At 36.9% G+C, this 47,123-nt stretch carries 29 protein-coding genes and 1 pseudogene (1 of these 30 running past the window's edge); 24 read left to right on the plus strand and 6 right to left on the minus strand.

Translation table 11 applies throughout. The annotated features are described in order from the left end of the window. From C7972_RS04400 to C7972_RS04420, 5 genes are all read left to right on the plus strand, one after another. On the plus strand, positions 1-627 hold the end of the coding sequence (locus C7972_RS04400) for a TonB-dependent receptor (RefSeq protein WP_110355017.1). The gene continues 2,826 nt to the left of window position 1, outside the view; only the last 627 of its 3,453 coding nucleotides appear in the window; its start codon lies beyond the left edge, outside the window; its stop codon occupies positions 625-627. Between the two features lie 25 nt (positions 628-652). After that, complete coding sequence (locus C7972_RS04405; protein WP_110355018.1) at positions 653-2,422, plus strand: RagB/SusD family nutrient uptake outer membrane protein; 1,770 nt, start codon at positions 653-655, stop codon at positions 2,420-2,422. A 121-nt stretch (positions 2,423-2,543) separates the two neighbouring features. Then, entirely contained in the window at positions 2,544-3,452 is a 909-nt protein-coding gene (locus C7972_RS04410; protein WP_181422822.1) for an endonuclease/exonuclease/phosphatase family protein, read from the plus strand. Positions 3,453-3,479: 27 nt separating this feature from the next. Further along, a complete protein-coding gene (locus C7972_RS04415; protein ID WP_110355020.1) occupies positions 3,480-4,385 on the plus strand; it encodes a metallophosphoesterase in 906 nt (301 codons plus the stop codon). Between the two features lie 291 nt (positions 4,386-4,676). After that, the gene (locus tag C7972_RS04420; RefSeq protein WP_110355021.1) at positions 4,677-6,974 is read left to right on the plus strand and encodes a DUF5703 domain-containing protein; all 2,298 of its coding nucleotides are present in this window, start codon (positions 4,677-4,679) and stop codon (positions 6,972-6,974) included. Between the two features lie 278 nt (positions 6,975-7,252). Here the strand turns inward: C7972_RS04420 and C7972_RS04425 are convergent, their stop codons facing one another. After that, a complete protein-coding gene (locus C7972_RS04425; RefSeq protein WP_258364769.1) occupies positions 7,253-7,846 on the minus strand; it encodes an RNA polymerase sigma factor in 594 nt (197 codons plus the stop codon). A gap of 138 nt (positions 7,847-7,984) precedes the next feature. Between C7972_RS04425 and C7972_RS04430 the strand changes: the two genes are divergently transcribed. From C7972_RS04430 to C7972_RS04485, 12 genes are all read left to right on the plus strand, one after another. Continuing rightward, positions 7,985-9,133: a FecR family protein gene (locus C7972_RS04430; RefSeq protein ID WP_181422823.1), complete on the plus strand. Its 1,149-nt coding sequence runs from the start codon at positions 7,985-7,987 to the stop codon at positions 9,131-9,133. A 181-nt stretch (positions 9,134-9,314) separates the two neighbouring features. Beyond that, entirely contained in the window at positions 9,315-12,632 is a 3,318-nt protein-coding gene (locus C7972_RS04435) for a TonB-dependent receptor (RefSeq protein ID WP_181422824.1), read from the plus strand. A gap of 10 nt (positions 12,633-12,642) precedes the next feature. Next, entirely contained in the window at positions 12,643-14,139 is a 1,497-nt protein-coding gene (locus C7972_RS04440) for a RagB/SusD family nutrient uptake outer membrane protein (RefSeq protein WP_110355024.1), read from the plus strand. Between the two features lie 145 nt (positions 14,140-14,284). Next, entirely contained in the window at positions 14,285-15,178 is an 894-nt protein-coding gene (locus C7972_RS04445; protein ID WP_110355025.1) for an endonuclease/exonuclease/phosphatase family protein, read from the plus strand. Between the two features lie 127 nt (positions 15,179-15,305). Beyond that, positions 15,306-16,211: a metallophosphoesterase gene (locus C7972_RS04450; protein ID WP_110355026.1), complete on the plus strand. Its 906-nt coding sequence runs from the start codon at positions 15,306-15,308 to the stop codon at positions 16,209-16,211. Positions 16,212-16,233: 22 nt separating this feature from the next. Beyond that, positions 16,234-17,334: an alkaline phosphatase gene (locus tag C7972_RS04455; RefSeq protein WP_110355027.1), complete on the plus strand. Its 1,101-nt coding sequence runs from the start codon at positions 16,234-16,236 to the stop codon at positions 17,332-17,334. 108 nt (positions 17,335-17,442) lie between these two features. After that, a complete protein-coding gene (locus C7972_RS04460; protein ID WP_110355028.1) occupies positions 17,443-20,067 on the plus strand; it encodes a GH116 family glycosyl-hydrolase in 2,625 nt (874 codons plus the stop codon). 580 nt (positions 20,068-20,647) lie between these two features. Beyond that, positions 20,648-20,917, plus strand: a complete 270-nt coding sequence (locus tag C7972_RS04465; protein ID WP_110355029.1) for a hypothetical protein — start codon at positions 20,648-20,650, stop codon at positions 20,915-20,917. Positions 20,918-20,975: 58 nt separating this feature from the next. Further along, the gene (locus C7972_RS04470) at positions 20,976-23,069 is read left to right on the plus strand and encodes a PQQ-dependent dehydrogenase, methanol/ethanol family (RefSeq protein WP_110355030.1); all 2,094 of its coding nucleotides are present in this window, start codon (positions 20,976-20,978) and stop codon (positions 23,067-23,069) included. A 473-nt stretch (positions 23,070-23,542) separates the two neighbouring features. Continuing rightward, positions 23,543-24,010, plus strand: coding sequence for a DinB family protein (locus tag C7972_RS04475; protein ID WP_110355031.1), 468 nt, complete (start codon positions 23,543-23,545; stop codon positions 24,008-24,010). Positions 24,011-24,658: 648 nt separating this feature from the next. After that, complete coding sequence (locus tag C7972_RS04480; RefSeq protein ID WP_110355032.1) at positions 24,659-25,435, plus strand: glycoside hydrolase family 16 protein; 777 nt, start codon at positions 24,659-24,661, stop codon at positions 25,433-25,435. Positions 25,436-25,475: 40 nt separating this feature from the next. Next, on the plus strand, positions 25,476-28,007 hold the full coding sequence (locus C7972_RS04485; protein ID WP_110355033.1) for a glycoside hydrolase family 95-like protein: 2,532 nt from the start codon (positions 25,476-25,478) through the stop codon (positions 28,005-28,007). A 359-nt stretch (positions 28,008-28,366) separates the two neighbouring features. Here the strand turns inward: C7972_RS04485 and C7972_RS04490 are convergent, their stop codons facing one another. After that, a complete protein-coding gene (locus C7972_RS04490) occupies positions 28,367-32,380 on the minus strand; it encodes a hybrid sensor histidine kinase/response regulator transcription factor (RefSeq protein ID WP_110355034.1) in 4,014 nt (1,337 codons plus the stop codon). Between the two features lie 601 nt (positions 32,381-32,981). On the opposite strand from C7972_RS04490, the gene C7972_RS04495 reads away from it, so the two are divergent. The 5 genes from C7972_RS04495 (at position 32,982) to C7972_RS04520 (ending at position 42,849) form a co-directional block, all read left to right on the plus strand. After that, positions 32,982-36,110 (plus strand): TonB-dependent receptor, encoded by a 3,129-nt coding sequence (locus tag C7972_RS04495; RefSeq protein ID WP_110355035.1) that lies wholly within the window; start codon positions 32,982-32,984, stop codon positions 36,108-36,110. Positions 36,111-36,125: 15 nt separating this feature from the next. Then, positions 36,126-38,045 (plus strand): RagB/SusD family nutrient uptake outer membrane protein, encoded by a 1,920-nt coding sequence (locus C7972_RS04500; protein WP_110355036.1) that lies wholly within the window; start codon positions 36,126-36,128, stop codon positions 38,043-38,045. 39 nt (positions 38,046-38,084) lie between these two features. After that, positions 38,085-39,347, plus strand: a complete 1,263-nt coding sequence (locus C7972_RS04505) for a DUF5000 domain-containing lipoprotein (protein WP_110355037.1) — start codon at positions 38,085-38,087, stop codon at positions 39,345-39,347. A 14-nt stretch (positions 39,348-39,361) separates the two neighbouring features. Further along, a complete protein-coding gene (locus C7972_RS04510; protein WP_110355038.1) occupies positions 39,362-40,552 on the plus strand; it encodes a DUF4998 domain-containing protein in 1,191 nt (396 codons plus the stop codon). A gap of 1,091 nt (positions 40,553-41,643) precedes the next feature. Further along, a complete protein-coding gene (locus C7972_RS04520; RefSeq protein WP_110355040.1) occupies positions 41,644-42,849 on the plus strand; it encodes a hypothetical protein in 1,206 nt (401 codons plus the stop codon). Here the strand turns inward: C7972_RS04520 and C7972_RS04525 are convergent. From C7972_RS04525 to C7972_RS04535, 3 genes are read right to left on the minus strand one after another with little or no spacing between them, the layout of a single operon-like run. Then, complete coding sequence (locus C7972_RS04525) at positions 42,809-43,516, minus strand: group II intron maturase-specific domain-containing protein (protein WP_110355041.1); 708 nt, start codon at positions 43,514-43,516, stop codon at positions 42,809-42,811. The two genes, C7972_RS04520 and C7972_RS04525, sit on opposite strands and share 41 nt — an antisense overlap. A 46-nt stretch (positions 43,517-43,562) precedes the next feature. Then, complete coding sequence (locus C7972_RS04530; RefSeq protein WP_309148910.1) at positions 43,563-43,832, minus strand: transposase zinc-binding domain-containing protein; 270 nt, start codon at positions 43,830-43,832, stop codon at positions 43,563-43,565. Further along, positions 43,832-44,440 carry a tyrosine-type recombinase/integrase gene (locus C7972_RS04535; RefSeq protein WP_258364770.1) on the minus strand — a complete coding sequence of 203 codons (609 nt, stop codon included), beginning with the start codon at positions 44,438-44,440 and terminating at the stop codon, positions 43,832-43,834. The genes C7972_RS04530 and C7972_RS04535 overlap by 1 nt, the downstream gene beginning before the upstream one ends. A 500-nt stretch (positions 44,441-44,940) precedes the next feature. Between C7972_RS04535 and C7972_RS04540 the strand changes: the two genes are divergently transcribed. Next, positions 44,941-45,948 carry a hypothetical protein gene (locus C7972_RS04540; RefSeq protein WP_110355042.1) on the plus strand — a complete coding sequence of 336 codons (1,008 nt, stop codon included), beginning with the start codon at positions 44,941-44,943 and terminating at the stop codon, positions 45,946-45,948. Positions 45,949-45,950: 2 nt separating this feature from the next. Beyond that, positions 45,951-46,805, plus strand: coding sequence for a hypothetical protein (locus tag C7972_RS04545; RefSeq protein ID WP_110355043.1), 855 nt, complete (start codon positions 45,951-45,953; stop codon positions 46,803-46,805). 41 nt (positions 46,806-46,846) lie between these two features. Here the strand turns inward: C7972_RS04545 and C7972_RS24065 are convergent. Beyond that, positions 46,847-47,123: pseudogene (locus C7972_RS24065) on the minus strand (group II intron reverse transcriptase/maturase); the annotation flags it as partial.

Genomic DNA, 47,123 nt, shown 5'->3' on the forward strand with positions numbered 1-47,123 from the left:
CAATATGTTCCAGGGATACCTACACAGAATTTTATCTTTGGGAATAGGATACCCTATCCCGGAGATGTCAAATATAAAGATCTTAACAATGACGGGGTAGTAGATAGAGGTGAATACACTTTGGAAGATCACGGAGACCTTACCATTATTGGAAATTCACGTTCAAGATACCAATATGGTATTAAACTTGGTGCGGCCTATAACAATATAGACTTTTCCATATTCCTGCAAGGTGTAGCTAAAAAGGATTATTGGACCGGGGGTGCCTTTGGGTTTACCGCAGGTTCCCAATATGAATCTATCCTTTCACATACCCTGGATTATTGGACGCCCGAAAATACGGATGCTTTTTATCCAAGGCCTGACGATCGTAGTTATAATAAGCAGACCCAGACCAGGTATTTATTGAATGCAGCCTATATGCGGCTTAAGAATATTAGAATTGGTTATTCCTTGCCCAAGGATGTGTTGAGTAAGATAGGGATAGAATCAATAAAAATATATTTTAGCGGCGAAAACCTAATGTTGTTTTCAAAATTGCCACAAGGTATGGACCCGGAATTGGGCGCATCACATACCTTTCCACTGGCAAAAGACTTGTCTTTTGGAACAACCATTTCTTTTTAGTAAAGATTATAAAATTATAAGAACCATGAAGAATCTATATAAAATAGTACTAATAGGATTCATACTATGTATGGTATCCTGCAACGACGATTTCTTGGAAAAAATCCCACAGGATCAGATAACCAATGAGAATTACTGGCAAACAGATAGTGATTTTCAAACCTATTCACTGGGACTTTACAACTTTTACGGCTATGGAGTGGGAAATTCTTATGGTATTGCCGTTAATTCGGATGAAGTAGTTCAGGCAAATCAAGTCCAAAGTAGCCGAATTTTTGACCGAATTACCATACCGAACTCGGGAGGTGGATGGTCATGGAGTACTTTGCGGGCCATAAATATAATGATCCGGGAAGCTCAAAATTCTGATTTGGAAACAGAGGTTAAGAATCACTGGGAAGGTGTTGGAAGGTTACTTCGAGCCCGTGAATATTTCTCCAAGGTTAAAAATTTTGGCGATGTCCCTTGGATAGATCATGAATTGGGTACTGCGAGTCCTGAACTGTATGAAACCCAAGATTCCAGAACCATGGTTATGGGACATGTTTTGGAAGATTTGAATTTTGCAGTACAGAACATTAGATCTGAAGCTGGGGACAACCTGATAAATCGCGATGTTGCACTTGCCATTAAATCCGAGATATGTCTCTTCGAGGGAACCTTTAGAAAATACCATGATGAGTTAGGCTTAACTGATGCTCCTTTATGGTTTGCACAAAGCGTTTCGGCATCTGAAACCCTAATGGAAGAGGGAAACTATTCCCTGTCTCCTGATTTTAGGGATATATACTCGTCCATAAACTTGGGAGATAATCCCGAAGTCATACTATATAAACATTATGAGCCAGGAGTAATCGTGAACATTCAGGCGAGGATGATGGGTCTTAGGGATTATTTTGGGGCCACAAAGGATGCTGTGGAAAGTTTTCTATGTTCAGACGGCTTACCCTTCGGTGTAAGTGATTTACATGCGAAAGCCAAGGCAGGTCTTCCAGAATTCGTAATGGAAGAATTTGAGAATAGGGATCCGCGTATGGGCAAGACCTTAGTCATACCATACGATGAGAATATGGTTCCCCAAAATGAACCGGCCATATTCAATAGCAGTACAGGAACAACACCTTCATATTCCCCTGCATTTATAGGAGAGTCAGGGATATCAAATCCAACTGGGTATCCCTTGTACAAGTGGTGGTCTACCGACACACCTGTAGACGATGTCAATGGATTTTTGGACGCCCCTCTTTATAGCTTCAATAAAATTTTATTGAACTATGCCGAAGCAAAGGCAGAGTTGGGGGAAGTGGATGATGCTGTACTGGATAAAAGTATAAATCTGTTAAGGTCTAGGGTGGGGATGCCCAGATTAACGTTAGCTTTCGTCGATAGTTTTGACGACCCAAAAAAGGCTGTTGATGCTCCAGAAATATCCAACCTCCTGTGGGAAATAAGACGGGAACGGCAAGTTGAATTAATGTTAGAAGGATCTAGGTTCGATGATATCCTAAGATGGAAAAAGGCCAGTTATTTTGGAAAACCATTTGTTGGAGCATTTGTAGATCTCAACGACCGGCCGGCTTTCGAATACAATACAGACGGTTCCAATAAGGCAACGATTGTTTTGGGTGATAGGAATGGAAATCCCTTGCCTGCTGACGCAAAGGAGGGATATATACTGCCTTATTTGGAAAGACAACCAAATTGGACGGATGATGATATAAAACTGTATTACTCACCCATAAATTCGGAGGCACTTACCATTAATCCCAATTTAAAGCAATCCCCTGGTTGGTAACATGGGATCTTATTAAAATTTTACATTAAGTATTATTAGTTAGTTAATGTGAGTTAGTTGTTTAGTACGGATAGGGCATAGAAATATGCTCTATCTTTTAATAATAAAAACGATTACTAAAATGAAACATATATTTAAATTACTGTTGTTTATTATTTTTACCTTAAATGTAAAAGCGCAAAATACAATTAAAGTAATTACATATAATGTACTTGAAGGGCTTGGCAATGAAAAAGATTATGGAAAAGATAGACATAAGCATGGTGTAAAATGGATCACGGAACAAAATGCAGATATAATCGCATTGCAAGAATTATATAGTAGTGAGGAGAAACTCTCAAACGATGCCAAAAAATGGGGACATAAGTATTATGCCAAGTCTGGTCCTATTGGATTAACATCCAGAGCTCCAATAAAAGTCAAAAAAATATATTCCAATAAAAATCTAAGAAATTCTGTTTTGCAATGTGAAACTTACGGTATTAATTTTTTTGTTATTCATCTAAGTCCTGCCGATTGGAAATATCGTTTACAGGAAACCAAAATTATTAAGGGAATTATAGATTCTGTGAAGCAAACAACAGATAAATATGTATTATTGGGGGATTTTAATGCGCATTCTCCTTTTGATGCAGAGCTTTATAATCAGAATCCTGAGTTAATCAAGAAGTATCAAAAAGGCGATAAAAATAATAAATTAAAAGGTTATCCCGATCGGAACCTACTCGGTGACTACCTTGACTACAGTGTAATGTCTTCATTTTATGCCTTCCCTTTAGTAGATGTTACAGAACGTCTTGTGCCATGGTATCAACGTTTTACATTTCCAACTCCAATTTTAATAGATGTGTGGCGTACTGCCGGTAATATAGGACGTACTCCAGAGCGAATCGATTATATTTTAACAAGTTTGCCTATGAGTTTATTGTGCAAAAGTGTGAAGATACATAATGGGGAGGAAAACGATTATATTTCTGATCATTATCCATTAGAAGCGATTTTTGAATTGGATGTTTCGAAAGGATTATGATATACCTATTTTTTTTAAAGAAGGGAAATGAAATTACTGCTGATTATAGTCTGTGTCGGCTTGCTGTCGACAACATTATTGGCCTGCCGTTCAATAATAGTGCCTCCAGGGAAGACACAAAATAAATTCTCCTTTGGAATAATTGCGGATTGCCAATATCATAATGAAGAAGGTTCTGGTGTGCGCAAATACGCTAAATCAAAAGAGAAATTGGAGTCGTGCGTAACACATTTTAATTCCCTGGATTTGACCTATATTATACATTTAGGTGATTTTATAGACCGTGATTATGAAAGTTTTGATGTGGTAGTCCCTATTTATAATAAATTAAAAATGCCAAAATACCATGTTTTGGGAAATCATGATTTTTCAGTATCCGATGATATGAATGAAAAGGTACCTAGAAAAATGGGTATGTCCTCGTCCTATTACGATTTTGAAGTGAAAGGTTGGCGATTTATCGTGCTTAACGGAAATGATATAAGTTTCCATGCCTATCCCAAATATTCGAAAGAATATAATTTTGCTTCAACTTACTACATACAAAATAAAGTTAGTTCTCCAAAGTGGAATGGAGCCATTGGAGAAGAACAGATGGTCTGGTTAAAGAAAAAATTAGAAAAAGCAACCAAGAAAAACGAGAAAGTCATTGTCTATTGTCATTTTCCAGTATATCCAGAAAATATTCACAATCTGTGGAATGCTCACGAAGTTATTGCTTTACTTGAAAACTATCCTGTTGTCAAAGGGTATGTTAATGGTCATAATCATAAAGGAAATTACGGCTTTAAGAATGGTATACACTACTTGACTTTCAAAGGTATGGTGGATACTAAGGAAACAGCATATGGTATTGTAATGATCTTTACTGATTACATAGAGGTATTGGGATATGGTAGAGAAGTAAATAGAATACTTAAAATATCTGATTAAATAATTAAATTAAGTTGCATTAGACTTTTTGCCAACATGTTTTAGGGAAGGCTACAATTGTTTGAATAGATAATTATGAAATGGAGTATTGATGGTGAAGCTTTTATTGAAGAGAAAAGATTTTATTCAAGTTGATATCCCATAGCCCTATACTGATACAAGAAGTGTATGAAAAATAAATAATTACGAACCCTGGCAACACAGGTAGATTAAAAAGGTATGTACTAAAAAAAGAATTTAGGATAATAATATTAAGGATAAATAAGCGAAATATACTTTAAACATAGAAGAATGAAGAAAATAAGTATTGTAATATTCATAATATCAATAAGCTTTAGCTGTCGAACTGCCAAATCAAATGAGGAGAGTAGTTATGTAGATCCTTATAATGTAGTATGGGAGAGCCCTTCTAAAGACCATCATGGATCAATGCCCATTGGCAATGGAGATATTGGTCTGAACCTATGGGTAGAAGAAAGTGGTGATATTTGTTTTTATATAGGGAAGACAGATTCATGGGGAGATAATGGGCGCCTATTAAAACTGGGCAAAGTACGGGTACAATCCACTCCTTCAATTGTTTTTTCTAAGAGCCAATTCAAACAGGAATTGGATTTAAAGTCCGGAACTATAAAAATCAGTTCTAAAGGGGAATTAGACGGTAAATCGGTAACAATAAATTTTAAAATCTGGGTTGATGCCAACAACCCGGTAATTCATATAGATCAGTCTAGCTCACTACCTGTTACGTTAAAGGCAACTATAGAACTTTGGCGTACACACGAATATTCTTTGCCTGAAATAGGCGTTAGCGACCTCTTGGAAAAAAGAGATGCCCATGGAAGACTCTTTCAACCTGTCATAGTAGAGCCTGATAATTTAATTGAATCGGACAAAAATTATATTGGCTGGTACCATTACAACAAGAAGTCCGTAGGTTTCGATTTAACCAATAAATTACAAGGGCTTTCTGAATATTTCCAAGAAGACCCTATACTTCACCGGATTTTTGGAGGGGTTATTACCGGTACCGATGCAGTTAGGGTCAATAATTCAACTTTAAGAACTCTATCTACAAAAGAAAACAATATAAGTGTACATATTCTTACCCAGCACCCTTCTTCACCAGAACAATGGCTAAATGCACTGGAAGAAAATATTGCAAAAGTTGAGAATATATCCATAACGGACCGTTATCGAAAACACAGAAAATGGTGGAATCAATTTTGGAATCGAAGTTGGCTAATGGCAACACCTGCCGACAGTACAGAATTGTCAATTAACACAAATGATGCCTATATTGTTTCCCGTGCATATCATCTCCAAAGGTTTATTGACGCCTCTGCAGGACGCGGAAAGTACCCAATAAAATTTAATGGATCCCTATTTACTGTTCCCACTGAAGGTTACCCTGGGGGACCTGATTATAGACGGTGGGGCCCAGGGTACTGGTGGCAAAATACGCGTTTGCCCTACTTGAGTATGTGTACAGCGGGAGATTTTGATTTAATGGAACCATTTTTTAAAATGTATGCCGATGACATTTTAGAGCTCTCAAAATATAGAACGAAAAAATATTTTGGTTTTGACGGAGCCTATTTGCCTGAATGCACTTATTTCTGGGGAGCTACATTTACAGCAACCTATGGTTGGACACCATATGAGGATCGTGAAGATCCTTTACAAGAAAGCCCTTGGCATAAATGGGAATGGGTTTCTGGACCAGAGTTAGTGTTTATGATGTTGGATTATTATGATTACACGGAGGACACCGATTTTCTACAACAACAATTATTACCCGTTGCCAACGAGATATTAAATTTTTTTAATAACTATTATCAAACCGATGAAAAAGGGAAACTGGTAATGTATCCAAGTATGGCCGCTGAGACATGGTGGGATACTACTAATCCCATGCCTGAGTTGTCAGGGCTACATAGTATCACCCAACGTCTAATGTATTTACCTGAAAATTTGACCACTGCAAGCGATAAAATTTTCTGGGAAGAAATGAATTCAAAATTACCAGAGATTCCATTACGTAACACCCCTTCTGGAATGGCATTAGCACCTGCAGAACGTTTCGAGAATAAGAAAAATGTAGAAAACCCAGAATTGTACGCCGTATTCCCGTTTAGACTTTATGGTGTTGGCATGCCTAATATTGACTTCGGAAAAAAGGCGTTGGAGCACCGATGGGACAAGGGCGCTTTTGGTTGGCGGCAAGATGATATTTTTATGGCCTATCTAGGGTTGACCGAACAGGCCAAAGCAAATCTAGTGGAGCGTTCCAAGAATTATGACAAAAACTCACGTTTCCCTGCTTTTTGGGGGCCCAATTACGATTGGACGCCAGACCAAGACCACGGTGGAGTTTTGATGAAAACCTTTCAATCAATGTTACTGCAGACCGATCCTTATTCTGACAAAATATACCTACTTCCTGCTTGGCCCAAAGAATGGAATGCAGAATTTAAATTGAATGCACCGAAAAATACAATAATCACTGGTAATGTGAAAAACGGGAAAGTCCAAGATCTAATTGTTACCCCAAATTCACGATTAAAGGATATTAAAATAATGCAGTAGGGTTATTTTATGGCAAAACGGACTTTTACTTTTGAACCATATTGTTTTGTAATGGAGAACTTTATAGAAGTTATAGATTATAGAATTTTAAAAAGTAAAGTTAATCAAGTTGCTAAAAGATTTATTTAGGAACATGGAATATTACAATATTATACTACGGTTGTAAATTTTTTCACCTTTTTTGGCAAAAGCTACAAAATACCTTGAAGTATAAAACCAAGGGGAGGTGCTGTGGGTTACGAAAATTATAGAGGTTGAAATCATTGCAAGAGGAGTGGTTAAACAACCTCTTTTCTTATCCTAAATAGTAAAAACAAAAGGGTGTTTATTTTATAACTTACTTTTGTGCGTATGATACTGAATGCCTTACTCATCTGATTTTCTACTGTTCTGAAAGAAACATTCAAATATTCGGCTATTTCGGTGTAGGTTAATCCTTCTTGCTTTCCTAAAATAAATATTTCTTTGCATTTAGGAGGTAATCGCTGTATCTCTGCTTGTACCAATATTATCAATCTTGTTAAATCCTTATCATCATCATCATCAAATATTTCTTTAAAGGTCTTTATATATTCCGTTTCAAGTGGTATCATATTATCTTTCTTTCTGTACTGATTGATAAATTCGTTATAAACGGATTGATACAAGTAATTTTTTATAGATAGGTTTTCATTTAAATTTCGATGTCTTTCCCAAACCCTTAAGAAAACATTTTGTACAATATCCTGTGCCAAATATGTATCGCGACAAAGGCCTTCTGCATAAATACATAATTTATGATGATAGGTTTCCATTAAATACTCATAGGCAGCAACCTTTCTGTCTTTTAGGCTTTCTGCCAATATTTTATTAATGGAATAATCTTCAATCAAAACAAAGCTTTGCCAGTTGGGTTAAATAGTCTTGTAAACTTATAAAAATATTTTTTAAAAAAAATCAAAATAAATTGTGGGTGGTATTAAATGTGAAACGTAATATATATAAACAGAAGTGAAGAAATGAGCCAAAAAATGGATACTATTATTGTCAAGTTTTTAATGAATACCGCTGATGTTGATGAGATTGAAATGTTAACAGAATGGTTGAAAAAAGCAGAGAACAAGCAATATTTCAAGGATTATATCAAGACGAATTATGCCATAAATTATAATTTGAAAAACTATAATTCCAAAAATTTCAAAAAAGATTTTTTACGTAAAATAAAATTGAATAAAAGCATTTATGTCAGATACAAATTCCATAAGATTCTTGAGTATGCAGCAGTAGCAGTATTGGTTTTCGGGTTAGCCTATATTTTTGAAGGTAGCTTATTCAGTAATTCCGACACCACCACTCCCTCAATTGTAAATACTAACACTATTCTACCTGGTACGGATAAAGCCACTTTGACTTTGGAAGATGGATCAGTGGTTGAATTGGAAAAGGGAAGTACTTTAAAAACTACAAATGCCAACAGTAATGGTGAACAGATAGTTTACAAGGGGGGTGAACATAATTCACTCGAGACAGTCTATAACTATTTAACCGTACCAAGGGGCGGTGAGTTTTTTGTAATTCTAGCGGATGGCACAGAAGTCTGGTTAAATTCAGAATCTCAATTAAAATATCCAGTGAATTTTAATAAGGGATCAACCCGTCTAGTAGAATTAATTTATGGAGAAGCCTATTTTTCGGTATCACCAAGTACGGCCAATAACGGAACAAAATTCAAGGTACTTAATCACTCTCAAGAAATTGAGGTTTTGGGTACGGAATTCAATATAAAAGCTTACGCGGATGAAACTAATGTTTACACTTCTGTAGTTGAAGGAAAAGTAACTGTAAATAACGGAGATTCCATCCAAGAGCTGAATCCCAATCAACAATCAATTCTGAATATTGAAACCAACAGAATGACTGTAGGGACGGTGGATATAAAATCTGAAATTTCTTGGAAAAATGGAATTTTCAGTTTTATGGACCTACCATTAAAGGATATTATGAAGGTAATATCCAGATGGTATGATGTAGAGGTTATTTTTGAAAATAAAGCATTGGAATCCGTTGAATTTGTTGGGGTATTAAGTAAACGACAAAGCATTACCCAAATTTTATCAATTATTAAGTCAACTTCAATAAATAATTACGAAATAAAAAACAAAACAATAATTTTAAAATAGATATGTCTATGAAGTAAAAAGGATCCTAAAAAAAAGGAGGATAAAGTTTACCCGTCAAAGTAAAAACCTTATCCCCTCAGAAGTATCACCAATTAATTAAATGTTTAACCAACTGATAACACACAAATTTATGGAAATTAAATTTACCTGTGCCCGATTTTTATTCAAAAAACGGCTCTTAATGAATATTATGAGAACTTTCCTTTTCTTGTTTTTTACTACAATTTATGCTTTAACACCAGAGAATGTAGTGTCTCAAAATTCTAGAATTAAGATAGAAAGTGACAAAACATTGTCCGTGGATGAAGTCTTTAAATTGATAATGAATCAAACTGATTATAAATTCTTTTACGAAAAAGGAATTTTTTCAGAATTCCCTAAAGTAAACGTAAAAAAAGGAATTGTAAGAACAAATAAATTGCTTAAGCGATGTTTATCGCAGGGGAATCTAGATATTACTGTTACCGATGACAATGCTGTTGTTATAAAAGAAAAAATAATTGAACCGCGAATCACCAATAGGGCCGTACAACAGCTGAAAATTTCAGGAACTATAACTGACACTAAAGGTGAACCCTTAGCAGGGGCCGGTATTCTTGAAAAAGGAACTTTAAATGGTACTCAAACCGATTTTGATGGTAATTTTTCACTTGATGTACAAGATGGCAATGCTATTTTAATCATTTCTTACATTGGTTTTGCATCCAAAGAAATTGCTGTGGGCGGCCAAACAAATATTTCAGTCACTCTAGAGGAAAGCGCCTCGGAGTTGGATGAGGTGGTAGTTGTAGGTTTCGGAACGCAAAAGAAGGTTAACTTAACTGGTTCCGTAGCGCATGTATCGGCAGCGGAGTTGACCAATCGACCAGTGTCGAATGTGCAAAATTTATTACAAGGGAAAGTCCCAGGATTACAAATAGTGCAGGGCAGTGGTCAACCAGGAAAGGAATCATCTACAATGCTAATTCGTGGTTTGGGTACTTTTAGTGGAGCTGGTAATACGCCATTGGTTCTTGTTGATGGTGTTCAAGGTAACTTATCTCAATTAAACCCGGATAATATAGAGTCTGTTGCTGTTTTAAAAGATGCTGCCTCTGCTGCTATTTATGGAGCTAGAGCCGCAAATGGGGTTATACTTGTAACTACAAAAACTGGGAAATCTGGCCAATTAAATATTAGTTACCACGGCAATACTCAAATTCAACAAGCAACTCGAATGCCAGATTTTGTTACCAATTCTGCTGATTTTATGAGTTTATGGAATCAAGTAAGGGTTCGTCGGGGATTAACCGAACATTTTACACAGGGGGAAATTGATGCATTTCGCAATAATGTTGGAAACCCAAATTACCCAAACACAGACTGGTTGGACCTAATGGTTCACTCTGCAACTGCACAAAATCATCATTTATCCGTAAATGGTGGAAATGAAAAAACGCGATATAATTTCGGGTTGGGATATTTTGATCAAGATGGAATTATTGACGGTCATGATTACCAAAAGTATGATTTAAGGCTTAACGTAAACTCAAAGATAAATGATGTAGTATCATTTGGCGCCAACGTTGGTGCATCGCAGAGAAATATAACTGAGCCCTCATTAGTAGATGATGATCTTATTTTAATCATATATGCAGCCGGACCAAACTATTCTCCATACTTGCCTGACGGAAGTGGGAATTATGTATCACGTTATAATTCAAGAGCAGGACATAATAGAAATCCTGTATCACTAACAAAGGAAGGAGGACATAAAGAGTCAATCTATGCCCTAAATGCACAGGCATTTTTGAACATTAACTTAACCCCTAATTTAATATGGCACACAAAAGGGGCTATTAACTTTGACCATTCCTTCTATAAATCCCATAATTACTCTGTACCCCACTACAGGTTCTCAGATGGTGAATTTGAGCACGATGGTTGGCCGGTAAATAAAGGGGTTTATGATTCCAATAACACTTCTGTACTTACCACTTTGTATTCCACGTTGGAGTTTACAAAAACTTTTGGCAGGGATCACAATTTTAAACTTTTGGGAGCTTATAATCAGGAATCCTATTTCAGTCGTTACCTACAAGGTGGAAGACTGGATTTTCCCACTCCATCAATAAAGGAGATCAATGCCGGATCTACGGAGGGACAGTATGTAAGGGGTTCAGCAAGTGAATGGGCTATTCAATCTTTATTTGGGCGTGTCAATTATGACTATAAAGGAAAATATCTAATTGAGGCAGTAGCGAGATATGATGGTACCTCAAGAATTCATGAGGATACTCGTTGGGGAGTTTTTCCTTCAGTTTCAGCCGGATGGAGATTGTCGGAGGAAGCATTTATGAAAGACAGAAACTGGTTAGACAACCTAAAATTTAGAGCTTCTTGGGGTCAATTAGGAAATCAGAATATTGGATTATACCCCTATCAGGAATTAATGTCATTAACAGGATACCCATATTCATCAACCGTTCAACAAGGCGCATATGTCAGTAGGTTGACCGATAAAAACCTTAAATGGGAAACAACAACAACATTAAATTTTGGATTAGACCTAAGTATACAGAATGGATTATTTTCAGCAACTGCTGATTGGTTTAACAAAGAAACCACTGATATTCTGTATGGAGCAGTAATTCCTGCAAGCGTCGGGCTCTCCGCGCCAACTATAAATTACGCTGCGATGAGAAATAAAGGGTTCGAAATAGACCTTGGACATAGAAATAACATAGGGGAATTAAACTATTCGGTCAATGTTAATTGGTCAACATATAATAACGAGGTTACGAAGGTTAGAACTCCTTCATATGGTTCCACCACAATTCAAGAAGGGTTGCCTTGGAATTCCTTTTACATGATTGAATGGATAGGAATTTTTCAAGACGAGGCAGATATTGCTTCATCTCCAACCCACCCATATGATCCACAACCAGGGGATTTAAAATTTAGGGATGTAAGTGGTCCTGATGGTGTTCCAGACGGAAAAATTACTGCTGATGACAGAGTAGTTGTAGATGGAGCCCACCCTGATTTTTACTATAGTGGTACGCTTAATCTGGAATGGCGCAATTTTGATTTATCTGCTTTTTTTCAAGGTGTAGAAGGGAACAAGCACTATGTAAACGGCTGGGGAATCGACCCTTTTGTCCAAGGCACGGCGCCTCGAAAAAGTCAAGTTGAAAATGCATGGACCCCTGGTAGCGGAATTAATGATTATCCAGCCTTATATGAATCAGGTTATGGGCCTGTAACTGGTACCACTTCAACGTTCTTTTTACAGGATGCATCATATTTCAGGTTAAAAAACCTTTCACTAGGGTATAATCTACCCAAACAATATGTCAATAAAGTTGGCATGAAGAACCTTAGACTCTATTTATCTGGCGACAATTTATTTACAATTACGAAATATCCTGCCGTAGATCCAGAAAGAACAGGTGGTGGGCGCTTTGCAGCATATCCGCAATTGACAATCTTTAGTGTTGGGCTTAAAGTTAATTTTTAAATTCTGAATCATGAAAAAATTTAATATATACATACTAATTGGATTATTGGGAATTTTATCTATGTCCTGTGAGGATTTCCTTGACAAGCAACCACTGGATCAGATATCGAGTGAGACTTTTTGGAAAGATGAATCGGATGCGGATATGGCTCTTGCAGGGGTATATTCTCAAATGAGAAGTAATACCCTAAGTTGGGATAGAAATTTTTATGATGCCTTGTCCGACAATTCCTTTGCACGAAATGCCGAAGGAGGAAATGTGTCGCCATTAGCTCAGGGGATTATTGAACCAAGTTCAGGTGGGCTCGTAAGCAGTGTTTATAATGCAGCATTTACAGGTATTTCACGTTGCAACATTTTTTTGCAAAATATTGACAATGTAGAGATGGAAGAAACCAAAAAAAACATCTATAAGGGAGAGGTTTTGTTCCTTAGGGCCTATTTATATTTTACTTTAACCCAATTTTATGGAGGAGTCCCACTATATATAACTCCCCCAACAATAGAAGAATCAAAGGTAAAACAATCAACAAAGGAAACGGTAATCAATCAGGTGTTGGCCGACTTGGATGAGGCAATCGGATATTTACCCGATGATGTATACGATGGCCATGCAGTTAAGGGCTCTGCTTTATCTTTAAAAGCCAAAATACTGTTACATCAAGAAAAATGGGTTGAAGCAGCTGAAACGGCTAATTTGGTTATCCAGTCCGGCACATTTAGTTTATCCAGTTCCTACCCAGATCTATTTTTAGCGGCAGGTCAAGAAAATAATCCGGAAATAATATTCTCAACAAAATTTTTAAATCCGGATTATAACGCATGGTATGGCCCAGATATTCGAATTGGCTGGTGGTCATCTTTAAATCCCTTTCAAAATTTGGTAGATGAATATGAATGTACTGACGGCTTGTCCATTTCAGAATCACCTTTATACAATCCAGTAGATCCTCGCGAAAACAGAGATCCTCGATTAAGCCATACAATTCGGTTTTGGAATAATGGTATTGAAGAATTAATTGGAGGAAGCTATGATCCAGGTGGTGTTACAGAGACTGGCTATTTCTATGTAAAATATGTTGACCCAAATAATGCACCATTTGATTATTCAATTAAAAGTGAGCAGGATTTTATTCATCTTCGTTATGCGGATGTATTATTAATGTACGCTGAGGCAAAAAATGAAGCCAGTGGTCCTGACGCAACCGTGTATAATGCTATTAATAATATACGTGACCGGGTAGATATGCCTCCTTTGCCTGCAGATTTAACAAAGGATCAAATGCGTGAACGTATTAGGCACGAGAGTAGAGTTGAACTAGCAATGGAGGGGCACCGATATTTTGATTTAAAACGGTGGAAGACTATAGAAAATATAATACCGGCAATAACAGATCCCGGGGGTAACCAAAGACAATTTGATCCAGCGAAGCATTATCTCTTTCCTTTCCCGCAAAGTGAAATAGATCGTAACGAAAATTTGGATCAAAATCCTGGATATAATTAAAGTATAAAAATGTATTGAGTTAGTAGTTAGTTAATTATTGTTTGTTAAAAAGAACCACTGGCAATGGTGGTTCTTTTTGTTTTTATCAAAGGATAACATACCTATATATATTCTGAATCCGAATTAATACTTTATGTAAGCTTAAATGAAACCGAAAAACATAAAATTCAGCTATTTAATACTTCTAAACATTTTTGCCTATCTACTACCTGTGGTCCTATTAATGGGCTGTAAACCAAAACATTTATCTATTCAACCTAATCATGACTTAAAGGTTGTCACCTATAATGTCTGGGTAGGTTATCAAGATAGAAAGCATCCAAGGTTACCATGCTTGGAAATTGGTATCGAAAGGAAATCATTGATTTATGAATGGTTAAAAGAGCAAGAGGCTGATGTGGTGGTATTTCAAGAACTCATGGATTATTCAGCTGAAAAATTAAAAAATGAATCAAAATTCTGGGATCACAACTATGCGGTGACCCTTAGAGATCAAGGAATGGCTATTGGAATTAGTTCAAGATATCCAATTAAGGTTAAGGAAATATTGACTGAGGGAATGCAACATGGTTTAATATATTGTACAATTAACGGTGTCGATATAATTGCGACACACCTTTGGCCGAGTTTTGATCATACAATACTGGATGAAGTAAATATCGTTAAGGAAAGAGTTGATTCATCATTAACGTTGGGACATCCACTGTTATTGTTAGGCGATTTTAATGCATTTTCTCCCGAAGATGAACTTTTCATTAGCGATGAAACAATGGATTTGTACAAGCTATGGGGTTGGGGATTGGTAGATGGTCGGCCTAATTATCAAGTGATTCAAGCGCTTTTAAATAGTGGTATTAAGGATGTATGTACAAAATTCAGGAAGAATGATAAGGCCAGAAAACAGCGATACGATTTTATTTTCGCATCACCTAATTTATGGAATGAATGCACAGATGCCAATCATTTTCAAGAAGCTGAATTTTTAAGATTTTCAGATCATTATCCAGTAACAGCTACTTTTTCCAATATAAAGAATTAAAGTTATTAATAGAAAATGAAAACAGAACTAATATCAACTGTTGTTCAAGTTAAAAGTTAGTTCCTGACTTCTAATAAACTGTTGAAAATCAACGCACAACATTAGCATCTAAATTCCAAAGAAAATTATGAATTTTAAAAAACAAGTAAGTGTTATTCATTTTGGATTGATTCTTATCATTTCTAGCTGTACTTCAAAATCTAATAATAGTACACAATTAGCATCTGAATTCTCGTTTGGTATTATTGCTGATTGCCAATTTTCTGATTATCCAGCCAATGGTACAAGAGAATATGCCATGTCAGATGATAAACTTGAGGAATGTGTAACCCATTTGAACACTATGGATTTGGAATATACCATTCACGTGGGTGACTTTATAGACCGTAATTATGAAAGTTTTGATGTGGTAGTCCCTATTTATAATAAATTAAAAATGCCAAAATACCATGTTTTGGGAAATCATGATTTTGTAGTTCCTGGTGACAAGCGATCCAATGTTTACAAAAAGATGGGAATGCCATCAAGATATTACGAGTTCAAAATCAAAGATTGGCGATTTGTTGTATTGGATGGTAATGACATAAGTTTTCATGCCTCTAATGAGGGTAGTAAAGATTACCAATTTGCTGAAAACTATTACAAAACCAACAAAATTAACTCCCCTAAATGGAATGGAGCCGTTGGAGAATCCCAGAAAAACTGGTTAATTTCAGTTTTGGAAAACGCCACAAAAAATCAGGAAAAGGTAATTTTATTCTGTCACTTTCCTGTATTTCCTGAAAATGTACATAACCTATGGAATGCTGATGAGCTCGTGGAAATTATTGAAAACTATGATTGCGTTAAGGCCTATATAAATGGTCACAATCACGAGGGGAATTTCGGTTATAAAAAGGGGGTACATTATTTAACGATGAAAGGTATGGTTGAAACCAAAGAAACGGCTTATGGGATCATTACATTAACAGATAAATACATACAAATTGCAGGATACGGAAGAGAAGGAAATAAAAAGCTTCAAATAAAATGATTATTAAAAGTAAGAAAGTAACATGAAACATCCTTTATTAGATATTATAGCTTTATCGCTTTTGGTATTATTTATAAGTTGTAAGTCTCAACGACCATTAGTTAATTCAGAAAAATCAATAGCACCTAAAAATGTGATATTGCTAATTGGAGACGGTATGGGACTCTCCCAAATTTCAAGTAGTTTTTATTTTGGAAACACCAACCCTAATTTTGAAAGGTTTAAGCATATTGGGTTGATAAAAACCTCCTCACAAAATGGTCTAATTACTGATTCGGCAGCAGGGGCTACCGCTTTCTCAGCAGGTATTAAAACCTACAATGGAGCAATCGGGGTGGATAGTGACACTTTAGCTGTTGAATTATTAACCGAAATAGCTGCCAAAAAGTTTATTTCTACAGGTGTTGTAAGTACCTCCTCGGTCACCCATGCCACGCCTGCATCATTTTACGCCCATGTTAGATTCAGGAGCCAAGAAGAAGAAATTGCAGCACAATTACCCAGATCAAGTATCGATTTTATTGCTGGTGCCGGTACGGATTACTTCTTTAAGCGAAAAGATCACATTAACCTAAGCACCATGTTTTCAAATCAAGGTTTTATTCTGGACACATTGGCCTTAAATAGACCTAAAGACTTTAGTTTAGAGCATAAAATTGCGTTTTTATTGGCACCCAACCACATGCCCAAAATGAGTGAGGGGAGAGGTCATTTTCTTTCTAAGGCTACACAGTTAGGGCTTGAATATTTATCACAAAATGAAAATGGATTTTTTTTGATGGTTGAAGGTTCCCAAATTGATTGGGGAGGGCACAATAATGATTCCAGCTATATAATAGAAGAAGTAAGGGATTTTGATAGGGTTATTGGGGAAGCACTTGATTATGCCCAAAAGGAGGGCAACACCCTTGTTATAGTTACAGCCGATCATGAAACAGGAGGATACACTCTAGCGTCGGATAAAGGGAACTATAACAAAATAAAAGGTTCGTTTTCAACAACAGGACATTCGGCCACTTTGATTCCAGTATTTGCCTTTGGTCCAGGATCTGAAAATTTTCAGGGCATATATGAAAACAATGCTATTTTCCATAAAATTCAAAATTCAGTAAACTGGAAGTAGCGTTATAATCTAGCCTTCAATTTCATAATAACAAATCAAATTAAGGGGCAAGACTAGCAATTTAGGGTCTTCCAGCTTAAATTTTAAAAACACTTTATTATTAAAACAATGATTTTCAAATATTTATCGGCTACTTTATTGACATTATGTTTATTCTCCACAACATATTCTCAAACTACGGGAACAAAGGATTTGAAATATATAGGCATGCCAGTAGGAGGAATTGGTGCAGGACAAGTATATCTCGGTGGAGATGGTCAGCTGTGGTATTGGGATATTTTTAATATTCAACGAATCCAACCAGGTGGACCAGGTGATAAATTTTATATCAACCCAATGACACAGGACCATCAGTTTAATCAGGGCTTTGCGATTCGTATTAAAAAACTATTACCTTCATTCAGCACACCAATTGTGAAACCTCTGAATAACAATGGTTTTTCTGAAATAAAATTTAAAGGAGAATACCCTATCGGTAAAATAAGCTTTAAAGAGCCTAACTTTCCAGTTTCCGTAAAATTAAAGGCCTATACCCCTTTTATACCTACGGACCACAAATCGTCAGATTTTCCAGCCATTGTTATGGAATATACACTAAGCAATGATTCCCGCACTGAAGTTACGGTGGAGCTTTTTGGTTGGCTTCAAAATATGGCGAATTTTAAAATGGCCAATGCAGCGGACGGAACTCATATCAATACTATTGCAAGACATGAAAATACCATACAATTGATTACTTCTTCGAAGGTTTCTGCTAAAAACAAAGATTTGCCTGATTATGGTAATATGGCTTTGACCTTAATGGAAGGTGAAAATGCTTGGGGAACACCAAAAACTTCAGATGACTTAGAATTCAATCTTCCAGAAGTTTCTGGGACTAATGAGCATTCAGCTGAAGCGGCCTTGGGACAAATTTTAACTGGGGCTATTGGTAAGGAATTAAAGTTGAAACCAGACGAAAGGAAAACACTTACGTTTATCGTTTCTTGGTATTTTCCTAATGTCCATAGACAGGAAAGCGGACTTAATCCATTAAAAAACAAAGAAAATTTAAGACGGAATTATAGTAAAAAGTTTAGTTCTGCAGGGCATGTTGCCCATTCGATAATAGCTAAAAAAGAATACTATCTCAAAACTACAAAAGTTTGGAACAACACTTGGTACAACAGTTCTTTGCCGACATGGTTTTTGGATAGAACCTTTGCTAACACCAGTACTCTAGCTACATCATCTTGCTATATACTTGATGATCTTACTGATGACCAGGACAATGAAGGTCGATTTTATACCATGGAAGGAGTGTATTTGGGTTATGGAACGTGCACTCATGTTTTTCACTACGAACAAGCATTGGGACGAGTATTCCCTAATCTTGCTAGACAATTAAGAACACAAATAGATTATGGATTATCATTCAAATCAAACGGCATTATTCAATATAGAGGAGAGTTGGATCAAGGTAAGCATTTAGACTACTACGATGGTAGCGGATATGCCGTAGATGGGCAGGCCGGTACTATATTAAGGGCATATAGAGAACATACTACTTCAGTAAATAGTAACTTTTTAAAGGAATACTGGCCTAAAATTAAAAAAAGTATTGAATTCATGATAAATCATGATGCCTCTGAAACAGGAAGACCTGATGGAATATTGGAAGGTGGTCAATATAATACGCTGGACAGAATGTGGTATGGTAAAATTGCTTGGACCAGCAGTATGTACAATGCCGCGGTACAGGCAGGTGCGATTATGGCGAATGAGATAGGTGACAAGCGTTTTGCCAATATGTGCAATCGAATTGTAAAATCTGGCAAAAAAAATATGACCCATTTATTATTCAACGGAGAATACTTTATAAACATTTTAGATCCTGAAAATCGGAGAGCTCCAAATACCTATATTGGTTGCCATATTGATCAAATATTAGGGCAGTCGTGGACGATCCAAGCTGGCTTACCTAGAATTCTGCCGAAGAAAGAATCAGTTAGTGCCCTCAAATCAATATATAAGTATAATTTTCAGGAAGATATTGGAGCATATATCGATACGGCTTCGATTAAAAATGTACGTTTCTATGCCCTTCCAGGAGAGTCGGGAACTGTAATTTGCTCCTTTCCTAAAGGTGGCATTGAAAAAGTCTCAGGGAGAGTTAATAATGATTGGGAGAAACTATCCATTGGTTATTATAGCGAATCCATGACGGGGTTTACATATCAGGCAGCAGCACACATGATCGGTGAAGGTTTGGTTGAAGAAGGAATGACTATGATAAAAGCCATCAATGATAGGTATGCTCCGTCTAAAAGAAACCCTTATAATGAAGTAGAATACGGCAATCATTATACAAGAGCAATGTCAAGTTATGGAGCATTTGTGGCGGCAACCGGTTTTAAGTATCATGGACCAAAATCCTTTCTAAGTTTTGATCCAAAGGTAAATCCGGATAATTTCAAATCAGCGTTTATTACAGCCCAAGGTTGGGGCAGTTTTGTTCAACAGCGAATTGAAGGAAAACAGTTAAATTCAATAACATTATCCTTTGGAACTCTGGGGTTATCAAGCCTTGAGTTGTTTTTGGAAAAAAAAATAAATAAAGAGGTGATTATAACGATGAATGGAAAACCTATCGAATTTAATTCAAATTTAAAAGAACGAAAATTAACACTAAAATTTAAAAAAATAACTTTATCTAAGGGAGATAAATTAAGGATTCATGTTTTTTCTGAATAAAGGAAGGTATTTGGCAATGGCAGTTCTTATAAGATAGTCCTCAAAGTAGTAACGGACTGCGCCTCTCACACCAAAGTACGTACGGGTCTCGTATACGGCGGTTCGCAATCCATCTTTTCAATCGCTCTTTACACCAATCGAAACTATTCTGTACTTTTTCAAAAGGCTACAGATTTTCTTGGGAATCGGTCACCCAATAGCGAAAATCAATGCTCCCGTTCTAATTTCCTGAAGGATTGCGTTCAGTCCTTCCCCACTTGTGAGACCTGTGCAGTTTTATGCAACTCGTTTCCCGTTGGTACTATGACCTCGGCTGACTTCTCCGTTATATCAACACGTAATTACGGAGACCTCCCCAGGTAATGGCATCTTTCCTGCCACGCCGATAGGCGCGGTTTCCCTCGATTCCTGCCAGATCTACTGCTTCGGCATTCACTTAAAAGTGTTTCGGACTTCACAATGATGTGCTTGCTCATCCATCCTCACAGCCTCGTATCTGGTTCCTGTTCGTCAGTACCGAGTTTTGTAGTCCTGCTTCCTTCAGTCCTAGCTTCGCAACTAGCAACCTTGCAGCTTACTAATGGTTCAAAGAGCCTGTCCTGAGCGAAGTCGAAGGGTTACCCCTGCCCATAAGGGACCTGCCTGTCCGTCAGGCAGGCTTGCACCCTCTAGATTAATACCATATCTTAGATATGATAAAGATGCCCATGCTGGGTACACACACGGTATAGAGCAAATAGACAATGGCATTTGGAGGGTATATTATAGAAACGTATTTTTAGGATACTTTGATGAAAAACATTTAAGAAATAAAGAACAGGCTACAAGATTGGAAACCAATTTAGTGTAAAGGTTAATATATAACTTTTGTAACCATGTATCTTAACGAACACTAAAAAAATAGTAAAATGAAAAAATCAAAATTACACCTTCTTTCTATTCTGATTTTATGTGCTATTATTTCCTGTAAAGAAATTCCAAATTCTGGATCTTATGACCATATAAAAAGCATAACAAGTGAAATTGATGACGATAAGCTAGTAAACATTGAAAAAATAGAAAATGAATGGTTAACCCATGGAGGTAATTATCAAGAAAACAGATATAGTTCACTTCATCAAATTAATAAATCAACAATTGATAGTTTAGGTTTAGTTTGGAGTATTAACTTAGGAACCTCAAGAGGTTTGGAAGCGACCCCTTTGGTTGTAGATGGCATTATGTATTTGACAGGAACGTGGAGCATGGTTTATGCTATTGATATAAGGAAAGGTGAGGTTATTTGGACTTTTGATCCTGAGGTGCCCAGAGAATATGGTGAAAAAGGCTGTTGTGGTGTTGTTAATAGAGGAGTAGCTCTTTACAAAGGGAAAGTCTATCTGGGAGCTTTTGATGGAAGGTTAATTGCAATTGATGCGGTGACCGGCAAAAAGGAATGGGAAGTTTTGACAGTTGATCAAAACAAAGGTTATACAATAACAGGAGCCCCCCGAATAGTTAAAGGAAATGTAATTATTGGAAATGGCGGCGCAGAATATGGAGTGCGAGGTTATATAACTGCATACGATGCAATAAGTGGGGAACAACAATGGAGATTTTACACTGTACCTGATAATCCCGGAAATGGTTTTGAATCAGAAGCGATGAAAAAAGCAGCAGAAACTTGGACTGGTGAATGGTGGAAATTTGGCGGAGGAGGAACAGCTTGGGATGCCATAGTATTCGACCCTGAACTAAATCAATTATATATCGGAACAGGTAACGGCTCACCTTGGAATAGAGAAATCAGAAGTCCGGGAGGGGGAGACAATCTATACCTTTCCTCAATAGTGTCCTTGAATCCAGATAATGGTGAAATGATTTGGTATTATCAGACTACACCGGGAGAATCTTGGGATTACACCGCTACTCAACCAATAATTTTAGCAGATTTAGAAATAGACAATAGGCAAAGAAAGGTTTTAATGCAAGCCCCCAAAAATGGCTTCTTCTATGTCATTGACAGAACAAACGGAGATTTTATTTCTGGTGAACCATTTGTCTATACAAATTGGGCAAAGGAAATTGATTACCAAACAGGGCGTCCCATTGAAAGTCCTTTTGCCAGATACAAAGATGTAAACGCACAGATTGCTCCACATCCAATTGGTGGACATAATTGGCACCCCATGGCATATAACAAATCCACAGGTTTGGTTTATATTCCTGCTAGGGAGGGTTCATCTTGGTATGGACAGGAAGAGAGTTTTAACTTTGAAGATGATGGAAGATCTTGGAATACGGGCAAAGGCTGGGCGGAAGATAAACCTTCAGTTCAAGATTCATTAATTCCTAAAACAATCGGGAAATTAATTGCCTGGGACCCAATCAAACAAGAGGAAGTATGGAGTGTAGTTCATCAATCATCATATAATGCTGGAGTTCTTACCAGTGAAGATTTAGTATTCCAAGGTACGGGAGAAGGAGATTTTGTGGTTTATGATTCAAAGACCGGAGAGAAGTTATGGGACTTTCCACTGCAAACCGGTATTGTTGCACCTCCAATTACATATATGGTTGATGGTTTGCAATATGTAACCTTAGTAGCTGGTTGGGGCGGAGGTTTAGCTACTTGGGTGAAGTATGTAGATCAAATAAACCCAGGTGGTATTTATACTTTTGCTATTGGTGGAAAAAAATCGCCTCCAACTTTTCCAAAAAAGGAGCCAAGTGAACTCATCAATCTCGATTTAACAGCTACACAAGAACAAATTGATAAAGGCCAAAGATTATTTAGGCGATATTGTAGTCATTGTCATGGAGATGGAGTTATCCCTAACCTGAGCTATTCAAGACCAGAAATATTTGAGTCATTTCCTCAAATAGTAGGAGACGGAATATTTCTTGGAAATGGAATGCCCAAATTTAATGACAGGTTATCAGAACAAGACATTGATAACATAAAGAATTTTATCATATCAAATGCAAAGCAACAAAGAACAAAATTAATTGGAGAAGAATAAAAATAATGGCGAGGTGCTAATCGAGTAGACGGTTGACGACTTACTATTTACACACTTTATAAGATAGTCCCTTTTACATCAGCCAGTCTTATTAAAAAAAACTGGTCCTGTTCCCTAAAAGGTTAATATTTTTTTACTTTACAACCCCTAAAGTCGATTTAGATCTGAAGAATTGTTCAGCCTCTGATCCCGTTGCACATACTCGAATACCACAGATAGTATTCGCAATATGCCCTTTAGGTTTCCCGCAACTTCCAATTCCAGCAATTAATTTTCTTTATATGCATATTTTAAACAAGCCAATGAAGGTCAGAACCGACAAAAATAGGGCAGGGTCAGAAGAGCCCTAAACCATAAAATTAATAACTAGGGCAACTAAAAAGTCTTATTAAATTAGACCTATAAAAGAAAAATAGTCAATAACTATATCCAATTGAATGTAATGTGAAACTACATTCTCGAAAACAAATAAAATGACTCAATCTGAATTCATAATTTTAAATTTTGCTGAAATAAGGAGGAAAAGCGTCAAACTTTGGAAAGCACTTCCTAAAAGCTATTACAATTGGAAACCTGACGAAAATGCAATGACTGCCATAGAAATGATCAGGCACGTTTTAGAAGCCGATTATGGATGGAATATTATAATCAATAATGGCGGTATGACAAATTATAAAACACCTTGGAAAAATAGACCATTCACGAGCGTTACTGAAGAACTTAAGTTTGCCGAACCATATAGAAAAACATTTTTGGAAAGTGTTCGACAATTTTCCGATAAGGAACTAAACGAAACTAAAATCATCCATCCTGGAAATGGTGATGAAAAGACCCTCGGAAAATATTTATTACGGATTGGGTATCACGAATCGGTACACGCAGGACAATTTTTATCATATTTAAGAGCAATGAAAATTGATAGACCAGAAATATGGGACTAAAAAAACTTTACACCCAACAATGGTAACCCATACATCCTTATATCGAACTCACGTTAAGTTAGCCCTATAAAATGGATATAAGCACAAGTGGCTTTACGCTATTATTACCCAACATTTGAAATCACTCTTATAAAGAAAAACTTGACAGCTATATAGAAGCAGGATTTTTAGCAAGTGTAGGAATGTCAACTGTAGGTGCCATCGTAGAAAAATTCAATATGTATTTAAAAGAAAAGCTTCTTTCCACTTCGTCGAGCTAATGGTTTTGGATTGATAATTAGGATATAACTTTCCTTCATAATGGAAGATTAAACAAAAGGCTATGTTCGTTTTGGGGCACTTACCATTATACAATAGTTCTATTTTTCTATGTTAATATTGTTCATGTCTAATCTCGGTAAAGTGGGTGTGAGTTCAAAAGAGATCTATTCATCATTGACAATGTAGAGGGATATGTTATCGGTTCTTCGGTTTCCAAGTTGTGCTATATCAAATCCTCAATTCAATACAAAATTACCCTTTTTTTAGTCAAAAAACGCCCCGACCTTGAAAACAGATTAGTCTAGTTTTACAAAATAATTATGAAATGATTATTCTAAATATTCTGATTTGAAATTAGGATATCGTTCCACATTAAAATAAAAAAGAATGTATAAACGATTATTCTTATTGATGGGTTTATTAATAATCCAATATTCTTCGCTATTATTTTCACAAGGGTTATTTGATGATTTTAACGAGTCAAAAATCAATACCGATAATTGGGAAATTCTTAACACTAAGTGGGGGGAAAACCCATCCAAAGGTAAGCACGGGGGAGTTGTACCTGATAATGTATATATCCAGAATGGAGATTTAGTTGTACGGGCGCTCGGAGATAATTACAAAGGTCCTGTTAAAGGGCATGGGCAAAATACTAAAGTAGGAGGTGTAATTGCTACTAAAGAAAAATTCGCCTCTGGAATTTATGAAGTAAGAGCGAGGATTTGTCCCAGACCAGGAGCCTTATCTGCTTTTTGGACCTATTACTATGAGAACGAGAGTTTTAATCATGAAATCGATTTCGAGTTTCCTGGACGAAACCAGGCCCCCTATAAGCCGGATGATTCCGATTTAACATGGGGCCTCTTTTCCAATTGGAGGGGAATTAGCGAAGACGAACATAGAACGGCCGATAAGTATTTGGGTAACCAGGTCGACGGGGAATATCATTTATACCGTTTTAATTGGCACGCAGGTTCTGAAACGGAGGAAGCTAAAATAGAATGGTATTATGACGATAAGCTAATTCACCAATCCAATGAACAGATTCCAGACCATCCTTCTCAGTTTTTTGTTGGGATATGGTTTCCGTGGTGGATTTCCGAAGCCAATTTTGATATAGATTATATGTACATCGATTGGGTGAAAATCACGCCTTATTAAAAATAAATCAATTCAAAATCATCTATTATAAAGTATCCTAATGAAATCATTATTTATTACATCTTACCGCTTTGCAATTCTGATCACATTTATTTTATCATTTTCGACTACTATTGCCCAAAAACCTAATTTGCCCACATCCTATGAGCAGCTCACTCTGAAGTCATCCCCGTTTCAAGTTGCAGATTCGTATCTTTCAAGGCACGATATTATTTTTCAGGCCCCAACAGATTTAGAGGCGGAAGGTTTTCCTATGGGAAATGGCAATTTGGGAGGAATGATTTGGAACCATGATAATGGTATTGAAATTCAAATTAATAAAAATGATCTTTGGTCGGCTCCAATACCCGAAGAAAGAGATATGAGTATCCTAAAACATGCCGCTCGGTTAAAAATAGACTTTGGTGTCCCCGTGTTTAGTTGGATACACCTAGGGGATTTTACAGGCAGACTATCTCTTTCCAATGGAGAAGTGTCTTATAAAGCCACGTCAGGATTTGCATCTACCCAAATAAATACATGGCTTGCACACGGTAAGAATGTTTGGGTAATTGAGTGTAAAAATCTGCCTTTTAAAGACTTTACGACCGACAAACTAACAACAACAATATCATTGGAACGAATAGGGAGTAGGGCCTTCACAGGTTGGTATGGCGGTGGTTTTCCGAAAAACGAAAAAATTAGCATTGGTAAAGCCAACACAACAGTCAAGGGGGGGGACTTGATTATACATGAAAATACGGATGGACTGGATTTCGTAGTAGCCTGTAGGATTATCGATACGCATAGTAAGCAAACTATTATTGGCAGACATAGGGGGGAGCTTAAGACGGACAGTCCTGAATTGACGATTCTGGTCAGTGTGGTTACTTCAAAAGAGAGCAATCGCCCAGAAAGGGATGCCATAGCCCTATTAGATGGCGTGGAAAAACAAACGATTGCTAATCTAAAACAGGAAAAGGACAAATGGTATCAGAAGTTTTGGTCGAACTCATTTGTTAAATTAGGTAACGATTACCTAGAAAACATATACTATATGCGCCGTTATTTAATGGCAGCCGGTTCACAAGGGCCTTATCCTATTGCTTTCAATGGTGGGTTATGGCGCTGGAATCGCGATGTGATTAATTGGGGAACACCCCATCATTGGAATACCCAACAACAATATTGGGGTCTAGCAGCACAAAATGACCTTCAGCTTATGTCCCCATATATAAATACCTATCTTAAAATGACCCCTTATTTAGAGGCTCTGGCCAAAGAAAAAGGAGGGGGTGATAATGCTATATTGCTTACAGAGGCCCATGACTTTGATGGAAATCAGGCCAGCAAGGATTGGGGACCTATGGCCAAAAGCTATACCCAGGCCAGTCAGGTGGCCCAATGGTTTTGGGATTATTATCAATTTACGGGAGATATCGATTTTTTAAGAGAGGATGCCTATCCTTTTATGAAAAAAGCCTCGAACTTTTACTTGAACAAACTTCAATGGGATAAACAAAAAAAACAGTATTCTTTAATATCTACCTTATACGAATCTGAAAGCATCAAAAAGGCTAAGAATGTACTTTCGGATAGGGTTGCTATCGAAGCCTTGTTCAGAAACTGTATTTCTGTAGCAAAGCAATTAAAAATGGATAAGGACAAGATAAGGGAATGGCAACATGTGATAGATAACTTGTGGCCAATTGGTTATGAAACAGACGCAAACTGTGAAGAATTGCCAACGGCGGCAGAAGCTTATTTTACGGAAAATAGATATACCCCTTTTAATTGGGCCGTTGGTGGTGCACCCGCGTTCCCGACAGGACTTATTGGTATTGATGATAGCGAGAGCCGTTTGGGTAAGGCCGTGATCAATTTCATCAAATGCAATGGTATGGTAAATGCCCATTATCCAACACCTATAGTTGCCGCACGTATGGGCATGGGTGATGAAGCCCTAACGTACCTATTAAATGGTATAAAGGAACACCAGAATTTCCCCCAAGGGCTGTTGACCAATGTTACGGGGTACCCCCATAATATTTACAATCTAAAGTCCGTTCATGATTTGATAGGTGGCTACAAAATACGTTCAAAGCCTTTCTTCCAAATGGGAATGGAACCTATTAGCGATTATGCCACTACGGTAAATGAAATGCTGTTACAGAGCAATGAAGGTAAAATTAGGGTTTTTCCAGCCATACCTTCCAGTTGGAAAGATTCTAGCGATGTAGCTTTCACACTACGTGCAAGGGGTGCCTTTATGGTATCTTCGTACATGGACAAACAAGGAGATATTTCGCAAGTGGGTATAAAAAGTTTAAAGGGAAACACCTGCAAGCTTCAGAACCCATGGCCTGGAAAGAAGGTTGTCGTTTATTCTAACAATGAGTTGGTTAAGACCAAGAATCAAGCGGGTGATGTAATAAGCTTTACTACCAAAGCCGATAGGGAATATTCGGTCCGTTTGGCCGGGGCGTCCGTGGATTTTGAAAAAATCATCTATGATTCAGAACCTAACGAGAGGCCAAAAAAATTAGGCCAACGTACATTAGGTAAGATCAGTGGATGGAATAAGGATTTTTGATCGATCTAACTCCATTCCATTCAGTATGGCTTTTGAGTTGTTTATATACTACAATTATCGGTAAAGGTTAAAATGTGGTTATTACAACCTAAGGAATTACACCAGCGGATTTTGAGGCATGCCAAGCTGAAAATCCAACTAATTAGTTTTGTTTCTTGTTTAAGTGCCCCTAAAGTTATATTAGGGGCTTTTAAAATTCAGATTATCTAAAATAAAATGGAAATACTCCAATTAATACTTAGATGGTTGATATGTACTTGATAGAAATTACTTTGGTGAATTTAACAAAATTGGGTCTTCCTGAAACTTTTATTTTGATTGCTTAGGTAGGTTCAGGTTAATTTGGCATAAGGGAGTGATCATAAATTACTTTGGGGAGTTTTTCCGAACTCTGATGGGGTTTGTCCAAATTGTTCCTTAAAGCACAATCTAAAATACTTGGGTGAGGAAAATCCAACTTCATAAGCAATCTCAGAAATATTCTTATCACTTTTTGTTAGTAGTTGGACAGCATGCTTCATTCGGACCATCCTTATAAATTCATTGGGGGAAAGCCCTGAAAGGTTTTTCAACCTTTTATAGAAAGGGCTTCTGCTCATTGCAATTTTGTTGGTTATATGTTCAACCTTAAAATTTGAATCCGATATATTATCCTTGATGATCTCTATAACTTGTTTGAGGAATTGTTCATCTGCCGAAGTTGAAGTGATAGCTTCAGGCTCCATTGCTATTTCAGTTTTAAAACGTGCAATTAATTTTATACGGTTCTTGATTAAATTATGCACTTTGTGTATAAGCAGTTCGCTATTAAAAGGTTTGGTAATATAATCGTCCGCGCCTTTACCCATGCCTTCAATTTTTTGATTGTTGGATGTCAAAGCTGTTAAAAGAATTATAGGAATATGACTAGTTGAAAAATTTGATTTCAAATGTTGGCATAGTTCCAGTCCAGATAATTTTGGCATTAAGATATCAGATATTATGAGATTAGGATTCAAGTCTATTGCCATTTTATAACCATCTTCTCCATTTGAGGCCTCCCATACCTCAAAAAACTCTTCAAGGCTTTCTACAATATATTTCCGTAGGTCCTTTTCATCTTCGATGACAAGCACCGAATATTTATTGGACGCCAATTCAAGTTGATCACCTTGCAAATACGGTTCTTCTGTTTGTTTAAATACTATTGGGACATTCCCGTTTTCCATTTCTTCGTTGGAAGAGTCAATTTCCGGAATCTCCATATTGAAATGGCTGCTTCCAAGAGGTAATCGAACTGAAAAGGTACTTCCAGATCCTAATTTACTTTTTACCTGTATAGTTCCTTTGATCAATTTTACCATATCGTGGGTTAGGGCCAATCCGATTCCTGTACCAGTATTAGTATTACTCTTTACTTGATAAAAGCGCTTAAAGATATTGGAAAGTTCATTTTCCGGTATTCCCTTGCCCATATCTATTACATCAATTACCGCTTCATTCGTATGTTGATCCATGCTCAGATCGACTTCAATTTCATCATTTTCCGACGAGAATTTAATTGCATTTGCCAAAAGATTAAACATGATCTTTTCAATGGTGCCTGAATCAGACAGTACCTCAAGGTTGTCTATATGGGGTGTATATTGTATTGAAATAGATTTTTCATTCGCCATCTCTTTAAAAGAATCACATATTTCACCAATAAACAGGACTAAATTGATTCTGGATATATTAATTTTTATCTCTCCTAATTCCAATTTTCTAAAATCAAGAATCTGGTTGATCAAAATTAGCAACCTATTCGTATTTTTTTTAATAAGGTGCAATTGCTTTCTTTGAGACAAATCTACCTTGGTATTCGTTATGAGTTTATCAATGGGACCGAGAATAAGGGTAAGGGGGGTTCTAAGTTCGTGGGTTATATTGGTAAAGAATTGAATTTTGTTTTCGTTGGCCTCTTCCTGTCGAAGTTTGTCCATACGCTCTGTCCGCAATGTTTCCTTTAATTTAATTTGTCTCCATATATACCTATTCACATAGAACAAGAACAGCAATGCCATGATTATCCATAAACTAATGGCCCAAACGGTATTATACCATGGCGGATTAATCCTAATTTTTAGAGTTTTTCCATCGTTGTTCCACACTCCATCGTTATTTGAAGCCTTAACTTGAAACACATATTCCCCAGGTGGCACATTCGTATATGTTGCTTTTCTTTGCCTATCGGTTTTATTCCAGAATTTATCAAATCCATGAAGGATGTGCCTATATTCATTTTTATTAGCCAAGGTGAAGTTAATACCTACAAAATCAATAGAGAAAATATTCTGGTCATAAGCCAACTCAATTTCGTTTTGATTAATAAGGTTTCTAGAATCAACGGAATTAATGGAATCCAAATGACTCTTATTTTGGTTGTATATTGAAATTTTAGAAATAACTATAGGTGGAATTTTGTGGTTCTTTTTAATTTGGGTAGGAAAAAAACTATATACCCCGTTTGTACTGCCGAAATAAAGTTTACCATCGCTACCCTTTAAAGTGGCATTTTCGTTAAACTGGCCTTCAAATCCATCATCAAAACCAAAATTTCGGAATTTATTCCTTTTAATATCATATTGAAAAAGACCTTGTGTAGTAGCTAACCATAAATTACCCATGTCGTCGTTCAACAACCCATTAATTACCGTACAGGATAGGCCATCATCCGTAGTATATTTCCTCGTCGTACCATCTTTGGTTTCGTATTGGAATAATCCCGATTTCGTCCCTATCCAAACGACATCATCAACTTCAAGAATAGAGGTCACAATAGGATTGGAATCATCAAAATTCACTTTTTCCATGATACCCAGTGAAGGTAGATATCTTGCCAAAAGGTTATTGGTTCCAATCCAAATAGATGAATCGGCCATTTCTTGGATGCACATTACCAAACCTAGATCCTGGCGGTCCTCTTCGTCAGTTTTGTTAATATGCCTAATGAGCATTCCATCTGAATCGTGGACAAAAACACCGTTTGAAGTACCTATCCAAAGATTTTTTTTGCTGTCGATGTGCAGACTTTTTATCACTTCATTGTGTTTGGTGTCGGCTGTAGGATGGTCTATAAAAGAGAAAATCGAATTCTTCTCGCGAAACAGATTTAAACCATTTAAATAGGTACCTACCCAAATATTGTTCTTATGATCTGCTATAATGGAATTTATTACATTCTTATCCTTTTGCGGATGCAGGTAGTGCTCAAATAAATTAGTTTCGGTGTCGTAAATATTAATGCCGCCACCATCCAATCCTACCAAAATACGGCCATCTAACGTTTCACTGAGACACAACACAGAATTACTGCTAAGTCCTGTTAGATTACCTTTTTCATAGCCCCAATGGGAAAATTTGGATTGGTGTGGATCAAAAACCTTTAAACCAGAATTGGTGGTGCCTATCCAAATTATTTCGTTCCTGTCCATAAAGAGCGAGCTAATAGCATAAATTGGAAACTCGCTTTCTAAATCCAAATCTTGAATTCTTTTGGATTTTCGATTATATCTCATTAGACCATGTCCATCTGTGGCTATCCAAATAATAGAATCATTGACCTTCAAAAGATCCGATATAAATAGGGCCTGTTTATTGTCTTTTGTGTTGGATATCATCTCCAGCTCCGTCAACTTCTTATTTTGGCCCAATTGAAATAATCTTTTCCGTGACGCCAAAATAATCTCGTCGTTTTCACATTTTACGCCATTGTAAACAGGCTCATTCCCCAAATTCAACTTCTCAAGGTCCACATCCGAACTGAATGTCCTTTTGTCCGTATTGAATGTCTCAAACTGGGAATTTTCAAAGCTCAAGATCAATTCATTTTTAGTAAAAGGAACTATTGTTGTGATAGGGGAATCATGGGAGGATGGGTACGCAATCAAACCTTTATTCTCTGGTGTATAATAAAGCATTTCGCCTTCACTTGTCGAAAACCATAAATCCTCTCCTTCTCCTTGGTAAAATGATGAAATTGAATACTGATCAAACTCCAAAGGTGGCGCGATTATTTTTTGGGTAGTAAACTCGAAAATCCTGATGCCAATACTGGTGACAATCCAGATATTCCCGTAATTATCCTTAAAGAGGTGTTCGATATAGAACAAGGAGTCCTTTTCTTCAAACAAGGACAAGGAATAGGTTGATTGACCATCAAATTTGTAGAGCTCATTTGAGGTACCCACCCAGATATACCCTAAAGAATCTTGGATGATATGCCTAACATTGTCACTATTTAATCCACTAGAAAATTTAAAGGAAGTAATTGCAATATCCTTTTTTTCATCTTCCTGGGAAAACGTTTCCCAAGAAAAAGTAAAGATAATAAGTAAAATAATCACCCTGTTCATATATCGTTGCTTTGTCGTTGTTTATTTTGTTGTTAAGGACATAAAAAAAAATTATTTACTGCCTTATTTTTTTTATCATAAATACAGTAACCTCATGAATACCTAACGGGAACAAAATTCCAGTTACTTACAAAAATAAGCAAGGGACCAAAACCTCTGGCAGGAAATACGATTTCACCCCTATTTAAGTCAATTCTTTCCGTTGCAACAATACAATACTGCCTCTTCTTTAATCAAAAAGTAACCCTCGATTACTTAAGTATATGGCTAGTTTTACTCCTTTAAGAATCACAGTTCCTTATAAAAAAAAGATATGGTTACGAACTCTTGAGACAGGACCATATATTAAAAATAAGAATTTAAGAACGACGCAAATATTAACTAAATCAATTATCAACCTTAAAAATCAAATAGGCTTATGAGAAGATGTCATTTAATTGAATCCCTCCAATTAAAAGGAAATTCTACGGAGGGAGCAACCAAAATAATTAGTCTTAATAATCAATCAATTTTGCCTGCGATGGCCTAAAATCAACTTATCCTAAACGGATGGGATTTAATCTAAGTAGCATTTAAATTTAAAACTAAATACTTATTGTAAATGAAGAATTTATTATCACTATTTCTATTACTTTTCACTACCATCACAAGTATGGCCCAACAAATCCAAGTTACGGGTGAAGTGTTGGATGCGGATGGAAATCCTTTACCAGGTGTAAATATTATAGTTGAAGGTTCAACTAATGGTGTAATGTCAGATTTTGACGGTAAATACACTATTGAAGTGAATACTAATGACAAATTGGTTTTCTCATATCTTGGTATGGCAGATCTAATTATAACAGTAAAAGACCAAACAGTTGTCAATGTTACGATGGCGGCAAGTCACGATGAATTGGATGAGGTAACTGTCGTAGCGTTTGGTAAACAGAAAAAGGGTAGCCTTGTTTCTGCTATAACTACAATACGACCGGAAGAATTGCGCATCCCCTCGAGCAACCTTACAACAACCTTGGCAGGTAGGTTGGCGGGATTGATATCTTACCAACAAAGTGGTGCACCTGGAGATGATAACTCACGATTTTTTATCCGTGGGGTTACAACGTTTGGCTCGGGTGTTCCCGATCCTCTTATTTTGATAGACAATGTAGAATTGACCTCTCAGGATTTGGCTAATTTAAACCCAGATGATATTGCCAGTTTTTCGATTCTTAAGGATGCAACGGCGACAGCTTTATATGGAGCTAAAGCAGCAAATGGTATAGTGCTGATTACTACCAAAGAAGGACGAGAAAGTAAACTTAGAATCAATGTTAGGCAGGAACAATCCATTTCCTCCCCGACCAGAGAATTTGAAATGGCAGATCCGGTTACTTTTATGGAGCTGCACAATGAGGCCGTGGCAACCAGAACACCATTGGCACACCGCCCTTATTCTCTTGAAAAAATTGACAAAACTAGGGATGCAGTAAATCCATATGCCTATCCTGCTGTAGACTGGTTGGACTTAATGACAAAAGACATTGCTTCTAATAGCCGAACCAGCATTAATCTATCTGGTGGAGGCAAGATAGCCAGTTATTATATTGCTGGGACAATTACAAATGATAATGGAATTTTAAATGTTCCTGAAAGTAATGGATTTGATAATAATATCAACCTTAAAAAATATGGCGTTCGATCTAACATAAATGTCAATTTAACCAATACCACATTGGCTAAAATTAAGGTAAGTGCCCAATTTGACAATTATAGAGGTCCTATCCCATCTGGTAATGATGTTTATAATAGCAGTTTAAATGCTAACCCTGTGTTGTTTCCAGCCACCTATGAACCTGATCTTGCTTTTTCAAGCGCATCACACATTTTGTTCGGCAATGTTGGCAACGACTCCCCTCAATATTACAACCCTTATGCCGATTTGCATAGAGGATATAGGGACACACGGTCCTCGACAGTAATCGCAATTTTGGAGCTAACGCAAAAGCTGGATTTCATTACCAAAGGCCTGGATTTAAGAATGCTTATTAATTCATCTACCAAATCGAATTTTTCAATATGGCGTTCCTACAATCCATTATACTATGAACTGAATTTGTACAATAAACAAACCAACGAATATACTTTAAGGGAAATTAACCCAGCTACAGGCCGTCAGACCTTGGATCTGGAAGGTACCGCAACCGATGCTACCAATTTGGTGTACATGGAAGGTGCATTAAACTATAACAGGGTTTTTGATGAAAAGCATGCTTTAGGCGGTGTACTGGTTTACACTATGCGAGAACAATTATCAGGATCGGCTACTGATTTCCAATCCTCATTGCCATTTCGAAATTTAGGTTTGGCAGGAAGATTTACATATGGATATAATAATAAGTATAATTTGAATCTCAGTTTTGGTTATAACGGTTCGGAAAGATTTAGCAGTAAAAACAGGTATGGATTCTTTCCATCTGCTGGATTAAGCTGGACCGTTTCTAGGGAAGATTTTTGGAAAAATTCCAAAATCAATGACATAGTTACCAAGTTCAGGCTACGTGCCTCTTACGGTATTGTGGGTAATGACAGAATAGGTGATGAATCGGAGCGATTCTTTTATTTATCGGATGTAAATCTAAATGCCGGAAGCTACGGTAGGTTTGGAAACAATTTTGGAGAAAGTTCCCAAACGACAAGGATTAACAGATATGGCAACGAAGATATTACCTGGGAAAAAGCGTATAAAACCGATGTTGGTATCGAATTGGGTCTGTTTAATGACTTGGATGTAAGGTTGGACCTATATCATCAAAAAAGAACCAATATCTTGATGTCACGTAGTGATATTCCGACCACTATGGGGTTAACTTATACGCCAAAATCTAATATTGGAGAAGCGGCTAGTAAAGGATTTGATCTCTCAGCCGATTACAATTTGATAGGTGGCGACCGATTTTGGGCTACAATTAGGGGGAATTTGACATTTTCCAAAAGTAAGTTTCTAAAGTACGAAGAACCTTCATATCCCAATGCACCGTGGCTATCCCGTGTTGGCCAACCTATAGGTCAACAATTAGGATATGTGGCAGAACGCCTCTTTATTGATGATTTGGAGGTTAGAAACTCTCCAACCCAAATGTTTTCAGGTCTTCCTGTACAAGGAGGAGATATCAAATATGTAGACCTGAACAATGATGGTGTAATCAATTTTTATGACCAAACGTTCATAGGACATCCCACTACACCTGAGTTGATTTATGGATTTGGTGCCTCTGTAGGATATAAGGATTTTGATATATCGTTCTTTTTTCAAGGATCTGGACGTTCAAGTTTCTGGATAGACTACAATTCCATGTCTCCATTTAAACAAGAATCAATAGGAGATGAGGGGGCCATTGGAAATACGGCACTTTCCCAATTCATAGCCAATGATCATTGGTCTGAAGATAACCGAAATTTATATGCAACTTGGCCACGATTGGCAGCTTCACAAGATTTATTAAATAGCAATAATGCCCAACCCAATACTTGGTTCTTAAGAAATGGCTCCTTTTTGCGCCTTAAATCGTTCGAAGTAGGATATACTATCCCAGAACGGATAATCCCTTGGAAATCCAGATTATATTTTAGTGGTATTAATCTTTTGACATTTTCGAATTTTAAATTATGGGATGTTGAAATGGGGGGAAATGCCTTGAACTATCCCATACAGAAAGTTGTCAATTTAGGACTAGTCATAAACTTATAATTTTAAACTAACACTATGAAAAAAATAATTTTTCTAACCACTTTATTGATATCGCTTTCCTGTAATAAGGACTATTTGGATGTAGTTCCGGATAATGTGACGACAATAGCCGATGCGTTCCAGAATAGAAATTACACAATGAATTACCTTTATACTTGTTACAGCTATTTGCCTGAGGTATCCAATCCGGATCAAAATCCTGCATTAGTGGCAGGTGAGGAAGTATTTTATGATGATCAATCGGTAAGAGTCAAATATTCGGGCAATGTCAATCCACAGAAAATTTCAAGAGGACTTCAAAACTCAACATCGCCTTATTCTAATTATTGGGACGGAGGATCTGGAGGGAAAAGTCTTTGGGAGGCCATCAGAATATGTAATACTTTTTTAGAGAACGTAGACAGGCCGACAGATTTGGATGAAAGCGAAAGAAATAGATGGATCTCAGAAGTAATGTTTCTTAAAGCTTATTATCACTTCTATCTTTTTCAATTGTACGGACCAATTCCAATTATGGATACAAATCTACCATTGAATGCCAATTCTGAAGAGGTTAGGGTGTATCGTGAACCTGTAGACGAAGTCGTTGAGTACATTGTGAGCACTATAGATGAATCTTTAGAAAATTTACCTAATAATATAACAAGTGCGATTAATGAAATGGGGCGTGTTACAAAACCGATTGCCTTAGCATTAAAGGCCAAGACACTAGCTTTGGCTGCAAGCCCCCTTTTTAATGGCAATCCTGATGTTGCCCATTTGCAGGATAGTCGGGGCATTTCACTTTTCCCTTCTGGGGAGGACCCCACCAAATGGACAAGGGCACAAGTGGCACTAAAGGAGGCCATCGACGCTGCACATGAATACTCAAATGCTCGTTTGTTTGATTATAGAGAGAATAGTCTATTGGATTCTGAGAGTTTATCTGATTCAGTTCTTCTTGTACTTAATATAAGGCAAGCAGTTTGTGAAAAGTGGAACTCCGAAATTATCTGGGGAAGTACCGAATCAACGAGACAAATTCAAATTAATTCAGCGGCCAAGTTAACAAGTTCTGAAAGGATCAATGGGAGTTTTGCTCAGTTTCATAGTCCAACAATGAGGATCGCTGAACAATTTTATTCTAAAAACGGGGTGCCTATCGGAGAAGATAAGGAATGGGTCGAAAACAATTGGTATACCAATAGGTTTACCACTAGGCTAAATAACCCAGAGGATAACCATCAACCCTATTTGAAAATGAACGATTATTCTCCTATTTTACACTTTAACAGGGAGTCTAGGTTTTATGGAACATTGGGGTTTCATAACGGGCTATGGATACGATCTGAGGAAGAGCCTTATATTTTAAATGGTCTGGTCAGCGGAAATGCCGGTCCGTATCAGAATGAGGATTTCTCAGCAACTGGATATTATTCAAAAAAATTGGTGAGCATTTATACCAAGCCCGAAGCACCCTATGGAATCATTACTGAAGATTATTCTTTCCCAAGGATAAGGTTGGCAGACCTGTACTTGTTATATGCGGAAGTATTGAATGAAGTTGGAGCTCCGGAAGGCGAGATATTCGAATATGTGGATAGAGTTAGAGAAAGAGCTGGACTTGAAGGAGTAGTGGATTCGTGGACAAAGTATTCGGTCAATCCATCCAAATATACCTCCCAGCAGGGCAGAAGGGAAATTATCCATCAAGAAAGATTAATAGAACTTGCTCTTGAAGGCCAACGCTATTGGGATTTGAGAAGATGGAAAAAATTAAGTGACCAAATGAATAACCCCATTTGGAAGTGGAATATATATGATGAAACCGTAACTGGGTATTTTGATCGGGTGGCTCTAGAATTTAGAGTGTTTCAAGCAAAAGATTACTTCTGGCCAATTAAATTATCATCAATAGATGTAAACAATAATTTAATTCAAAACCCAGGATGGTAAAGAATCAATTGAACTTATTTCAATTCTAAAACTATAATTATGAACATATATTTAGAAAAATTAAAGAATATAACCACCCCTATTTTATATGGCTCACTCTGCTTTTTAATAATAGGTATCTTAATTTCTTGTGAAGGCGAAATGAATGCTTTGGACTTGAAATCTGGAGATAGTACAGCTCCATCGGACCCAGTAGTCGACAAAGTAATTAATATGAGTGGTTCTGCAACTATCGAGTGTTTACTTCCCCCTGATGAAGATGTACTTTATTTGATGGCCGAGATAACACTAAATGGTGAACTTCGCAAAGTAAAATCATCATTTTATAATCCTGTATTGAAAATAGAAGGCTTTCCAGAGGCCGGCGACTATGAGGTGCTTATAAAATCAGTCGATAGAAATGAAAATGTTTCTAAAGGTATTACTACGATAGTATCTCCAACTACGCCATCATATATATCTACAGGAAATAATATTTCAATGGAAGCCACTTTTTCGGGTGTTTACGTTAGTTGGCAGGAAAATTTATCAAAGGATAATTTAATACTTCAATTACTAGGTTACAATGAAGACAATGAGGTAGTGGTACTGGATGATTATTATACCAATTTCGAAGAAGGTAGTTTTTTGTCCACGGATCCGTCTTATGGCTATGAGGAAAAGGCTTTCGGAATAAAAGTATCAAATCGTTGGGGCTATTCTTCAGATACCACTTGGGTCAATATAAAGCCGAAGTTTGATGAACAGTTGGACAATACAGTAATGTCCCCGGTATTGGATTGGGCAAAACCCAATACTGATGATATTGCCGAAGGCCCTTGTGAGGATGTTGGTCCTAATTTTAGAAATCCACAAACCCAGTTCAGTCATCTTTTCGATGGGGAACTCAATACCTACTATGAAACAGGAGAAGGGGTTCCACCTTTTACTTTCACTTTTGATCTTGGAGTAACAGCCAATTTAAGTCGATTTAGGTATTATCAAAGAAGAGGCCCTGAATTTTCCTTTTTACATAATACGATAAAAAGATGGCGAGTATATGGATCTGAAACAAAGGAACCATGTATCGATGACCCGGCATGGAAACTACTAGGGACTTACGAAATGACCAGGCCATCCGGAGAAGATTACACTACCTCTGAGGATATCGATGCATCGCAAGCTGGACTTGATTATTTTATAGATATCGAAGCTACTAATATCCCTGTCAGGTATATCAGATTCGCAATTGATGAAAACTGGTCCAATGGTACAATGGCCCATTTCGGTGAATTGATGCTATGGGGTGTTAAAGTTGAATAATTAAAAATAAAAAAATGAAAAACTTATATGTATATGTGATTTTGGGGTTAGGCCTTGTATTTTCCTGTTCCAAAATGGAAGATAACTTTAAAGATTATTTGGGTCGTGAGGACAAGGTATATGCGGGAAAAGTAGATAGTGTGTCCTTAAGGACGGGTTACAATCGTATCCAGTTCGATATTTCGACTAGTGTCCGTAATTTAGAAACAGTGAGGGTATTCTGGAATGACTTTGCTGACTCTCTCGATGTAAGTATTATTGGTGAACCTGGAATTACTACCAAAATATTGGATGGGATTGCGGAGAAGGATTACAACTTTAATTTTGTTAGTATTGATACTCATGGAAATAAATCGTTACCTTTTAGTGTGCCTGGAAAGGTATATGGAGAAAAATATATTGCGGTCCGCACTGTACGACCGATCAAAGAAATTCAACTACTGGATGCCGAAAATTTGATTGTTGTATGGAACGGAATAGTGGATGATGGGGTGTATTGTGATTTAACGTATACAGACATTAATGATCAGGTCGTAAATATTAGAGTACCAATGTCCGATACGGAAACAGAACTTAATGATATTAATGCAAAGCTAGGTTTTAGCTATACCACCGTCTATTTACCTGAAGAAGATGCAATTGACGAATTCTTTTCCGATGCCGTTCAGGTTCAGCCCGAAATTGCCTTTGAGCTCGGTAAAGAAACTTGGTCCTTGGTCAGCCTACCCACTGACGTTAAAGGTGATTGTTATGGCGGAAGTATTGCAGGTTTATGGAACGGTAAAACCAATGATTATTATCATAGTGGCTGCTATGGTGATGTTGAGGATCTTATTCCACATCATTTTACATTTGATTTGGGGGTTGATGCTAATTTGGTTAAAGTCCGACTAGATCCAAGGACTGGATGTTGCCAAGGAAGAAATCCAAAACGCTTTCAAATATGGGGAATTTCAGATTTAACCGATGCGGAAACTACTCTGGATTCAAACGACCCAAATTGGGAACAAGAAATGATCGATAAAGGTTGGGTCCAATTGCTCGATCACGAAACCGCACCTAGTTGGAATGGTTCAGCCGAAGGATATATTACAAATTTAACCGATAACACCAGTGTAAGATATATTCGCTATAGAATTCTTGACAATTGGAATGGTGAACCATACTCAGCATTGTCTGAGCTTACATTTTGGTATGGAGAATAATTCAATGCTCTTTCGGTATAAAAAATTGTCTTTTCTTTACTAGGGCAATACCTTAAGACGTGTAGTTCAATTTAAGCAGAGGGGACAATGTCCCCTCTGCTTTTTTATTTCCAATCACATATTTGGGCCGAAACTTCTCATTCCATTTTTTACAAAAGGGAAGAAAATATTCCAGACATAATTAATAGAGACTTGTATAGGTTATCTGCTCTTTTGGAAGTAGTTGACGAAAAGCTACAAACCATAAAAAATACTGTTGAAAAACACTTTTATTATATCAGTAGCGCACCCTATGAAGATATATTAAAATTAGACTTAAATTCTGAAACATTTAGGAGAATAATGATTGAGAATTCTGGAGGTAATTACAAACTAACTGACCTAAACAACAATTATTTATCGAATTTAGAGGTGTCCTAAAAAGGGGAAGGCTACATTTTTAGGGAAGGCTACAGTCCTTCGTTGCTTGTGAGACCTCTGATTTTACTATCAGCTCATTTCCGGCAACTACTACGACCTCTGCTGACTTCTCCGTTATATCAACACGTAATTACGGAGACCTCCCCAGGTAATGACATCTTTCCTGCCACGCCGATAGGCGAGGTTTCCCTCGATTCCTGCCAGATCTACTGCTACGGCATTCACTTAAAAGTGTTTTGGACTTCACAATGATGTGCTTGCTCATCCATCCTCACAGCCTCGTATCTGGTTCCTGTTCGTCAGTACCGAGTTTTGTAGTCCTGCTTCCTTCAGTCCTAGCTTCGCAACTAGCAACCTTGCAGCTTACTAATGGTTCAAGGCGTTACCCCTGCCCATAAGGGACTTGCACCCTCTAGATTAATACCATATCTTAGATATGATAAAGATGCCCATGCTGGGCACACACAATGGCTATAATTAATGTGGGGTTTGGGTTTGTTAGCCAAGGTCTATGTATATTTATGAGGTCGCAAAATCTTTGGGATTTTGCTTTAGACAAAAAAAATAAAACAAAACAAAAAGATTTGGCTAAGAGCTGTGGCGCAATTTGAATCGTAAATCACCGCCCCACACTAATCATAGCCGAGCCCGTTGTAGCAAATTAACCGAAAATGATTAATCGATATAGAAAGAGTATAATATCTTTACTTGATAATTTGCACGAGGCTAGAAAAAAACCTTTTGAAAATATTGAAAAATGGTTATTTCTACAGGAGAGTTTAATAAAAAAAACAGTTTATGTTGAGACTAGAATTAGAGAAAACAAGTTAAGAATTAAAGAAATTAATAAATATAGAAAAACACCAAATCAAAATATAAGTAAGTTAGAGTCAAATTCTTTAAAAGAAAGACTCAAAGTATTGAAATATCAAATTGAGGAATATAGATGGATATTAGATATATATCAAAGTATTGGAGATGGAATTGCATACACATTTATTCATAAACTTGATATTAAACCATTAAATTTCAAAGAATCTGCTGGTTTTTTATCTGGTAAAAAAGGATTTATTTTAGAAAAAAAAATATTACGTATTGCTTATAAAAAAAATCAAATTGCAATATTAAATGACCTTACATCAGTACTTAAATATGCTGATATTACATTAATAAATGAAAATGGAATAAATGCAATTGAAGTAAAGTCAAGTAACATACAGAATAAAAGGGTTAAACGACAAGCTGAAAATTCCAAAAAAGTATTTGACTATTTATCTACAGATATAACGACTGATTTATATGGGACAGAAGGTGTAATGCAAAGAAAAGAAACTAGTAGTCCTGAAATAAATTATACATCCAAGTTTAATAAATTAATTAAAAAATGTTCAGAAAAAGGAATACAATCTGAATTCTTTGAGAATGGGTTATTGTTTGTTGTTGCTCATAACCATTTCAATAAAGACGAAATGAATAATGTTTTTTTCAATAGTGGACTAGATAAACCTTTTGCAGTTCATTTAAATATGCACAAATTCACAAAAAAAGGATATTTCCCTTTTTCATTAAGTTTTAATAAGTCAAATTATTATTGGGATTTTTTAGAAGGAAAATTAAATGTTTTTATGTTTTTTGAATTCAAAACAATTGAGAAAATTGCAGAAAGAAATGGTTTTATAGTGGAACAATCAAATGAAGAACAATGGGCATTTAATTTTATAAATAAAAACAATGCTATTCCTGTATCAAATTTTAATATTTCTGAACATTATTTTAGTAGAACATTTATGGAATTTGTTTCTCTAGAATGGCTTATTCAAGATATGTTTAATCAATTTAATAATCTGATAAAGGAATTAGAGAAAAAAAAGAAATAAAAACACTATGCACAATTGAGTAGACGGCTCCGCCATTGACTGACGGAGTGCGCCTCTCACACCACCGTACGTACGGGTCTCGTATACGGCGGTTCGTAACCCATGATGGGTTCAATTCCATGTAAAGCCTTAACATTGCTTGGTAGCCCCTTTGTTGAAGTCTTTTGAGGGTAATAGTGGAGTTCAAAATTGGACTCTGGGCTACTGCCCAGCCCCCTTTTCTTGTTCTACTCCACGCATAGGCATGGTCTTGGTCTACGCCCAATCGGATTAGGTTTTTCCTTTTCCGCTCGGACTTCTTCCAATCTGTCCAGATACAATAACGTAAACGATTCCTGAGCCAACCATCCAGATCACGTAGTTTGCCATGGATACTTGTCCCTCGAAAATAGTTCAGCCATCCCCGTTGGATTTCGTTTATCTTGGCAACCCGCTCATCAAAACTCATGGGCTTGGTTTTGGCGGTTATTGTCTTTACCCTCATTTTTAAACTCTTCCATGCTTTTTCGCTCACTACCAATTGATATTTGCCCTTCTCTCCTTTGATGTAGGTAGGTACCAAACCAAAACCCAGGATGGTGAACTGCACAGGCTTCCTTACGCCACTTTTCTCTCGGTTCACCGTGAGCTTAAGCTTCGTCTTTAGATACTTTGAGATTGCTCCCATCGTTGCCGTTGCATCACTTCTTCGTCTGGTGTAGATACTGAAATCGTCAGCATAGCGAACGAACCGAAGTTTCCGTCTGGTTGTAGCCTTCCCTAAAAAAGGGTAAGGCTACAGGGCAATGACGGTTCCTGCAACTGTTGTAACTGATGTGGAGTTTATGGCAGCAATCGCACTTATCTATATGTCCGCCCATGGCCGGTGTCCGGCATCTACGGATGGCGTGTAGGGTACGCATATGCCAGCACGTAAAGGTTTGGGAAGAGATCTGGTCCCGCTCCATCTCCAACACATCGGCCACTTTAAAGTGGCTGCGCATTATTCAAATAGCGTATCGAGCGGGCTGAACTTGTGCGAACTCCCGGTGTTTGCAACGTGCAGGTATACCAATGTTGTCTCGATAAAAGCATGTCCCAAAAGCTCTTTCAGGCTTATAATATTGAGACCTGCTTCCAGCAAATGCGTGGCGTAGGTGTGGCGTAGGCAATGGGCGGTAATGGTCTTGTGGGTGTTTACCTTGCCCCTGTTCTCCTTTATCACCCATTGTATCCCGGTGGTAGTAATGGGCCGTGGTGCCCCATTGTCGGTTACCTGGCTGTTGAAAAGGAAGGTCCGGGGAGATTCCGTTGCAATGTGTTTTTTGAGCCCGCGTGCCAAGTGTTTGCCAAGGGGCAGGTACCGATCTACTTTACCCTTCTGCTTTTTTACAAAAACTGTCTGTCGGTCAAAATCGACATCGCAAAGGCGCAATGCGCAGAGTTCGTAGCTCCGTAGACCACAACCGTACAGCATGCCCAGCATCAGCCGGTGTTTGAGATATATGGGCGCTTTGAGAAAAGTGCGTACTTCGGCCTTGCTCAGCACTACGGGCAATTTGTTCTGGCGCTTTATTTGCGGGAGCTTGACATGCCTGTCTTTTATTCCCAAGACTTTATAAATGGCACGAAGACCGAAAACGGTGTGCTTAAAAAAACTTTCGGATGGGGTCTTGTGTCAGTTCTTGCAATGAAAAAGATAATCATCGATCAGCTCGGTAGAAAGTGTCTCAGGGCTTTGCTTGTAATGGAGGGCCAAATGAGCCAGGCACCGAGTATAGTTGTTCAAGGTACTTTCAGCCTTGCCGTTGATCGTAAAACTCTTCCTTAATTTCACGCAAAGGTTTTCAAAGCCCGGAACTTCTGCGATAGCGGTCTCTACTATCGTTTTACTTTTTTTTGTACATAAACGTAAATTTTAAGTGTACCATAAATATAAGAAATGTTGTATTTTGCTGTGGAAAGCTTCCGACCGGTAGGGAGGATTCGTTCAACAAAGCCTATGAAGTAATGCGCTAAGATGTCTGTTACGAACAGTGTCTTGTTTAGCTTGGCGCACTATTCTTATACCAATTCGTTATGGGCAATTAGAGCAGAGCAAATATAGAAGCTATGGAAATTTTAAGAGTAAAATTTTCTGCATATAATAGAAAAAAGAATCAGTTTGCTCAATGCTTTTTGCTGATACAAAAGATGAATTTCAGTATTTCAAATGTTTTTAACATTAGCAAGTCGAAGGATTATTACATATGCTCGGAAATAAAAATTGATAGATTAATAAAACACAAATGTGAGGAACAAGGTGGAGAATTTTGGGAAGCATATTGTGAATCAGAAGAAAAGGGCTTCTCGTTTACGGATTTTCCAGACCATGGAAACTTAAACATGAATTTTTATAGGTTCCCTAGAATTGGTGAAAAAGATTTCGAAAGTGTTGTGAATTCTCTTGGAGGAATCAAGATTCAAGAAACAGAAAAAAGAACGCCAGATTTCGAGGTGAACAATGTGATATTGGAATTAAAAGATTTGCAAGAAGAAAGTCTAGAAAACAAACAGCGACAGGAAAATATTGCAAAGCTTTTTAAAGAAAAGAAAGACTATGCAATTAATATCGACCCTTCCTTAGACTTTGGGGAATTAACGTATAGTTATCATAGAATTATCAAAAATTCATTAAAGAATCATTTCAAATCAGCAAGCGGACAAATAAAACAGCATAAAAAAAATAAAGATTTTAAAGCATCAGGTATTGTTTTGTTTAATACAGGCTTATATAGTTTACCACATGAATTGTTTAAAAAGATGGTGTCTGATATTTTAATTAATGATACAAAAACAATCGAGTTTGCATTTATTTTTTCACAAAGAATGCAATCAAATGGATGGGATATGTATGCTGTTTTCGCTAGTGAATGGATTGGGAATTATCCTTTAGAAATTCAAGAGCTTAAGAGTGAGTTGGATAAATTGGTAAATCAGAAAATGACAGAAATGATGCGTAAAAATGATCGTTCGAATATAATTGAATCACAGAAGCCAATTTCATTCGAGATTGATAATAAAGTATTTTTCTGGAATCCTGGACAGCTAAGGTTCCCTTGGGAAACAAAAAATATTTGAAAATGAGTGGGATTAAATCTGACCTGATAGAATTCGATTTGACAAAGGATAAATGCTTTGTTTGTGGAAGAAAGGCCAATACGGTTGAACATCTTTTTCCAAAATGGTTACAGCATAAATTTAATTTGTGGGATCAAAAAATACATATACCAAATGAAACAACAATTTCATATAAGCAGCTATTAATCCCATTATGTAAAAAATGCAATAATGAGGTATATGGTCAATTAGAGAATAAAATAAAATCGGGAAATGCTTCTGATGCAGAAATATGGCGTTGGGCAAATAAGATGCATTTTGGATTAACTTTAAAAAATCAATTCTTAGAATGGGATAGAAAGAATCCGGGAAATAAAATAGGTGATATTATTAGTCCATCAGATCCACTTGAGCAAAGTCGACATTTCCTTCACTGTGTTTCTGGAGATTTTACTTGTAGCCCTGATCCTTTTGGTTCGGTATTTAAATTTCAATTAGATTATGAAGAAGATTTTAATTTTATTCATATAATTAATTCTCAGTCAATTTATGCTTGTCTCGGTGATGTGATTTATATTGTTTTTGTGAAAGATGGTCAGACTATGAAAGAAGATATTGCAATAAAAGAAGATTATGAGTCAATTTTGTCTGGAAAGTATAAAATGCAGGATGCACTGTTCTTTTATGCAAAATGTATTGAGTACATGGATAGATATACTTATTCAATTCCGATTGTTTTTTCAGGAAAACAAATTCTGAAATTTGGTAAGGCAACTCTCAGAGATGAAAAACCATTTGATAAGGAAAAATTTAGTGCAATATGTAATAGATTTGGAATCACTTGGATAGATAGTAATGATATTAATAAAAGCCCATAATTGAGTAGACGGCTCCGCCATTGACTGACGGAGTGCGCCTCTCACACCACCGTACGTACGGGTCTCGTATACGGCGGTTCGTAAATTGATGGGTTCAATTCCATGTAAAGCCTTAACATTGCCTGGTAGCCCCTTTGTTGAAGTCTTTTGAGGGTAATAGTGGAGTTCAAAATTGGACTCTGGGCTACTGCCCAACCTCCTTTTCTTGTTCTACTCCACGCATAGGCATGGTCTTGGTCTACGCCCAATCGGATTAGGTTTTTCCTTTTCCGCTCGGACTTCTTCCAATCTGTCCAGATACAATAACGTAAACGATTT

This window comes from Arenibacter sp. ARW7G5Y1 (assembly GCF_003201775.1).
Classification (GTDB): Bacteria; Bacteroidota; Bacteroidia; order Flavobacteriales; family Flavobacteriaceae; genus Arenibacter.

Excerpts from the sequence above, each read along its gene's own strand:
- C7972_RS04485 (WP_110355033.1), top strand. The coding sequence starts at position 25,476 with ATGAAATCATTATTTATTACATCTTACCGCTTTGCAATTCTGATCACA.
- C7972_RS04460 (WP_110355028.1), top strand. The coding sequence starts at position 17,443 with ATGATTTTCAAATATTTATCGGCTACTTTATTGACATTATGTTTATTC.
- C7972_RS04510 (WP_110355038.1), top strand. The coding sequence starts at position 39,362 with ATGAAAAACTTATATGTATATGTGATTTTGGGGTTAGGCCTTGTATTT.
- C7972_RS04500 (WP_110355036.1), top strand. The coding sequence starts at position 36,126 with ATGAAAAAAATAATTTTTCTAACCACTTTATTGATATCGCTTTCCTGT.
- C7972_RS04530 (WP_309148910.1), bottom strand. The coding sequence starts at position 43,832 with ATGCGCAGCCACTTTAAAGTGGCCGATGTGTTGGAGATGGAGCGGGAC.
- C7972_RS04490 (WP_110355034.1), bottom strand. The coding sequence starts at position 32,380 with ATGAACAGGGTGATTATTTTACTTATTATCTTTACTTTTTCTTGGGAA.
- C7972_RS04495 (WP_110355035.1), top strand. The coding sequence starts at position 32,982 with ATGAAGAATTTATTATCACTATTTCTATTACTTTTCACTACCATCACA.
- C7972_RS04410 (WP_181422822.1), top strand. The coding sequence starts at position 2,544 with ATGAAACATATATTTAAATTACTGTTGTTTATTATTTTTACCTTAAAT.
- C7972_RS04445 (WP_110355025.1), top strand. The coding sequence starts at position 14,285 with ATGAAACCGAAAAACATAAAATTCAGCTATTTAATACTTCTAAACATT.
- C7972_RS04505 (WP_110355037.1), top strand. The coding sequence starts at position 38,085 with ATGAACATATATTTAGAAAAATTAAAGAATATAACCACCCCTATTTTA.
- C7972_RS04415 (WP_110355020.1), top strand. The coding sequence starts at position 3,480 with ATGAAATTACTGCTGATTATAGTCTGTGTCGGCTTGCTGTCGACAACA.
- C7972_RS04520 (WP_110355040.1), top strand. The coding sequence starts at position 41,644 with ATGATTAATCGATATAGAAAGAGTATAATATCTTTACTTGATAATTTG.
- C7972_RS04540 (WP_110355042.1), top strand. The coding sequence starts at position 44,941 with ATGGAAATTTTAAGAGTAAAATTTTCTGCATATAATAGAAAAAAGAAT.
- C7972_RS04545 (WP_110355043.1), top strand. The coding sequence starts at position 45,951 with ATGAGTGGGATTAAATCTGACCTGATAGAATTCGATTTGACAAAGGAT.
- C7972_RS04475 (WP_110355031.1), top strand. The coding sequence starts at position 23,543 with ATGACTCAATCTGAATTCATAATTTTAAATTTTGCTGAAATAAGGAGG.
- C7972_RS04440 (WP_110355024.1), top strand. The coding sequence starts at position 12,643 with ATGAAAAAATTTAATATATACATACTAATTGGATTATTGGGAATTTTA.
- C7972_RS04455 (WP_110355027.1), top strand. The coding sequence starts at position 16,234 with ATGAAACATCCTTTATTAGATATTATAGCTTTATCGCTTTTGGTATTA.
- C7972_RS04435 (WP_181422824.1), top strand. The coding sequence starts at position 9,315 with ATGAATATTATGAGAACTTTCCTTTTCTTGTTTTTTACTACAATTTAT.
- C7972_RS04465 (WP_110355029.1), top strand. The coding sequence starts at position 20,648 with ATGGTTCAAAGAGCCTGTCCTGAGCGAAGTCGAAGGGTTACCCCTGCC.
- C7972_RS04470 (WP_110355030.1), top strand. The coding sequence starts at position 20,976 with ATGAAAAAATCAAAATTACACCTTCTTTCTATTCTGATTTTATGTGCT.
- C7972_RS04480 (WP_110355032.1), top strand. The coding sequence starts at position 24,659 with ATGTATAAACGATTATTCTTATTGATGGGTTTATTAATAATCCAATAT.
- C7972_RS04450 (WP_110355026.1), top strand. The coding sequence starts at position 15,306 with ATGAATTTTAAAAAACAAGTAAGTGTTATTCATTTTGGATTGATTCTT.
- C7972_RS04430 (WP_181422823.1), top strand. The coding sequence starts at position 7,985 with ATGGATACTATTATTGTCAAGTTTTTAATGAATACCGCTGATGTTGAT.
- C7972_RS04420 (WP_110355021.1), top strand. The coding sequence starts at position 4,677 with ATGAAGAAAATAAGTATTGTAATATTCATAATATCAATAAGCTTTAGC.
- C7972_RS04405 (WP_110355018.1), top strand. The coding sequence starts at position 653 with ATGAAGAATCTATATAAAATAGTACTAATAGGATTCATACTATGTATG.
- C7972_RS04525 (WP_110355041.1), bottom strand. The coding sequence starts at position 43,516 with ATGGGAGCAATCTCAAAGTATCTAAAGACGAAGCTTAAGCTCACGGTG.